At 63.9% G+C, this 56,432-nt stretch carries 58 protein-coding genes, 1 pseudogene and 1 riboswitch (1 of these 60 running past the window's edge); of the genes and pseudogenes, 19 read left to right on the forward strand and 40 right to left on the reverse strand.

All coding sequences use genetic code 11. The features are described from left to right. The 7 genes from ribH to RV045_RS02215 all read left to right on the forward strand — a co-directional run. A partial coding sequence (gene ribH, locus RV045_RS02185; protein WP_423234125.1) for a 6,7-dimethyl-8-ribityllumazine synthase occupies positions 1-390 on the forward strand: 390 nt, incomplete at its 5' end. Between the two features lie 85 nt (positions 391-475). Continuing rightward, positions 476-985 (forward strand): transcription antitermination factor NusB, encoded by a 510-nt coding sequence (nusB, locus tag RV045_RS02190; protein ID WP_423234126.1) that lies wholly within the window; start codon positions 476-478, stop codon positions 983-985. Between the two features lie 91 nt (positions 986-1,076). Continuing rightward, positions 1,077-1,406, forward strand: a complete 330-nt coding sequence (locus RV045_RS02195) for an ArsR/SmtB family transcription factor (protein ID WP_423234127.1) — start codon at positions 1,077-1,079, stop codon at positions 1,404-1,406. After that, positions 1,403-1,831, forward strand: coding sequence for a YeeE/YedE family protein (locus tag RV045_RS02200; protein ID WP_423234128.1), 429 nt, complete (start codon positions 1,403-1,405; stop codon positions 1,829-1,831). Before RV045_RS02195 ends, RV045_RS02200 begins: the two co-directional genes overlap by 4 nt. A 2-nt stretch (positions 1,832-1,833) precedes the next feature. Next, a complete protein-coding gene (locus tag RV045_RS02205) occupies positions 1,834-2,301 on the forward strand; it encodes a DUF6691 family protein (RefSeq protein WP_423234129.1) in 468 nt (155 codons plus the stop codon). Then, on the forward strand, positions 2,285-2,650 hold the full coding sequence (locus tag RV045_RS02210; RefSeq protein WP_423234130.1) for a YidH family protein: 366 nt from the start codon (positions 2,285-2,287) through the stop codon (positions 2,648-2,650). The genes RV045_RS02205 and RV045_RS02210 overlap by 17 nt, the downstream gene beginning before the upstream one ends. Positions 2,651-2,687: 37 nt before the next feature. After that, complete coding sequence (locus RV045_RS02215) at positions 2,688-3,068, forward strand: rhodanese-like domain-containing protein (RefSeq protein ID WP_423234131.1); 381 nt, start codon at positions 2,688-2,690, stop codon at positions 3,066-3,068. A gap of 7 nt (positions 3,069-3,075) precedes the next feature. Here the strand turns inward: RV045_RS02215 and hemL are convergent, their stop codons facing one another. Next, positions 3,076-4,407, reverse strand: a complete 1,332-nt coding sequence (gene hemL / locus RV045_RS02220) for a glutamate-1-semialdehyde 2,1-aminomutase (RefSeq protein WP_423234132.1) — start codon at positions 4,405-4,407, stop codon at positions 3,076-3,078. Between the two features lie 27 nt (positions 4,408-4,434). Continuing rightward, on the reverse strand, positions 4,435-5,469 hold the full coding sequence (gene thiD, locus RV045_RS02225; protein WP_423234133.1) for a bifunctional hydroxymethylpyrimidine kinase/phosphomethylpyrimidine kinase: 1,035 nt from the start codon (positions 5,467-5,469) through the stop codon (positions 4,435-4,437). A 128-nt stretch (positions 5,470-5,597) separates the two neighbouring features. On the opposite strand from thiD, the gene RV045_RS02230 reads away from it, so the two are divergent. From RV045_RS02230 to RV045_RS02255, 6 genes are all read left to right on the forward strand, one after another. Next, positions 5,598-5,750, forward strand: coding sequence for a rubredoxin (locus tag RV045_RS02230; protein WP_423234322.1), 153 nt, complete (start codon positions 5,598-5,600; stop codon positions 5,748-5,750). Positions 5,751-5,785: 35 nt separating this feature from the next. Continuing rightward, positions 5,786-6,919, forward strand: coding sequence for a GGDEF domain-containing protein (locus tag RV045_RS02235; protein WP_423234134.1), 1,134 nt, complete (start codon positions 5,786-5,788; stop codon positions 6,917-6,919). Positions 6,920-6,936: 17 nt separating this feature from the next. Further along, positions 6,937-7,206: riboswitch (cobalamin riboswitch) on the forward strand. A 70-nt stretch (positions 7,207-7,276) separates the two neighbouring features. After that, positions 7,277-9,148 carry a TonB-dependent receptor domain-containing protein gene (locus RV045_RS02240; protein ID WP_423234135.1) on the forward strand — a complete coding sequence of 624 codons (1,872 nt, stop codon included), beginning with the start codon at positions 7,277-7,279 and terminating at the stop codon, positions 9,146-9,148. Further along, on the forward strand, positions 9,145-10,029 hold the full coding sequence (locus RV045_RS02245; protein WP_423234136.1) for an ABC transporter substrate-binding protein: 885 nt from the start codon (positions 9,145-9,147) through the stop codon (positions 10,027-10,029). Before RV045_RS02240 ends, RV045_RS02245 begins: the two co-directional genes overlap by 4 nt. A 53-nt stretch (positions 10,030-10,082) precedes the next feature. Then, on the forward strand, positions 10,083-11,069 hold the full coding sequence (locus tag RV045_RS02250) for a FecCD family ABC transporter permease (protein WP_423234137.1): 987 nt from the start codon (positions 10,083-10,085) through the stop codon (positions 11,067-11,069). A 4-nt stretch (positions 11,070-11,073) separates the two neighbouring features. After that, a complete protein-coding gene (locus tag RV045_RS02255; RefSeq protein WP_423234138.1) occupies positions 11,074-11,886 on the forward strand; it encodes an ABC transporter ATP-binding protein in 813 nt (270 codons plus the stop codon). Positions 11,887-11,898: 12 nt separating this feature from the next. Here RV045_RS02255 and RV045_RS02260 read toward each other — a convergent pair whose 3' ends face one another. From RV045_RS02260 to RV045_RS02285, 6 genes are read right to left on the reverse strand one after another with little or no spacing between them, the layout of a single operon-like run. Further along, positions 11,899-12,333: a VOC family protein gene (locus RV045_RS02260; RefSeq protein WP_423234139.1), complete on the reverse strand. Its 435-nt coding sequence runs from the start codon at positions 12,331-12,333 to the stop codon at positions 11,899-11,901. A 48-nt stretch (positions 12,334-12,381) separates the two neighbouring features. Then, positions 12,382-13,155 (reverse strand): 3-deoxy-manno-octulosonate cytidylyltransferase, encoded by a 774-nt coding sequence (kdsB, locus tag RV045_RS02265; protein ID WP_423234140.1) that lies wholly within the window; start codon positions 13,153-13,155, stop codon positions 12,382-12,384. 1 nt (position 13,156) lies between these two features. Then, positions 13,157-13,384: a Trm112 family protein gene (locus tag RV045_RS02270; protein ID WP_423234141.1), complete on the reverse strand. Its 228-nt coding sequence runs from the start codon at positions 13,382-13,384 to the stop codon at positions 13,157-13,159. A gap of 46 nt (positions 13,385-13,430) precedes the next feature. Next, entirely contained in the window at positions 13,431-14,573 is a 1,143-nt protein-coding gene (gene lpxK / locus RV045_RS02275; RefSeq protein WP_423234142.1) for a tetraacyldisaccharide 4'-kinase, read from the reverse strand. A gap of 5 nt (positions 14,574-14,578) precedes the next feature. After that, the gene (locus tag RV045_RS02280) at positions 14,579-14,998 is read right to left on the reverse strand and encodes an ExbD/TolR family protein (protein WP_423234143.1); all 420 of its coding nucleotides are present in this window, start codon (positions 14,996-14,998) and stop codon (positions 14,579-14,581) included. A 20-nt stretch (positions 14,999-15,018) separates the two neighbouring features. Continuing rightward, on the reverse strand, positions 15,019-15,684 hold the full coding sequence (locus RV045_RS02285; RefSeq protein ID WP_423234144.1) for a MotA/TolQ/ExbB proton channel family protein: 666 nt from the start codon (positions 15,682-15,684) through the stop codon (positions 15,019-15,021). Positions 15,685-15,846: 162 nt separating this feature from the next. Here RV045_RS02285 and RV045_RS02290 point away from each other — a divergent pair, with 162 nt between their 5' ends. The 4 genes and pseudogenes from RV045_RS02290 (at position 15,847) to RV045_RS02305 (ending at position 21,028) form a co-directional block, all read left to right on the forward strand. After that, positions 15,847-19,755 (forward strand): DUF3683 domain-containing protein, encoded by a 3,909-nt coding sequence (locus RV045_RS02290; RefSeq protein ID WP_423234145.1) that lies wholly within the window; start codon positions 15,847-15,849, stop codon positions 19,753-19,755. After that, positions 19,752-20,246: an HIT family protein gene (locus tag RV045_RS02295; protein WP_423234146.1), complete on the forward strand. Its 495-nt coding sequence runs from the start codon at positions 19,752-19,754 to the stop codon at positions 20,244-20,246. Before RV045_RS02290 ends, RV045_RS02295 begins: the two co-directional genes overlap by 4 nt. A gap of 56 nt (positions 20,247-20,302) precedes the next feature. Continuing rightward, a pseudogene (locus tag RV045_RS02300) lies at positions 20,303-20,662 on the forward strand (FKBP-type peptidyl-prolyl cis-trans isomerase); the annotation flags it as partial. A gap of 15 nt (positions 20,663-20,677) precedes the next feature. Continuing rightward, complete coding sequence (locus tag RV045_RS02305) at positions 20,678-21,028, forward strand: FKBP-type peptidyl-prolyl cis-trans isomerase (RefSeq protein WP_423234323.1); 351 nt, start codon at positions 20,678-20,680, stop codon at positions 21,026-21,028. 31 nt (positions 21,029-21,059) lie between these two features. Here the strand turns inward: RV045_RS02305 and RV045_RS02310 are convergent, their stop codons facing one another. After that, positions 21,060-21,428 carry a DUF423 domain-containing protein gene (locus RV045_RS02310; RefSeq protein ID WP_423234147.1) on the reverse strand — a complete coding sequence of 123 codons (369 nt, stop codon included), beginning with the start codon at positions 21,426-21,428 and terminating at the stop codon, positions 21,060-21,062. A 142-nt stretch (positions 21,429-21,570) separates the two neighbouring features. Here RV045_RS02310 and glnS point away from each other — a divergent pair, with 142 nt between their 5' ends. Continuing rightward, a complete protein-coding gene (glnS, locus tag RV045_RS02315) occupies positions 21,571-23,448 on the forward strand; it encodes a glutamine--tRNA ligase (protein ID WP_423234148.1) in 1,878 nt (625 codons plus the stop codon). A 21-nt stretch (positions 23,449-23,469) separates the two neighbouring features. After that, positions 23,470-24,408 (forward strand): NAD-dependent epimerase/dehydratase family protein, encoded by a 939-nt coding sequence (locus tag RV045_RS02320; protein ID WP_423234149.1) that lies wholly within the window; start codon positions 23,470-23,472, stop codon positions 24,406-24,408. A 55-nt stretch (positions 24,409-24,463) separates the two neighbouring features. Here RV045_RS02320 and RV045_RS02325 read toward each other — a convergent pair whose 3' ends face one another. From RV045_RS02325 to RV045_RS02475, 31 genes are all read right to left on the reverse strand, one after another. Further along, positions 24,464-26,437, reverse strand: a complete 1,974-nt coding sequence (locus RV045_RS02325; RefSeq protein ID WP_423234150.1) for a polysaccharide biosynthesis protein — start codon at positions 26,435-26,437, stop codon at positions 24,464-24,466. Beyond that, the gene (locus tag RV045_RS02330; protein WP_423234151.1) at positions 26,434-27,633 is read right to left on the reverse strand and encodes a DegT/DnrJ/EryC1/StrS family aminotransferase; all 1,200 of its coding nucleotides are present in this window, start codon (positions 27,631-27,633) and stop codon (positions 26,434-26,436) included. The genes RV045_RS02325 and RV045_RS02330 overlap by 4 nt, the downstream gene beginning before the upstream one ends. A gap of 22 nt (positions 27,634-27,655) precedes the next feature. Next, positions 27,656-29,110: an RNA-binding domain-containing protein gene (locus tag RV045_RS02335; RefSeq protein ID WP_423234152.1), complete on the reverse strand. Its 1,455-nt coding sequence runs from the start codon at positions 29,108-29,110 to the stop codon at positions 27,656-27,658. 16 nt (positions 29,111-29,126) lie between these two features. Continuing rightward, positions 29,127-29,774 carry an acetyltransferase gene (locus RV045_RS02340; RefSeq protein ID WP_423234153.1) on the reverse strand — a complete coding sequence of 216 codons (648 nt, stop codon included), beginning with the start codon at positions 29,772-29,774 and terminating at the stop codon, positions 29,127-29,129. After that, positions 29,771-30,379, reverse strand: coding sequence for a sugar transferase (locus tag RV045_RS02345; protein ID WP_423234154.1), 609 nt, complete (start codon positions 30,377-30,379; stop codon positions 29,771-29,773). Before RV045_RS02345 ends, RV045_RS02340 begins: the two co-directional genes overlap by 4 nt. Before the next feature lie 179 nt (positions 30,380-30,558). Next, the gene (locus RV045_RS02350; RefSeq protein ID WP_423234155.1) at positions 30,559-31,578 is read right to left on the reverse strand and encodes an NAD-dependent epimerase; all 1,020 of its coding nucleotides are present in this window, start codon (positions 31,576-31,578) and stop codon (positions 30,559-30,561) included. A 43-nt stretch (positions 31,579-31,621) separates the two neighbouring features. Beyond that, on the reverse strand, positions 31,622-32,746 hold the full coding sequence (locus tag RV045_RS02355) for a glycosyltransferase family 4 protein (protein ID WP_423234156.1): 1,125 nt from the start codon (positions 32,744-32,746) through the stop codon (positions 31,622-31,624). Positions 32,747-32,760: 14 nt separating this feature from the next. Beyond that, positions 32,761-34,050 carry a glycosyltransferase gene (locus RV045_RS02360; RefSeq protein WP_423234157.1) on the reverse strand — a complete coding sequence of 430 codons (1,290 nt, stop codon included), beginning with the start codon at positions 34,048-34,050 and terminating at the stop codon, positions 32,761-32,763. A gap of 9 nt (positions 34,051-34,059) precedes the next feature. Beyond that, positions 34,060-34,980: a glycosyltransferase gene (locus RV045_RS02365; protein WP_423234158.1), complete on the reverse strand. Its 921-nt coding sequence runs from the start codon at positions 34,978-34,980 to the stop codon at positions 34,060-34,062. Continuing rightward, entirely contained in the window at positions 34,977-36,314 is a 1,338-nt protein-coding gene (locus RV045_RS02370) for a type 2 periplasmic-binding domain-containing protein (RefSeq protein WP_423234159.1), read from the reverse strand. Before RV045_RS02370 ends, RV045_RS02365 begins: the two co-directional genes overlap by 4 nt. Positions 36,315-36,333: 19 nt before the next feature. Continuing rightward, positions 36,334-37,569: an oligosaccharide flippase family protein gene (locus tag RV045_RS02375; protein WP_423234160.1), complete on the reverse strand. Its 1,236-nt coding sequence runs from the start codon at positions 37,567-37,569 to the stop codon at positions 36,334-36,336. A 103-nt stretch (positions 37,570-37,672) separates the two neighbouring features. Beyond that, positions 37,673-38,800 (reverse strand): non-hydrolyzing UDP-N-acetylglucosamine 2-epimerase, encoded by a 1,128-nt coding sequence (wecB, locus tag RV045_RS02380; RefSeq protein ID WP_423234161.1) that lies wholly within the window; start codon positions 38,798-38,800, stop codon positions 37,673-37,675. A gap of 3 nt (positions 38,801-38,803) precedes the next feature. After that, entirely contained in the window at positions 38,804-39,985 is a 1,182-nt protein-coding gene (locus tag RV045_RS02385) for a nucleotide sugar dehydrogenase (protein ID WP_423234162.1), read from the reverse strand. 63 nt (positions 39,986-40,048) lie between these two features. Continuing rightward, positions 40,049-40,483 (reverse strand): type II toxin-antitoxin system VapC family toxin, encoded by a 435-nt coding sequence (locus RV045_RS02390; RefSeq protein ID WP_423234163.1) that lies wholly within the window; start codon positions 40,481-40,483, stop codon positions 40,049-40,051. Further along, the gene (locus RV045_RS02395; protein WP_423234164.1) at positions 40,483-40,731 is read right to left on the reverse strand and encodes a FitA-like ribbon-helix-helix domain-containing protein; all 249 of its coding nucleotides are present in this window, start codon (positions 40,729-40,731) and stop codon (positions 40,483-40,485) included. The genes RV045_RS02390 and RV045_RS02395 overlap by 1 nt, the downstream gene beginning before the upstream one ends. Positions 40,732-40,747: 16 nt before the next feature. Further along, positions 40,748-41,464, reverse strand: a complete 717-nt coding sequence (locus RV045_RS02400; protein ID WP_423234165.1) for a tetratricopeptide repeat protein — start codon at positions 41,462-41,464, stop codon at positions 40,748-40,750. Next, positions 41,461-42,198 carry a tyrosine-protein phosphatase gene (locus tag RV045_RS02405; RefSeq protein WP_423234166.1) on the reverse strand — a complete coding sequence of 246 codons (738 nt, stop codon included), beginning with the start codon at positions 42,196-42,198 and terminating at the stop codon, positions 41,461-41,463. Before RV045_RS02405 ends, RV045_RS02400 begins: the two co-directional genes overlap by 4 nt. 16 nt (positions 42,199-42,214) lie before the next feature. After that, positions 42,215-44,440, reverse strand: coding sequence for a GumC family protein (locus tag RV045_RS02410; protein WP_423234167.1), 2,226 nt, complete (start codon positions 44,438-44,440; stop codon positions 42,215-42,217). Between the two features lie 5 nt (positions 44,441-44,445). Beyond that, positions 44,446-45,186: a polysaccharide biosynthesis/export family protein gene (locus RV045_RS02415; RefSeq protein ID WP_423234168.1), complete on the reverse strand. Its 741-nt coding sequence runs from the start codon at positions 45,184-45,186 to the stop codon at positions 44,446-44,448. A 15-nt stretch (positions 45,187-45,201) separates the two neighbouring features. After that, a complete protein-coding gene (locus RV045_RS02420; protein WP_423234169.1) occupies positions 45,202-46,494 on the reverse strand; it encodes an outer membrane beta-barrel protein in 1,293 nt (430 codons plus the stop codon). A 14-nt stretch (positions 46,495-46,508) separates the two neighbouring features. Further along, on the reverse strand, positions 46,509-48,002 hold the full coding sequence (locus RV045_RS02425) for an O-antigen ligase family protein (protein WP_423234170.1): 1,494 nt from the start codon (positions 48,000-48,002) through the stop codon (positions 46,509-46,511). 70 nt (positions 48,003-48,072) lie between these two features. Further along, positions 48,073-48,642 (reverse strand): hypothetical protein, encoded by a 570-nt coding sequence (locus RV045_RS02430; protein ID WP_423234171.1) that lies wholly within the window; start codon positions 48,640-48,642, stop codon positions 48,073-48,075. Between the two features lie 164 nt (positions 48,643-48,806). Further along, a complete protein-coding gene (trhO, locus tag RV045_RS02435) occupies positions 48,807-49,766 on the reverse strand; it encodes an oxygen-dependent tRNA uridine(34) hydroxylase TrhO (RefSeq protein ID WP_423234172.1) in 960 nt (319 codons plus the stop codon). Positions 49,767-49,780: 14 nt separating this feature from the next. Beyond that, positions 49,781-50,344, reverse strand: a complete 564-nt coding sequence (infC, locus tag RV045_RS02440; RefSeq protein WP_423234324.1) for a translation initiation factor IF-3 — start codon at positions 50,342-50,344, stop codon at positions 49,781-49,783. Between the two features lie 73 nt (positions 50,345-50,417). Beyond that, entirely contained in the window at positions 50,418-52,355 is a 1,938-nt protein-coding gene (thrS, locus tag RV045_RS02445) for a threonine--tRNA ligase (RefSeq protein WP_423234173.1), read from the reverse strand. A 107-nt stretch (positions 52,356-52,462) separates the two neighbouring features. Beyond that, the gene (locus RV045_RS02450; RefSeq protein ID WP_423234174.1) at positions 52,463-52,717 is read right to left on the reverse strand and encodes a hypothetical protein; all 255 of its coding nucleotides are present in this window, start codon (positions 52,715-52,717) and stop codon (positions 52,463-52,465) included. A gap of 196 nt (positions 52,718-52,913) precedes the next feature. Beyond that, positions 52,914-53,741, reverse strand: coding sequence for an SDR family oxidoreductase (locus RV045_RS02455; RefSeq protein WP_423234175.1), 828 nt, complete (start codon positions 53,739-53,741; stop codon positions 52,914-52,916). Then, the gene (gene lptC / locus RV045_RS02460; RefSeq protein WP_423234176.1) at positions 53,738-54,373 is read right to left on the reverse strand and encodes an LPS export ABC transporter periplasmic protein LptC; all 636 of its coding nucleotides are present in this window, start codon (positions 54,371-54,373) and stop codon (positions 53,738-53,740) included. The genes RV045_RS02455 and lptC overlap by 4 nt, the downstream gene beginning before the upstream one ends. Beyond that, the gene (locus RV045_RS02465; protein ID WP_423234177.1) at positions 54,370-54,996 is read right to left on the reverse strand and encodes a KdsC family phosphatase; all 627 of its coding nucleotides are present in this window, start codon (positions 54,994-54,996) and stop codon (positions 54,370-54,372) included. Before RV045_RS02465 ends, lptC begins: the two co-directional genes overlap by 4 nt. Continuing rightward, entirely contained in the window at positions 54,997-55,998 is a 1,002-nt protein-coding gene (locus tag RV045_RS02470) for a KpsF/GutQ family sugar-phosphate isomerase (RefSeq protein WP_423234178.1), read from the reverse strand. It abuts the gene before it with no gap. A 55-nt stretch (positions 55,999-56,053) separates the two neighbouring features. Continuing rightward, positions 56,054-56,432 carry the 3' portion of an SRPBCC family protein gene (locus tag RV045_RS02475; RefSeq protein ID WP_423234179.1) on the reverse strand. Its footprint extends 80 nt past the window's final position, so the window shows 379 of its 459 coding nt (coding positions 81-459); its start codon lies beyond the right edge, outside the window; its stop codon occupies positions 56,054-56,056.

Consider the following 56,432-nt stretch of genomic DNA (forward strand, 5'->3'; position numbering starts at 1 on the left):
TTCAACGACGACATCACCCAGGGCATGGAAGACGCCTGCCGCGAAGAGCTGCTGGCGCTGGGCCTGCTGGAGATCAACATCGAAACGCACAGCGTGCCCGGCGCGCTGGAGATTCCCGTCACGCTGCAGGCCATGGCGATGACCGAAGAGTTCGATGCTTTGATCGCCATCGGCTGCGTCATCCGCGGCGAGACCTACCACTTCGAGCTGGTCTGCAACGAAAGCGCCAGCGGCGTCACCCGCGTGGCGCTGGACCGCGACATCCCCATCGCCAACGCCATTCTCACCGTCGAAAACGAGGCCCAGGCCTGGGACCGCGTCGAAGCCAAGGCGCGCGACGCTGCCCGTGTCGCGGTCGAGATGATCCACCTGCTCAACCGCCTGGCCTGACCGGGCTGGACGGGCGCTTTTGCCGCTCTTTGCCTGCTTTTTTTCTGCTCTTTCTTCTGCTCTTTGATTTTGGACCTGCCTCCCGATGACCGCTGAATCCGCTGCCCCCACCCCCTCCGCCCCAACGCGACGCCCGCAGCGCATCAACCGCCGCAGCGCCCGCGAGCTGGCGGTCCAGGGCCTCTACGAATGGCTGCTGACCGGCCAGAGCGCCGCCGCCATCCAGCAGCACGTCATGGGCTGGACCGAGGAGGCGCCCGCCGCCAAGGTCGATACCGTGCACCTGGACGCCCTGATCTCGGGCTGCATCGCCGAAGCGGCGGTGCTGGACGAGCACATCGCGCGCCACATCGACCGCGGCGTGAAAGAGCTCTCGCCCGTCGAGCACGCCATCCTGCTGATCGGCGCTTACGAGATGGCGCACTGCATCGACATTCCCGTCAAAGTCGTCATCAACGAAGCGGTTGAACTCGCCAAGGCCTTTGGCGGCACCGACGGCCACAAATACGTCAACGGCGTACTCGACAAGATCGCTGGCACACTGCGCGCCGTCGAAGTGGCGCACCTGCGCGGCGCCCGTCCTGCCCGCGACTGACGGCGGTTCAGAAACAGTTCGTCACAAAACAATCTATTGACTGATAGATTGTTTTATCCTAAATTGACGGCTCCACACCCCGGAGCCTGTCATGGACACCGCCCTCGCCCCCCCCAGCCTTGAGCAGATGCGCCAGTCGGCCGACCGCGCCTGCCGGCTCATGAAAGCCCTCTCCAACCCCGACCGGCTGCTGCTGCTGTGCCAGCTGGCCCAGGGCGAAGCCTGCGTCAGCGATCTGGAGCAGCGCGTCGGCGTCAGCCAGCCCACGCTGTCTCAGCAGCTCGCCGTGCTGCGCGAAGAAGGCCTGGTCAGCACCCGGCGCGAGGGCAAAAACATCCACTACAGCCTGAGCAGCGCCGCCGTGCAGGACGTGATGGCGGTGCTCTACGCGCACTTCTGCAGTGGCGGGGCCGCATCATGACGCTGGACGGCGCGCACTTCACCCCGCTGGCCGCGCTGGCCGGGGGCGCCCTGCTGGGGCTGGCCGCCGTGATCCTGCTGCTGGGCCTGGGGCGCATCATGGGCATCAGCGGCATCGCGGGAGCTCTGCTGCGACGCGGCCAGCGCGAGCCCTGGCGCATCGCCTTTGTGCTGGGCCTGGTGGCCGCCCCTGCCGTGGCTGCGCTGACGGGCCTGGAGCTGACAGCGCGCATCGACGCGGGCTGGAGCGCGGTGGTCCTGGCCGGTCTGCTGGTCGGCGTGGGCACGCGCTACGGTTCGGGCTGCACCAGCGGGCACGGGGTCTGCGGCCTGTCGCGCCAGTCGCCGCGCTCCATCGCCGCGACAGCCGCTTTCATGGCGGCGGGCTTTGTCACCGTTTATCTGCTGCGCCACGCGGGAGTCTGATCATGTCTGACACGGCCGTCGCCCGACGCGCGGGCATCGAGGTCGCCGCACCCGCCGCACTGGCTTTCGCCGTCGGCCTGCTGGCCGGTCTGGGCCTGATCCTGTCGGGCATGACAGATCCTGGCAAAGTGATCGGGTTTCTGGATCTGGCCGGTCTGTGGGATCCTTCGCTGGCGCTGGTCATGGGCGGCGCCATCGCCGTCGCACTGCCGGGCTTTGCCTGGGCCCGCCGCCGGGGCCGCACCTGGCTGGGTCAGCCTTTGACACTGCCTGCGGCCGGGCGCATCGACCGGCGCCTGGTGCTGGGCAGCCTGACATTTGGTGCGGGCTGGGGCCTGGCCGGGTTCTGCCCGGGGCCGGCGCTGGTTTCGGTGGCCGCCGGGCAGCCCAAGGCCGCCGTCTTTGTTCTGGCCATGCTGGCGGGCATGGCGGTGTACGAGTGTCTGGAGTCGCATGTCTTTTCTCGATGATCCCCGCGTTCTCTTTGCCGCCGAGCGCACGCTGATGGCCTGGAACCGCACGGCGCTGGCGCTGATCGGTTTTGGCTTCGGCATCGAGCGCTTCGGCCTTTTTCTGGGCATGCTGGGTGCGCACGGCTCGGCCAGCGCGCAGCAGGGCGTGTCGCTGTGGATGGGCGTGGCCTTTGTGCTGCTGGGCATCGTGGCGCTGATGGTCGCGGCGCGCCAGTACCTGTGCGCGCTGCGCACGCTGGGCGATAAGGAAATCCCGCCCGGTTACTGGCCGCGCTCGGCGCTGCTGCTCAACGGCGCCGTCGCGCTGATGGGCCTGGCGTTGCTGGTCTTCATGCTGCGGCTGTGAGCCGCCGCACCCCGCTTTTCAACCCGAAGGACACGCCATGAAAACCGCCCTTGATCTGGTCGCCCAGGCCAAAACCCGCATCCGCGAGATCAGCGTCAGCGAGGCGCCAGACGCGCTGCGCGCCGCCGACGTGATCCTGGATGTCCGCGAAGCCGACGAATACGCCGCAGGTCACCTGCCCGGCGCGATCCTCGTGCCGCGCGGCGTGCTGGAGTTCCGCCTGAGCGCCACGCCCGAACTGTCGCGCCGCGATCTGGCCATCATGCTGTACTGCAAGACCAGCGGCCGTGCTGCGCTGGCCGCCTGCGCCCTGCAGGACATGGGCTACCTGAACGTCAGCTCCATCGCGGGCGGTTTTGACGCCTGGGCGGCTGCGGGGCAGGATGTGGTGAAGCCGCAGTGCGCAGGTTTGGGGTGATGCGGGCTCAGCCCCCCAGCACCTCAGCCACCGCCGCCACGGTGGCGTCGATGTCGGCGTCGCTGTGCGCGGCGCTGACAAAACCGGCTTCGTAGAAGGCGGGCGCAAAGTAAACGCCGCGATCCAGCGCGCCGTGGAAGAGGCGGTTGAAGGCCTGGGTGTCGGTGCGCATGACGCTGGCGTAGTCCTGGGGCAGTTGGTCCAGCAGGAAGAAGCCAAACATGCCGCCTTCGCTGTCGGCGCTGAAAGGCACTCCGGCCGCCTGGGCCACGCCGCGCAGGCCATCGACCAGACGCTGTGTGCGGGCCGACAGGGCCTCGTAAAAGCCCGGCGCGCTGATCTGTGCCAGCGTGGCCAGCCCGCAGGCCGTAGCCACCGGGTTGCCGGACAGCGTCCCGGCCTGGTAGACCGGACCCAGCGGCGCCAGGTGGCGCATGATCTCGCGCGGCGCGGCCAGCGCGGCCAGCGGCATGCCGCCGCCGATGACCTTGCCCAGCACGGTGATGTCGGCGGCGAAGCCGGGGATGTCGCGGGCGTAGAGGCTTTGCGCGCCGCCCAGGGCAACGCGGAAACCCGTCATCACTTCGTCGATCACCAGCAGCGCGCCATGCTGCGTGCTCAGGGCGCGCGCCTGCGCCATGAACTCGCGGCTGGCGCGCACGAAGTTCATGTTGCCCGCGATGGGCTCCATCATGACCGCTGCGATGGCGTCGCCGTGGCGGGCGAACACGTCGGCCAGCGCCTGGCAGTCGTTGTAGGGCAGCACCAGCGTGTGCTGCACCACCTCGGGCGGCACCCCGGCGCTGGTGGGCGCGGGGGCGCTGGCGCCCTGCCCGCTGGCCAGCGCCCCGGCGACCAGGCCCGATCCGGCCTTGACCAGCAGCGCGTCGGCGTGGCCGTGGTAGCAGCCCTCGAACTTGACGATGTAAGAGCGCCCCGTCGCGCCGCGCGCCAGGCGGATCGCCGTCATGGCCGCTTCGGTGCCCGAGTTCACCAGGCGCACCTGCTCCATGCCGGGCAGCAGCGCGACCAGCGCTTCGGCCAGTTCGACCTCGCGCTCGGTCGGGGCGCCGAAGGACAGCGCCTCGCGCGCCGCCGATTCAACGGCCGCCAGCACCGCCGGGTGGCCGTGGCCCAGGATCATCGGGCCCCAGGAGCCGATGTAGTCGATGTAGCACTGGCCATCGGCGTCCCACAGGTAAGCGCCTTGTGCGCGGGCCATGAAGCGCGGCGTGCCGCCCACGGCGCGGAAGGCGCGCACGGGCGAATTCACGCCGCCGGGGATCACGGCCTGGGCGCGTTCAAAAAGGGCACGGCTGCGCGGGGATGAATCGTTCATGTCAGTCATTCGGCAAAGGAAATGGGATCAGTGCAGCCGCTTGGCTTTCTGGCGGCGCAGGGCCAGGTCGGCGTCGCTGACGTCGCCCTCGCTGGGCTCGCCCTCGGCTTCCAGCGGCATTTCGCCGGGCTCGCCCTCGTCGTCGGGCGGAACGGCCCAGAAAAAGCGGTCGGGAATCGCTGAGCCCATGCCCAGGCGGTAGCCGGTTTCCAGGCTCTGGTCGAGGAACTGCAGGGATTCGCTGACCGCTTCGTTGGGGTCGGTGCCCGACGCCAGCAGCGTGGCCACGGCCGCACCCAGCGTGTCGCCGGTGCCGATGAAATTCATGTCGATGCGCTCGAACTGCTCGCGCACGCCGTGCTCGACCTGCCCGTCCGCATTGACCGACAGCAGCACGTTGTCGATGAAGCTGCCGCCCCCGGCCGCGTGCGCACCCGACGCCAGGCCCGTCACCAGCAGGCGGCTGGCGCCCATGCGGTGCGCCTGCAGCGCCAGTTCGGACGGCGTGGGCAGCTGGCCACTGGCGGGCGCGGCCTGGCCGGGTTCGGCCAGAAACTGCGTCAGCACCTCGTGCGAGCCCGACAGCAGCGCGGCGCGCGGGATCAGGTGCTCGCGCACGGCGCTGATGTAGCCGTTGGTGGTGTCTTCTTCCCAGCCCAGCACTTCGGGCAGGTAGACGACCAGCGGGATGTCGGGGTATTCGGCGATCAGCTCGGAGACGCCGCGTACGACCTCGGGCGAGCCCAGGAAACCGGCCTTGAAGCCGCTGATGTCCATGTCGCGCAGCAGCATGCGCGCCTGCGCCACGACCATCTCCGGGTCCAGCACCAGGTGGCCCAGCACCTCGGTGGTGTCACGCACCCAGATGCAGCTGACCACCGGGCAGGCATGGCCGCCCATGGCGCTGATGGTGGCCACATCGGCCGCCAGGCCGCCTGCGCCGCTGGGGTCCTGGCCGTTGAAGGTGATGACGCACACCGGCGCCGGCAGTCCGGATTCGCCCTCGTCGCCTTCGGCGTCGGTTTCGGGGGGAAGGCCCAGGGGGTCATTGCTTGGCGTCATATGCTTTCCTGAGGCCGGATCAGTGCAAAGACCCGGCGAGCTACAATTCACGATTCCGCCATTGTAGTGAACTCGCCGGACCCGTCCGGCCCAAGAAGGAAGACGAGATGCCTCAAGCCCAAACCTGGATGTGCCTGATCTGCGGCTGGATTTATGACGAAGCCACCGGCGATCCGGAACACGGCATAGCCCCGGGCACCGCCTGGGCCGACGTGGACGCCAACTGGACCTGCCCGGAATGCGCCGCCCGCAAGGACGATTTCGAAATGGTTCCGCTTTGAGCGGAGCCTGACGGACCGCGCACCGGGCGCCGAGCGTGACCGCGCCTCCCCGCCGACTGAGCGAACAGCTCGCTGACCTGGCTGCCCTGCGCGATTTCGACGCGCTGGATCTGGGGCTGGTGGGCATTGTCCAGCGGCAGTGGCCGGTGCAGCGCCTGGCCCTGATCGAGCGCTCGGGCCAGCGCTGGCTGCTGCGCTTTCTGCTCGATGAAGGCAGTGTCGAGGCCGGCCCGGAACCGCTCTGGGTCGATCACGACCGCCTGCCCCCGCTGGCCGCCCTGCCCCTGCACGAGCAGGCGCTGAGCGACGGCCTGCGCATCACACGCGCCTGGGCTCTGCCCGAGGACCGGGAAGGCCCGGAAAGCCCCAGCGGCCAGTTCATCCTGCTGCCGCTGTCCAATGCCGGGCGCGATGGCGCGGTGCTGGAGGTGATCACCCACCAGCCCCTGGACGAGGCCCAGCTGGCCACGCTGCACGATGTGTTCCGTCTGGGCAACCACCTGCGCAGCCTGCTGGTCTGGGGCCAGCAGGACACGCTGACCGGGCTGCTGATCCGCAAAAGCTTCGACGAATCCTTCTACAAGGTCGCCGTGGCGCCGCGGCCGCAGGGCCGCTGTGCGCTGGGCTACATCGCCCGTCTGCCGGTGCCCAGCCAGACCAGCGCCTGCGAGCTCTTCACCCACCAGTACGCCGACCTGCGCCGCCAGGAGGCCCAGACGCTGGACGAGGCCTGGGGCTACTGGCTGGCGGTGGTGGACATCGACCACTTCAAGCGCGTCAACGACACCTGGGGCCACGTCATCGGCGACGAGGTGCTGCTGCACATGGCGCGGCTGATGCGCCAGTCGCTGCGCCACATGGATCTGCTCTACCGCTTCGGCGGCGAGGAGTTCGTCCTGCTGCTGCGCTGCGCCGACGAGGCGGGCGCCACGCAGGCGCTGGAGCGGCTGCGCGAGCAGGTCGGCCAGTTCGCTTTTCCGCGTGCAGGCCACATCACCGTCAGCATCGGTTACACGCGCATCCGCACCAGCGATTCGCCCACCAGCGCCTTCGAGCGCGCCGACCAGGCCGTCTACACCGCCAAGCACGAGGGACGCAACCGCATCTGCGCCGCCGACACGCACAGCCGCCAGGACGATGCAGTCAGTGGCGGCGTCGATCTGTTCTGACGCGACGGGGGCTTTCCCTATAATGCGCCCGTTGGTGCCGTCCTGGCTTTACGGTCAGGACAGTTCAACGGGAATCAGGAGGATGCGCGCGGGGGTCACTCGACCCCGCCCGCACTGACCTGAGCTGCCCCCGCAACGGTAAGCAGACGGCCCGCCACCCCCGGCAGGCCAGTGCGTGACACGCAGCCACTGGACGACACGGCCCCGGTTTTCAGGGGCTGCACGGTCTGGGAAGGCGTCGCGCACCGTGCTGTCAGCCCGGATACCGGCCAACAGGGTGGCCTGGCGCTTCGTGCCGGGCTGTAAGGCGCCCGGCTGCGGGGAACCGGCCGGGCGCGCTGCTTGACTGTCCATTCCATGACCCTACGCTCTCCCCTGCGCGCCCGCCGTCTGCTGGCCGCGCTGGCGCCCCTGGCGTCCGTTTCACCCCTGCTCATCCCTCTGGCTGCCCACGCGCAGACCGCCCCGCAACCCGCGCTGGATGCGGTGGTCGTCACGGCCAGCCGCACGCCTCAGGCCGTCTCATCGGTCCTGGCCGACCTGTCTGTCGTGGACCGTGACGAGATCGTGCGCAGCGGGGCCACCAATGTCGCCGATGTGCTGGCGCGGCTGCCCGGCTTCGAGGCCTCGCGCAACGGCGGGCCCGGATCCACCACCAGCGTCTTCCTGCGCGGCGGCGAAACGCGCCACACCGCCGTTTACATCGACGGCGTGCGCGTGGATTCGCAGTCAACGGGCGGCGCCACCTGGGAGCAGATTCCCGTGGACCAGATCGAGCGCATCGAGGTGGTGCGCGGCCCGGTTGCAGCGGTTTACGGCTCGGACGCCGTCGCGGGCGTGGTGCAGCTCTTCACCCGGCGCGGACGCGGCCCTGCACAGCCCAGCGCCAGCGTGACGCTGGGCGCTTACGGCACCGCACAGGTGCAGGCGGGCGTGAGCGGCTCCAGCGGTGCGCTGGATTATTCCCTCTCGGCCAGCCACGGCCGCAGCGACGGCTTTGATGCCAAAACAGCCGACGCCACCGGCCACAACCCCGACCGCGATGGCTGGACGCGCAGCAGCCTCCAGGGCCGTCTGGGCTATCAGATCAACGATCAGCACCGCGTGGACGCCACACTGCTGGCCAGCCGCCTGGTGTCGGGCTACGACAGCGGCACCTCCAGCGCCGACGACGAAAACCGCCACAGCCTGATCAGCGGCAGCCTGGCCTGGCAGGGCCGCTGGAACGCCGATGCCACCACCCGCCTGCGTCTGGGTGAAACGCGCAGCCGCTACGAGACTCGGCCGGACTTCTATGGCACGCGCACTACGCTGCGCAACATCACCCTGCAGCACGAGCAGCGTCTGGGCGACCAGCGCGTGAACCTGATCCTGGAGCGGCGCGAAGACCGCCTTGACAACCCGGCGACCGACTACGCCGCTGCGCTGCGCGGCCATCGCCACCAGGACGGCATCGCGCTGGGCTGGCGCGGCGATTTCGGCGCGCACGCCCTGCAGGCGCAGCTGCGTCACGATCAGGACAGCGAGTTCGGCGGACAGAACACCGGCAGCCTGGCCTGGGGCTGGGCTTTCCAGCCAAACTGGCGGGTGACGGCATCGGCGGCGACATCCTTCCGGGCACCCACGCTTTACCAGCGCTTCAGCCAGTACGGCAACGCGGCGCTGGTGCCCGAAACCGGCCGCAATCTGGAGGCCGGACTGCGCTGGAGCGACGCGGGCTCCGGGGCCAGCCTGACCGCCTGGCGCAACGCGGTCTCCAACCTGATCAGCTTTGGCGACCCGGGCCCCTGCGCAGACGACTATGGCTGCTATGTCAACGCCGGCCGTGCCGTGCTGCGCGGTGTGAACCTGGCCGGAAACACCCGGATCGGCCCGGTGGCCCTGCGGGGCTCGATCGACTGGCACGACCCGCGCAACACCGTCACGGACACCGTCCTGCCACGCCGGGCGCGCAGGCTGGCCACCCTGGGCGCTGACACCCAGCTCGCGGGCTGGCAGCTGGGCGCCGAGGTCCAGGCCGCCGGCCTGCGCTACGACGACGCAGCCAACACACGGCGCCTGGGTGGCTATGCGCTGGTCAACCTCACGGCGCGCCGGGCGCTGACGCCGCAGCTGGAACTGCTGCTGCGTGTGGACAACCTGGCGGACAAAAACTACGCTGTGGCCCGCACCTACGCGACTGCCAGGCGCAGCGTCCAGGCCAGCCTGCGCTGGGCCCCCAAAACATGAGCCTGCGCCTGACCCGCCGCTGTCTGGCCGCTTGTCTGCTGGGCCTGACCGCGCTCGCCGCCGCCGCCCAGCCCGTCAGCGTGCGCGACGACCGGGGCACGGAGCACACCCTGGCCGCGCCGCCGCAGCGCATCGTGACGATGCTGCCCTCGCTGACCGAAAGCGCCTGGGCGCTGGGCGTGGGCCAGCGCCTGGTGGGTGTGGACCGCTACTCCAGCTGGCCCGAAGACATCGCCCGCCTGCCCCATCTGGGTGGGCTGGACGACGCGCAGATCGAGGCCATCGCCGCGCTGCGCCCCGACGTGATCCTGGCCTCGACCGCCTCGCGGGCCATGGAGCGTCTGGAGGCGCTGGGCTTCACCGTGGTCTATCTCAAGGCCGAAACCCACGCCGACGTGCGCCGCACGCTGGAGGTGATCGCCCGCCTGCTGGGCACGCCGCAGGCGGCGGGGCGCGTCTGGGCCGATATTTCGCGCCAGATCGACGCCGCTGCCGCCCGCGTGCCCGCCCGAATGCGCGGCCAGACGGTCTATTTCGAGGTGGGCGGCGGGCCGTACGCGGCAGGCACCTCGTCTTTCATCGGCGAAACGCTGGCCCGGCTGGGGCTGGTCAACATCATCCCGGCGACGCTTGGGCCTTTTCCCAAGCTCAACCCCGAGTTCGTGGTGCGCGCCCACCCCGACCTGATCATGGGCGTGCGCAGCGAACAGGCCGCGCTGCTTCAGCGCCCGGGCTGGAGCGCCCTCGCCGCCGTGCGCCACCAGCGTCTGTGCGGCTTTGACGCGGCGCAGTACGACACGCTGGTGCGGCCCGGCCCGCGCATGGGCACGGCCGCCTCTTGGGTCGCCGACTGCCTGGTTCGCCTGTCCGCCACGCCATGAAGCCAGCGCCTGTCGCCTCACGCCTCGACCCGGCCGCCAGGCCACGGCGGCGCATGGCGCTGCTGATTACGCTGGCGCTGCTGCTGGCACTGGGCGCGGGCCTGGCCACAGGCCCGGCGGGCCTGTCGCCCGGCCGGTTGTGGGCCGATCTGACCGGGCCGGACGCCGCGCTGCTGCTGGGCCAGATTCGTGCGCCGCGCACCCTGGGGGCGGGGCTGGTGGGCGCGCTGCTGGGGCTGTCGGGCGCGCTGGCGCAGGGGCTGTTCCGCAACCCGCTGGCCGACCCGTATCTGCTGGGCAGCGCGTCGGGCGCGGGCCTGGGCGTGGTGCTGGTGATGGCGGCCAGCACGCTGGGCGGCGTCAGCATCAGCCTGGCGACCGCCGCCTGGATCGAGCGCGTGGGCCTGGTCGCCGCCGCCTTTGCCGGAGCGCTGTCGGGCGTGCTGCTGACCCTGAGCCTGGCGCGCGGCGCGGCGCACACGCTGCGCCTGCTGCTGGCGGGCGTGGTGGTGGGCGTGCTGCTGGGCGCCGTCAGCGATCTGATCACCGTGGTGTCGCCCGACGCGCTGCGGGGCAAGCAGGCCTTCATGCTGGGCAGCACCAGCTTTCTGGGCTGGCCTGCGCTCGCGCTGCTGGCGGCGGGGTTGGTGGTGCTCGCCGCTGTGGCCACGCGCTATGCGCGCGCGCTGGATGCGCTGACCCTGGGCGAAGACAGCGCACAGAGTCTGGGACTGGATCTGGCCCGCGTGCGCCTGGGGCTGGTGATGCTGCTGAGCCTGGGCACCGCGCTGGCGGTGTCGCAGGCGGGGCTGGTCGCCTTTGTCGGCCTGGTCGCGCCCCACCTCGTGCGGCGCAATGCGCCCGGGCCCCACGCCTGGCTGCTGCTGGCCAGCGCCGGGGTGGGCGCGACGCTGCTGATGGGCGCGGATGTGATCTCCCGCGCGCTGATCGCCCCGCAGGAACTGCCCGTCGGCGTGGTCACCGCCGTGCTGGGCGGGGCTTATCTGGTCTGGCTGCTGCGCCAGCGTGCGGCGGGGTAATGCTGTGACAGGCCGGCTCAACCCCCACCTCTTCGCCCGCGATCTGCGCGTGCGTCTTGGAGGGCCCAAAGCGGGGCGTGATGTGCTGCACGGCATCACCCTGGACACCAGCCCGGGCTGGACGGCGCTGGTCGGGCCCAACGGCGCGGGCAAATCCACCCTGCTGCGCGCGCTGGCCGGGCTGCAGCCGCTCTCAGACGGCCGGGTGCGGCTGCAGCCGCACGGGCTGGATGTGCACAGCGCCCCGCCCGCCGTTCGGGCCCGCCATCTGGCCTGGCTGGCGCAGCAGGGTGACATCAGCGGCGAACTGACGGCGCAGGAGACCGTGGCGCTGGGCCGCATCGCACGTCTGGGCCTGCTGGCCACGCCGTGCGCCCGGGATCTGGCGGTCACCGAAAACGCCATGCGGCTGACAGGCTGCATCGCCTGGCGCCACCGCCGTCTGCACGAGCTGTCGGGCGGCGAGCGCCAGCGCGTGCTGCTGGCCCGCGTGCTGGCCACGCAGGCGCCGCTGCTGCTGCTGGACGAGCCCACCACCCACCTGGACGCGCCGCACCAGGTCGCGCTGGCCCGGCTGTTCCGCCTGCTGGCACACGACAGCGATACGCCCTGCGCGATACTGACCGTGCTGCACGATCTGCCCATTGCGCTGCAGGCCGACCGCCTGCTGGTCATGGAGGGGGGCCGACTGCGCGCCGATGGCCCGCCCGGTGACGCGGCCGTGCAGCAGGCGCTGGTCGAAGTCTTTCAGGGCGCGATCCGCCTGGAGCGTGGCCCGGACGGCCGCCCGCGCGTCACGCTGGCGCTGGATGGCTGAGCCGCTTCAGGCTCAGGCAGGCTGGGCGCAGTTGACCATCCAGTGCATGCCAAAGCGGTCGGTCAGGCTGCCGTAGTAGGCGCCCCAGAACATGTCCTGCAGCGGCATCTGCACGCTGCCGCCGTCCGAGAGTGCGGCAAACAGGCGCTCGGCCTCGGCGCGCGTGTCGGGCTCGAGGTTGAGGTGGACGTTGTTGCCCGGCGTCACGGCAAAGCCCATGCTTTCGGGCGCGTCGGTGCCCATCAGCACGTGGCCGCCGGTGATGGCCAGCTCGATGTGCAGGACCAGATCGCGGTCGGCGTCGGCGATGGGGTGATCCGGCGACGGCGGCATGTCGCCAAAGCGCGCGACGGGCCCGATGAAATCGCCGCCGAAAACGCTGCGGTAGAACTCGAACGCCGACTGCGTCTGGCGCACGAAATTGAGGTAGGTGCTGGTGCGGGCCATGGGGCCTCCGGGGTGAAAATCAGTGGGGATTCTGGCGACTCAGACGCTTCAGCGGGAAGCCAGCCAGGCGCGCACGCGGGCCAGATCCTCGGGCGTATCGACACCGCCGGGCGGCGCGCTGTCCGTGACGTGGACGCTGATGCGGTGGCCGTGCCACAGCACGCGCAGCTGCTCCAGCGATTCGATCTGCTCGAGGGGCGACGGCGCCAAGCGCGTCATCGCCTGCAAAAACCCGGCGCGGTAGGCGTAGAGCCCGACGTGGCGCAGCACCGCCTGCGGTTCGCCCTGCCCCGGATCGTCGCGCCACCATGGAATCGCCGCCCGCGAAAAATACAGCGCCCGCCCCCGCGCATCCAGCACCACCTTGACGATGTTGGGGTTGTGCAGACCGGCGCGCTCGTGCAGCGGGTGCGCGACGGTGCTCATGCCGCAGTCGGCGTCGTCCAGCAACTGCTGCGCACAGGCCTGCGCCAGCGCGGGCGGCAGCAGGGGCTCGTCGCCCTGGACGTTGATGACGATGTCGTCATCCGCCAGCCCCAGCAGCTGCGCGGCCTGCGCCAGGCGCTCGCTGCCGTTGTTGTGCTGCGCGTCGGTCATCACAGCGGCAACGCCGTGGGCCTGGCAGGCCGCCAGAATATCGGCGTGGTCGGTGGCCACGGTGACCGAGGCCCAGGGCGAGGCGGCGCCGTCACCGGGCACTGCGGCCTGCATCATGCTGCGCGCCACGCGCACCACCATGGGCCATCCGGCCAGATCAAGCAGCGGTTTGCCGGGCAGGCGGCTGGACGCCATCCGCGCCGGGATGATGACGTGGGTGGCCATGTCAGCCCGCAGCGGGGATGGGCTCGCCCTGCTCGTCCAGCGCCAGCGCGTCGGATTCCAGCATGTGCGGAATGCCGTCGATGACGGGGAAAGCCAGATGGTCCGCGCGGCAGACCAGCGCGTCCAGCATCGGGTGCCCTGACGCGGGCGCCGGGCCGTGGTGCGCGCTCAGCGGCCCCTTGCACAGCGGACAGACCAGCAGGGTCAGCAGTTTGGGGTCGAGGCTCATGGGGGTTCCTTGGATCAGACCTTGGGGAAAATAATTCTGAATGATTTTAGACCAGCGCCCAGGCCAGCACCTCGCGCGCCAGCGCGGGCGGCAGCGCCAGCTCCAGCGGCCAGACCCAGGTGGGCGGCAGCTCGCCGCGCGCATGCCCGGGGCGCAGCTTGACAGCGTCTTTTTCGGTGACCCACAGCGGCGTGCCGGGCTGCCAGGCGGGGTGCTGACGCCAGGGCGCATCGTCCCATGCGGCGTGATCGGGCAGCGGCGCCGGGGTGAAGGCGTGGCCCTGTTCGCGCAGCAGGGCGAAAAACTTGTCTGGGTGCGCCAGCCCGGCCAAGGCCAGGGGAAGGACTCCAGGTGGCGCACTAGCGGCAGCGGCAGCCGCAGCCGCCGCGTCATCCCCCAGCGGTTTTGCGGCCAGCCAGTCGGCGAGCGGCACAGGCCGACCCAGCGCGCGCGTGGCCAGAAAACCCGGCTCGGACGTTGACGGCTGCGGCGCGTTGTACAGCAGCCAATGGGGTGCGGGCGCGCCGCTGGCGGCCGCCTGGTCGCGGCGCGCATCGCCCGCCAGCGCCAGCGGCCAGGGCTCGCGCAGCGGGCCGGCGGGCAGCAGGCGGGCGTTGCCCACGCCGCGCTCGTCCAGCACCCACAGCACGGCGCTGCGGCGCAGCGGCAGGTGCTGGGCGCCGTCGTCGCTGACGACGATCTGTGTGCCGGGCTGCGCGGCCAGCAGCGCGGCCAGCACGGCCGGGCGATCTCGCCCGACCCAGACGGGCGCGCCGGTGCGACGGGCGATCAGCACCGGCTCGTCGCCGCAGGTGGCGGGGTCGCTGTCCGGGGTGACGGGCTGGGGGAGCGCGGAGCGGCTACCTCCGTACCCGCGCGAGATCACTCCCACGCGCAGCCCGCTGCCCTGCAGCAGCGCCACCACCGCGATCACCGCCGGGGTCTTGCCCGCGCCGCCGACAATCGGGTTGCCCACCACCAGCACGGGCACAGACCCAGCCACAGGCGCAGACGTTTGGGCGGGGCGGTGTCCGGGGCGATCCAGCCGCGCCAGACGCCAGCGCCAGATCAGGCCGTAGAGTGCCGCCACGGCGCGCAGCAGCCCGGTGGCGAGCGGCCCCAGCGGCCGGTGCTGCGCCAGCGTGGGCCACCAGGCCGACCAGAGGCGCTCGCGCCAGCGCTGCAGCACGGCGCTCAGAGCCCGGCGGGCTTCTGCGCGGCGAAGGTCAGCCGGGGCAGACCGGCCTGGCGCGCGGCCTCCAGCGCGTTCATCACGAGCTGGTGTGGCACGCTGGCGTCGGCAGCCAGAACCACCAGCGCCTGGTTTTTGCCCTGGGCGGCCGCAGCCAGCGCCTGCGCCAGCAGATCGGGGTTGCGGCCATCGACGGCCTGACCGGCGACACGGAACTGGCCGTCGGCCGAGATCATCACCGTGATTTCCTGCGGCTTGTTCTCCAGCTGCTCGGTGTTGGCCGTGGGCAGGCTGACCTGCATCTGGGTGAACTTGCTGTAGGACGTGGTCGTCGCCAGGAAAATCAGGATGACCAGCAGAACGTCAATGAAAGGGATGAGGTTGATTTCGGGCTCATCAGGCGGGCGGCGGCGGAACTGCATGGGGCTCTCCTGGCTGGGACTCAGGCGGCCGGGGCGGCCGGGCGCACGCTCACGGCGGGCTCGGGGCTGTGCAGCATCAACTGCTGGTAAAGGCGCTCGCTGGCGTTTTCCAGCTCGGCGATGAAGCCATTGACGCGGGCGCGGAAGTAGCGGTGCGCGACCAGCGCCGGAATGGCGACCAGCAGGCCCAGCGCCGTGTTGTACAGCGCCACGGCGATGCCGCTGGCCAGTTGCGCCGGGCTGCTGCCCATGGCGCCCTGCGCGGTGAAAATCTCGATCATGCCGATCACCGTGCCCAGCAGGCCCAGCAGCGGCGCGGCCGAGGCCAGCGTACCCAGCGCGCCCAGGTAGCGCTCCATGGCGGCGATGGCGTCGCGGCCCGCGCGCTCGAAGCCCTGGCGCACGCCCTGCTGGCGCGCTTCGTCGTTGATCCAGCTCTGGGCGTGGGCCTGCAGGCCGCCCGCCAGCACCTGGCCCAGCAGCGAGTTGTGGCTCAGCGCCTGCACGGCCGACGGCGCCATGGTCTGGCGGCGGGTGTAGCCCAGCACGTCGTCCAGCAGTTTGGGCGGCGCGATGCGTGGGCGGCGCAGGAAAATCGCGCGCTCGATGACAAAGGCCAGCGTCAGCACCGAGGCCAGTAAAAGCGGCCAGATCGGCCAGCCCGCAGCTTGAATAATGGCAAACACAGTGGGGTTTCCTAGAGTTCAGGCGAAGGGCGATTATCCCGCATCGCCAGACGGCCCCGCCACACGCGCCCTGACGCGCCAGGCCCCGGGATGCCCTGCGCAGGGCAGGACGTGCGATTGTCGGGGACAATAGCGGATTGTCCGCGACAGACTGCCCAGCCCATGAACTCACCGCTGATCCTGCCCGAAAGCACCCTGTCCGATGACCGCGCGAGCGAAACGCCCCGCCTGCGCGAGATTCCTTACAACTACACCTCGCTGTCCGACCGCGAGATCGTCCAGCGCCTGCTGGGCGACAGCGCCTGGGACACGCTGGAGCAGCTGCGCAGCGAGCGCCGCACCGGCCGCAGCGCCCGGATGCTCTACGAGGTCCTGGGCGACATCTGGGTGGTGCAGCGCAACCCCTATCTGGAAGACGATCTGCTGCGCAACGCCAAACGCCGCCAACAGCTCATCGACGCCCTGCACCACCGCCTGGGCGAGATCGAAAAACGCCGCCAGCCCGATCAGGATCCGGAGCGCGACGCTCTGGTCGGCCAGCTTTTGCAGCGCGCCCGCGAAGCCGTGGCCCAGTTCGACCAGCGCTTTGGCCTGGTCGCCGGTCTGCGTCAGCGCGCCCGCCGCCTGCTGGGGCGGCACACGGCCAGGGACAACATCAAGTTTGATGGCCTGTCGCGCGTCAGCCATGTCACCGACGCCACCGACTGGCGCATCGAATACCCCTTTGTCGTGCTCACGCCCGATTCCGAGGCCGAAATGGCCGCGCTGGTGCAGGACTGCATCACGCTGGGCCTGACCATCGTGCCGCGCGGCGGCGGCACCGGCTACACCGGCGGCGCCGTGCCGCTGACCTGGAAAAGCGCCGTCATCAACACCGAGAAGCTCGAAGCCCTGTCCGGCGTCGAGATGGTCACCCTGCCCGGCCACAGCCAGCCCGTCGCCACCGTGCGCGCCGAAGCCGGTGTGGTCACCCAGCGCGTGGCCGACGTGGCCGATGGCGCGGGCCTGGTGTTTGCGGTCGATCCGACCAGCGCCGAAGCGTCCTGCGTGGGCGGCAACATCGCCATGAACGCGGGCGGCAAGAAGGCCGTGCTGTGGGGCACGGCACTGGACAATCTGGCCTCCTGGAAAATGGTCACGCCCGACGCGCAGTGGCTGGAAGTGGTCCGCATGGATCACAACATGGGCAAGATCCACGATGCCGAGCAGGCCACTTTCGAGCTGCGCTACTTCGACGCCAGCGGCCAGCATCTGCAGCGCACCGAAACCCTGGTCATCCCCGGGCGCACGTTCCGCAAGGAAGGCCTGGGCAAAGACGTCACCGACAAATTCCTGGCCGGTCTGCCCGGCGTTCAGAAAGAAGGCTGTGACGGCCTGATCACCAGCTGCCGCTGGGTGCTGCACCGCATGCCCGCGCACACGCGCACCGTCTGCCTGGAGTTCTTTGGCAACGCGCACGACGCCGTGCCCAGCATCGTGGACATCAAGGATTTCATGTTCGCCGAGCAGAAACGCTCGGGCGTGCTGCTGGCCGGGCTGGAGCACCTGGACGACCGCTACCTGCGCGCCGTGGGCTACGCCACCAAGAGCCAGCGCGGCGCCGCCAGCAGCGGCAGCGGTCTGCCCAAAATGGTGTTGATCGGCGACATCGTCGGCGATGACGCCGATGCTGTGGCCCGCGTCACCAGCGAGGTCATCCGCCTGGCCAACGGCCGCGCGGGCGAAGGCTTTGTCGCCGTCAGCCCCGAAGCACGCAAGAAGTTCTGGGCCGACCGCAAGCGCACCGCCGCCATCAGCCGCCACACCAACGCCTTCAAGATCAACGAAGACGTGGTGATTCCGCTGCCGCGCATGGGCGAGTACACCAACGGCATCGAGCGCCTGAACATCGAACTCAGCCTGCGCAACAAGCTGGACCTTGTCGCCGCGCTGCGCGGCTTTTTCGCCAGCAGCCCGCTGCCACTGGGCCGCAGCGAAGACGGCAGCGCCGCCACGCAGGATCTTCTGGGCGACCGTGTGGCGCAGGCGCGCGCGCTGCTGGACGAGGTCGGCGGCCTGTGGACGCACTGGCTGGATCACCTGGACACGCCCGACGCCGAAGGCCGCGCTTACTTCGAACCCCTGCAGTCGCACGCGATGCGCGCGTCCTGGAAGACCCAGCTGCGCGAGCCGCTGCAGCGCATTTTCAGCGGCGTGGCCTTCGCGCCCATCCTGGCGCAGTGCAGCGAGCTGCACCAGAAGGTGCTCAAGGGCCGCGTCTGGATCGCGCTGCACATGCACGCGGGCGACGGCAATGTGCACACCAACATCCCCGTCAACTCCGACGATTACGCCATGATGCAGACCGCCCACGAAGCGGTGCGCCGCATCATGGCGCTGGCCCGCCGCCTGGACGGCGTGATTTCGGGCGAACACGGCATCGGCATCACCAAGCTGGAGTTCCTGTCCGACGCCGAGCTGGCGCCCTTCGCCGACTACAAGGCGCGCATCGATCCCAACGGCCACTTCAACCGCGGCAAGCTGCTGCGCCAGACGGTCAGCGGCCAGCGCGCCAGCGACCTGACGCACGCCTACACGCCCAGCTTCGGGCTGATGGGGCACGAATCGCTGATCATGCAGCGCTCGGAGATCGGCGAGATCAGCGCCTCGGTCAAGGACTGCCTGCGCTGCGGCAAGTGCAAGCCCGTGTGCGCCACGCACGTGCCGCGCGCCAACCTGCTCTACAGCCCGCGCAACAAAATCCTGGCCACCAGCCTGCTGATCGAGGCCTTCCTGTACGAGGAACAGACGCGGCGCGGCGTGTCCATCGCGCACTGGTCCGAGTTTGAGGACGTGGCCGACCACTGCACGGTCTGCCACAAGTGCTACACGCCCTGCCCGGTCGATATCGATTTCGGCGACGTGTCCATGAACATGCGCAACCTGCTGCGCAAAATGGGCCGCAAAAGCCTGCGCCCCGCTGCGGCGGTGACCATGGCCATGCTCAACACCCAGAACGCTGCCGTCATCAACGTGATGCGCAAGGGCGTGATCGACTGGGGCGGCCGCGCCATCAACGCCGCCAACCAGCTGCTGAAGGCGCCGGTGCGCCAGCAGCTCGCGCGCCCGCCCGCCACGGTGGGCACGGCGCCACTGCGCGAGCAGGTCATCCACTTCATCAACCGCAAGATGCCTGGCGGCCTGCCCAAGAAAACCGCCCGCGCGCTGCTGGACATCGAAGACCGCGCCTACGTGCCCATCCTGCGCAACCCGGCCACGACCACGTCCGAATCCGAGGCGGTGTTCTATTTCCCCGGCTGCGGCAGCGAGCGCCTGTTCAGCCAGGTCGCGCTGGCCACGCAGGCCATGCTGTGGCAGGCCAATGTGCAGACGGTGCTGCCGCCCGGCCAGCTGTGCTGCGGCTACCCGCAGCGCGGCAGCGGCGATTTTGACAAGGCCGACGCCATGATCACCGACAACCGGGTGCTCTTCCACCGCGTCGCCAACACGCTGAACTACCTCGATATCAAGACCGTGGTGGTCAGCTGTGGCACCTGCTACGATCAGCTCCAGGGCTACCAGTTCGAGCAGATTTTCCCCGGCTGCCGCATCATCGACATCCACGAATTCCTGCTTGAAAAGGGCATCACCCTGCCCGCCGACAACACCGGCAGCTACCTGTTTCACGACCCCTGCCACAGCCCGATGAAGCTGCAGGCGCCCATGACCACCGTCAAAGGCCTGGTCGGCGACGCTGTGCTGGCCAGCGACCGCTGCTGTGGCACGTCAGGTACACTGGCCGTCGCCCGCCCGGACATTGCCACGCAGGTGCGCTTTCGCAAAGCGGAAGAGCTGCAGCGCAACGAAACCCTGCTTCGCGAACAGCACGGCGCCACGGGCGACATCAAGATCCTCACCAGCTGCCCGGCCTGCCTGACCGGCCTGAGCCGCTTCGGCAGTGATCTGCAGGGCGGCCTGCTGGAGGCGGATTACATCGTCGTGGAAATGGCCAAGCGCCTGCTGGGAGACAACTGGATGCCCGATTACGTCGAACGCGCCAACCGCGGTGGCATCGAACGGGTGCTGCTGTGACCGCCGTACCGGGCCTTCCGGCGCACATGGCCTGTCCGCTGTGCGACGTCACGCCGGTGACCAGCCAGTGGCTGCGCATCTGGTCGCACGACACGCTGCACGTGGTGCGCGTGCTGGACATGCCGCTCTTCCCGGCCTACTACCGCGTGATCTGGCGCGAACACGCCACCGAATGGTCCGAACTGGGCCCCAGCGACCGCCAGCGCTGCATGGAAGTCGTCACCGTGATCGAGCAGCTGCTGCGCGAGCAGCTCTCGCCCGACAAGATCAACCTGGCGAGCCTGGGCAACGTCGTGCCCCACCTGCACTGGCACGTGGTGGCGCGCTTTGGCTGGGACACGCATTTCCCGCAGTCGATCTGGAGCGCGCCCGTGCGCGACATCGACGCCGACGGCAGCACGCACCTGAGCCACATCCAGGACCTGCTGCCGCGCCTGGACCACAGCCTGGTCAAACGCCTCAACCAGTGGAACCTGGAGCAGATCCAGTAACACGCCGCCCGTATCATTCCCACCGATTTTCCCCCAGCCTTTCAAGGACCCCTGTGATGACGACTCCCGACGCTGCTTCTTCAGACTGGACCGAACTGCCTGGCGGGCTGAAGTTCCGCGACACCGAACCCGGCACGGGCGAACCGGCCGTTTCGGGCGACACCCTGACGGTGCACTACAGTGGCTGGCTGCACGACCCGGCCCGCGAGGGCGGACGCGGACGCGCCTTCGACAGCAGCCGCGATCACGGCGAACCGTTTGATCTGCACCTGGGCGCGGGCATGGTCATCCCCGGCTGGGACCAGGGGCTGGTCGGCCTGCGCACGGGCGGCCGCCGCGAACTGCTGATTCCCCCCGAGCTGGCCTACGGACGCGAGGGCGCCGGGTCAGACATTCCGCCCAACGCCACGCTGGTTTTTGAGGTCGAACGCCTGGCGCCCCCACCCGGCATCGAAATCACCGAACTGAAAGCGGGCAATGGCGACGCCGCCCGCCCGGGGCGCCGCGTGCGCGTGCACTACACCGGCTGGCTGTACGACGCCGATGCGCCCGAGGGCAAGGGCGCCAAGTTCGATTCCAGCCGCGACCGGGGCCAAGCCTTCAGCTTCGCGCTGGGCCTGGGTCAGGTCATCCGGGGCTGGGACGAGGGCGTGGCGGGCATGCAGCCCGGCGGCCAGCGCCGCCTGCTGATCCCGCCGCATCTGGGCTATGGCGCCCGCGGTGCGGGCGGCGTGATTCCGCCCAACGCCACGCTGGTTTTTGACGTGGAACTGCTGGATTAAATGCCAGGGGCTGCCGCGCAGCCGGAGCGGCTCAGCTGCTCCAGGCCGCGCGCAGCAGGCACAGCCAGCCCGCGATCAGGCAGACGCCGCCCAGCGGCGTGACGGGCCCCAGCCACGTGGCGCCCGTGAGGGTGATGGCATAGAGCGATCCGGAGAACAGCACCGTGCCCGCCAGCAGCAGCGCGGCGCTGCGCACCAGCCAGGGGCCGCTGGCGTGGCTCATGCCCTGGGCGACCAGGATCAGGCCCAGGCCGTGGATCAGGTGATACAGCACCGCCGTCTGCCAGACGGCCAGCTGGTCCACCGTCAGGATGCGTTTGAGCCCATGCGCGCCAAACGCCCCCGCAGCCACCGCCAGCGCCATCAGCAGCGCACCCGCCCTCATCCAGACCGTATCCATTGTTCCAACCACTTCCGCATCACTGTAAAAGATTGATTTTACAGGATGATCCCCCCCATTTCCGGCCTTGGCCCACCCCGCAGCCAGGGCATGACCGCCGACTACAATAAGCGGCCTGACAGCCGACCCTTCCGGTAACGCCATGAACACGCCCAACGCAGCTCCTCCCGCCCCCGAAACCGCGACCCCGACCACGACAGAAAGTCCGGCGCGGCCCAGCAACTTCCTGCGCCAGGCCATCGAGCGCGATCTGGCCGCAGGCACTTACGCCCAGCGGCGCTGGGGCGGTGGCGCGGGCGACGCGGCTTTCCATGCCCAGGGCGAGCTTGATCCGGCCGCCGTGCGCCTGCGCTTTCCGCCCGAGCCCAACGGCTATCTGCACATCGGCCACGCCAAAAGCATCTGCCTGAACTTCGGGCTGGCGCGCGATTACGGCGGCCTGTGCCACATGCGCTTTGACGACACCAACCCCGAAAAAGAGGACGACGAATACGTCCGAGCCATTCTGCGCGACGTGCGCTGGCTGGGCTTTGACTGGGCCAGCAGCGCCTCGCGGGGCGGCGAAAACCTCTACTTCGCCAGCGATTACTTCGATCTGATGCACCGCGCCGCCGTCCACCTGATCCGCCTGGGGCTGGCCTACGTGGACGAGCAGAGCGCCGACGACATGCGCCGCCAGCGCGGTGATTTCGCCACGCCCGGCACCGACAGCCCTTTCCGGGGCCGCAGCGTGGACGAGAACCTGGCGCGCTTCGCCGCCATGAAGGCCGGCGGGCTGCCCGACGGCGCCGCCGTGCTGCGCGCGAAAATCGACATGGCCAGCCCGAACATGAACCTGCGCGATCCGGCCATCTACCGCATCCGCCACACCGCGCACCACCGCACGGGCGACGCCTGGTGCATCTACCCGATGTACACCTTCGCGCACCCCATCGAGGACGCGCTGGAGCGCATCAGCCACAGCATCTGCACGCTGGAGTTCGAAGACCAGCGCCCCTTTTACGACTGGCTGCTGGAGCAGCTCTCGCGCCCGGTCGAGGGCCAGGCGCTGCTGGCCGCGCCGCTGCCGCGCCAGTACGAGTTCGCCCGCCTGAACCTGACGCACGTCGTCACCAGCAAGCGCAAGCTGCTGCAGATGGTGCAGCAGGGCGTGGTCAGCGGCTGGGACGACCCGCGCCTGCCGACCATCGCCGGGCTGCGCCGCCGGGGCTACACCGCCGCCAGCCTGCAGCTGATGGCCGAGCGCACCGGCGCCAGCAAAGCCAATGCCTGGAACGATTACAGCGTGCTGGACATCGCCCTGCGCGACGATCTGGACGCCAAGGCCGACCGCGCCGTCGCCATCCTCCAGCCGCTGGAACTGGTCCTGGACAACTGGGCCGACGTCTTTGGCAGCGACAGCCACCGCGAACCCTGCGCCGCGCCGCTGCACCCGCACCACCCCGAACGCGGTCAGCGCCCCTTCACGCTGGGGCCGCGCGTCTGGATCGAGCTGGATGATTTTGCTGCCGTGCCGTCCAAGGGCTTCTTCCGGCTCTTCCCGCCGCACACCGACGCGGCCGGTCAGGCCAAACCGGGCAGCAAGGTGCGACTGAAGTACGGTTACGTCATCGAATGCACCGGCTTTGAGGCGGGCGCCGACGGCCAGCCCGTGCGCGTCCACGCCCACGTCGTGCCCGACACCAAAAGCGGCACGCCCGGCGCGGACAGCGTCAAAGTCAAAGGCGTGGTGACCTGGCTGGGCCAGCACGAGGCCGTGGCCGCCGAGGTGCGCCTCTTTGATCACCTCTTCCTGGAAGAACAGCCCAGCCTGGACGGCGACGACTGGATGCAGCACGTCAACCCGCAGTCGCTGCAGCGCGTGCAGGCTTTTGTCAGCCCCGACCTGGTCGCCGCGCCACCGCTGGCGCACTGGCAGTTCGAGCGCCACGGCTACTTCGTCAGCGACGAGCGCGACCACAGCGCAGCCACGCCGGTGTTCAACCGCGTGACGGCGCTGAAGGAGGCGAAGGGCAAATGAAGGCATGAGGAAGACCCGCGCATGACCCTCCCCCGCCGCTTCCGCCGCCGCCGCGTGCTGATCGTGGGCTGCGGCGATGTCGGCCAGCGGCTGCTGCGCCAGATCGGGCGCAAAGCCCAGGTGCTGGCGCTGGTCCGCAGCCCGGCCAAGGCGCAGCCGCTGCGCAATCTGGGCGCCCAGGTGCTGGCGGGCGATCTGGACAGTGCAGCCAGCCTGCGCCGCCTGGGGCCGTGGCTGGCCCACGTCATTCATCTGGCCCCGCCGCCCGCGCAAGGCGAAGGCGATCCGCGCAGCCAGGCGCTGCTGCGGGCGCTGCGCCATCCCGGCTGGCGGCGAAAACCTGGCCAGGCGCCCCGGCTGTCCCGCCTGGTTTACGCCAGCACCACCGGCGTTTACGGTGACTGCGGCGGTGCATTGGTGCGCGAAACCCGCCCGCTGTCGCCCCGCACCCCGCGCGCCCGGCGCCGTGTCGCCGCCGAGGCGCTGTGGCGTGGCTGGGGCCAAAGCGTGCGAACCCGGTATTCGCGCCCCGCGCCGCGCATCAGCGTGCTGCGCGTGCCGGGCATTTACGCCTTCGACCGCGCCAGCAACCCGCTGGACCGCCTGGACGACCCGACCCCGCTGCTGACGCCGCAGGACGATGTCTGGGTCAACCGCATCCACGCCGACGACTTGGCCCGCGCCCTGTGGCTGGCCCATTGGCGCGCGCCGGCGGGCCGCGTCTACCACCTGCGCGATCAGGCCTGCACCCGCCAGGGCGATGATCTGGACGCCTTGGCCGACGCCACAGGCCGCCCCCGCCTGCCCCGCGTGCCACTGGCCGAGCTGCGCGGCCTGACCACGCCGATGCGCCTGAGCTTTCTGGAAGAATCCCGCCGCATCGACCCCGCCCGCATCCGCGCCGAGCTGCGCTGGCGGCCGCAGTGGCCCGATCTGCTGACGGCGTGGGCGGGGCGCTGAGCCGGCCTGCAACGAACCTGGCTGCGCCACCCCTGCGAGGGAGGGGAATGTGGGCTTAGCTGACGGGGACGTGCTCCTGCACGAAGAGCGAATCAACCACCTCGCCGTGCTCGGCAAAGCCGCTGACCAGTTGGGCCAGAATGCGGCGTACGGCAGGAACGTCGTTGTATTCGAAGGCCAGATCCAGCTGCTGAAGGTATTTTTGCAGCTCGCTCCAGGACAGGTGCACCTCGACCGCCTTCATGATGCGCGGGTGGCTGGTGGGCCTGGGGTTGTCGCCGATCAGCAGCTCTTCATACAGCTTTTCGCCGGGGCGCAAGCCCGTTACCGCAATGGCGATATCGCCCGATGGGTTGGCCGTATCCCGCACGGTCAGGCCGGACAGCTCGATCATGCGCCGGGCCAGCTGGCTGATTTTTACAGGCTCGCCCATGTCCAGGACAAAAACATCCCCGCCGTGGGCCATAGCACCGGCCTGGATCACCAGCTGCGCCGCCTCGGGGATGGTCATGAAATAGCGCGTGACATCAGCATGGGTCACCGTGATGGGGCCCCCTGCCTTGATCTGCTCGCGAAACAAAGGCACCACCGAGCCCGACGAGCCCAGCACATTGCCAAAGCGCACCATGCTGAAGCAGGTTGTAACCCCGTCCTGCGCGGCCAGCGCCTGCAGCACCAGCTCGGCCAGACGCTTGCTGGCCCCCATGATGTTGGTGGGACGCACGGCCTTGTCGGTGCTGATGAGCACAAAGGCCTCGACCCCGGCATCGCGCGCAGCCAGCGCCGCGTGCAGCGTGCCCAGAACATTGTTGCGCACGCCTTCGGACACGTTGCCCTCCACCATGGGCACGTGCTTGTAGGCTGCAGCGTGGTAAACCGTGGCAGGCCGCCATGTCTGCATGATGCGGCGCATGTGAGGCAGATCGCGTACCGAGGCCAGCAGCGGCACGATCTGGCACGGCGTCTGTGCAGCCAGATAAGCCTCGCCGCTTTCATCCACCCGTAGCTGGCGCTGCCAGCCTTCCAGCTCACGGTGAATGGCATAGAGCGCGTATTCGCTGACATCGACCAGGATCAGGCACACAGGCTGACCCTGCACGATCTGGCGGCACAGTTCGCTGCCGATCGAGCCCCCGGCCCCCGTCACCAGCACGGTCTTGCCCCGGATGTGACGGTGGAGCAGCGCCTCGTCGGGTGCCACAGGATCACGGCCCAGCAGGTCTTCAATATCCAGCTCGCGCAGATCGCTGATGCGCACCTTGCCCAGCGCCAGATCGCTCATGCCAGGAAGCGTGCGCACGTGGATGGGGAAGGCTCGCAGCCGATCCACGATGGTGCTGCGCCGGGTGCGGGGCGCAGACGGCATGGCCAGAACGACGTCTGTGGCGCCGGTCTGCTCGATCACGCCGTCCAGGTCAGCCGGGTCGTAGACCGGCGTGCGGTCTATGGTGCGGCCCTGCAGCGCCGGGTCGTCGTCCAGAAAACCGACCACATAAAACTCGGGCGCCGAGCGCATGGCGCGCATGGTCTGGATGCCGGCCGAACCCGCCCCATAAATCAGCACCTGCAACTTGGTGAAGGCCACCTTGCGAAACATTTTTTTGCTGTTGAGCCAGTAATTGGCGGCCACACGCAGCACGCTGAGCAGCAGTGCCAGCAGCAGCGGCATGATGATCAGCACCGAGCGCGACAGCAGGGCATCCAGACCCAGCCCCCAGACCAGGCTCGCCGCCAGCACTGCGTACACCCAGGCAAAATGCATGATGGCGCGCAGCAGCGAATGAAACGCCTTCAGCCCCGCATGGCGGTACACCGCCCGATAAACCCCAAAGCTGAAGAGCATGGGCAGCGCCACGGCGGGCACCAGTGCAAACAGCACCCAGTCGTCCGGCTTGGGCACATAAACCCGGTCCAGGCGCAGCAAAAAAGCCAGCCACAACGCCAGCAGACTCAGCGCCACATCGCTGACCGCCACCAGCAACTGCTTGGCGCGGCGCGGACGGCTGATCAGCCAGGTCTTGACCGTCATCCCTGCACCCCGGCCTGGCCCAGCACCTGCACCAGAGCCTTTGCGGCACGGGCCATTTCATCCGCCGTCAATGTGGGATGAACAAGCAGCATCAGCGACGTTTCACCCAACTGGCGGGCCACCGGCAGCGGCTGCTTGGGCCGCCAGCCCGTTCCGTCAAATGCCTTTTCCAGATAGACCTCGGAGCACGAGCCCTGGTAGCACGGCACACCCAACGCATTCACTTCGGCGACGATGCGATCGCGCGTCCAGCCCGGCCGCAGATTGTCGGGGCGCACATAGGCGTAGAACTTGTACATGGCGTGCACGGACCCACCCGATTCATCCAGAACCGGCAGCCGCACCGGCCCGCCATCACCCGTGAAGGGCGCCAGCGCCTGCGCAAGCAGTGCCGCGTTGGCGCGGCGCGCAGCCGTCCAGTCGGCCATGCGGCGCAACTGGATGCGGCCGATGGCGCCCTGCACTTCCAGCATGCGCCAGTTGGTGCCAAAGCTTTCGTGCAGCCAGCGAAAACCCGGAGGATGCTGGCGCTCGTACACCGCCTGGTAGCTCTTGCCGTGATCCTTGTACGACCACATGGACCGCCACAGCGCCTCGTCCTGCGTGGTGACCATGCCGCCCTCGCCGCCCGTGGACATGATCTTGTCCTGACAGAAGGACCACGCACCCACATGGCCGACACTGCCGACGCTGCGCCCTTTGTAGCGCGCCCCATGCGCCTGCGCACAGTCCTCGATGATTTTCAGGCCGTGCTGCGCCGCCAGCGCCATCATGCCGTCCATGTCACAAGGCCAACCGGCCAGGTGCACACAGATCACCGCCCGCGTGCGCGGCGTCAGCACCGCCGCCACCGTCTGGGGCGTGATGTTGGCGCTGTCGGCATCCACATCGGCAAACACCGGCACCGCCCCGGCGTTGACCACGCACGAAATCGACGCAATAAAGGTGCGCGGCGTCACCACCACCTCATCCCCCGGGCAGATACCCAGTGCATTCAGCGCCACATCCAGCGCCAGCGTGCCGTTGGACAGGGCCACCGCATGGCGGCTGTCGGCCCAAGGGGCGAATTCCTTTTCAAACTCGCGGCACTCGGTGCCCGTCCAGTAGTTGACCTTGTTGGACAGGATCACATCGCGGGCAGCATCGGCTTCTTCGGGGGTGAAGGAAGGCCAGGGGGAAAATGGGGTATTGAGCATAAATTCTGTACTGGTATCCGTGTCATTCAACAGACACGTTTGAAGACTCTGACGGTGTATCACCCACCAGCCAGCGTCCCCCTTTGTCGGCACCGATGCGTCGCAATTGTCCCGCTTCACGCAGCTTTCGCACCACACGCTCGACAGCGCTGATGGATCGCCCCAGGGCGAGAGCAACTTCCGCAACAGTGGCCTGCGGATCAGCCCTCAGCATGGCAAGGACACGGTCAGGCGTTTTCACCGGCGTTTTCACCGGCGTTTTCACCGGCGTTTTCACCGGCATACGGGGAAAAGCAAACGTCAGGATGAGCGAGTCTGTCTGCTCGCGCAAGGCAGCGGCAGGCAAACCAGCCTGCTGGAGAACCTGGGCCATTTTCAATGTCCCCCGGCCCCAGGACTCGATCAAGCCACGGCGGTAAAAAGCATGAGCGATCAGGGGATTCCAAGGCCGGGACTCGTGCGGCTCAAAAAGCTGCGCGGGTGTAAGCCCAAAATGAAGCAGTCCAGTTGAAATCACTTCCAGCCTGTCATCAAAAAGTGCCAAGGCCACAGCGCCTGAACCGCTGCTGTAATCCCTGTGCACAAATGCATTGGCCAGCGCTTCACGGACCGCCTCCAGCGGCAATGCCGGGCTGTCAGTTCGCACCATCTGGTCAGGTAAGACCTGGCTGGCCACCGGCAACCAATCGAGCAGGAAGCGCTCGGCTTGGCGCATCAAAGCAAACGCATTGCCCCAAAACTGCCGATTATCCAAAAATTCGGTGCGATCCAACCCACGGAAACGGGCCACTTTGAGCTGCAGCTGCGGGAAATCCGGGGCAGGATGTCTATTCTGACAAAACAGTGCCACAGCCGCACGGGACACCTGCCCATCGCGGCACATCAAACCCAGCCCCTGCAGCATCCGGGCCACGTCTCGTGTTCCGGGCTCTTCAATCCGCCCTCTGCGTATCGCCTCTTCAACTGTCGTGAGAATTTCGTCATGATCCAGCTGAGACAGACTCCAGCCGGAAGCAGCTTCGGTCTCCCAGCGCGATATCGCGTGCAGTGAGTCGATCAACGAGCGCTGATACACGGCCCGATCCATCACCCGCGTGGTGTTCAGAACACGCTCGTAAGGGACTCCCCGGAAGGTCACGGGAGCGTGCAGGGCTTTGTTCACCCGGACACAGATCAACTCCAGGGCAGTGCCGGAAGCCCCGGCCACACAATGACGCTCCAGTTCAGGAAATACAGGAGGCTCAAACCCCTGAAACTCGTGCGCTAACCCTTCCAGCGTTTGGTCTGTTACATGCTGCCCAACCACCTTCCCCGCTGGCGTCACGCCGAAAATGACCAGCCCGCCCGCCCCATTGGCCATCGCACACAGAGTGCGACAGGCACGGTCTTTTTCAGCCGTTGACTTTTTCAGCTCCAGCGTCTGCGACTCACCTTGAGCGATGAGCGCTGCTAGATGCATCATTGAGGAAGGTGCCACAGCCAAAACCTTCAGACTATCGCGTCAATGGCCGGGCCGGGTTGCCCACCAAAGTGGCACCCGCTGGCACGCTTTTGGTCACCACTGCACCCATGCCGACAACAGCACCACGGCCAATGACCAGTGGCTCGCCGGGTTTGCCCTGCTTGATGATGGCGCCAGTACCAATATAGGCATGATCTTCAATATGAATATTGCCGTTGCATTTCACACCGGGCGCAAAGGTAACGTAATCACCGATCACACAGTCATGCTCAACGTAGCTGTACAGATTGGCATGAAACTGTCGGCCTATACGGATATTGCTGGTCAGGGTCACAAAGGGGCAGAGTATGGCACCTTCGCCAACGTAGACTTCATCCATCTGGACCACATTGGAGGCGCGGACTTCAAAAAACTGCACACCAGCAGCCGCACAGCGTTGCACCAGCGCCTCACGAACTCGGCTGTTGGCGATGGCCAGGCACATGTGTCGGCTGCTGGCCGGGCGCTGCAGCCACGCCGCATAGGTCAGAACGGCATGGCCGTTCAACCGGCTGGCGGGTGGATGATCATCCACAAACACAAGCTCATACGGATCGAGCACTTTCGACCACTGTGCACGAACCAAAGGCATGACGCCTCGACCGCAGCCACTGGCGCCGAAAACAGCAATCTGTTTCATGAGTTCCGCTTCTTCGATTCCGCTCCTGTGAACTGTGACATCGTCGCCTCGCCCGCAGCACTGATGCCATCGCGAACCAGCACCTTTTTCACCGTCAGCCAAAGGATGCGAATATCCAGCACCAGGCTCTGGTTGTCCACGTACCAGACGTCCAGCCGGAACTTGTCTTCCCAGCTGATCGCATTGCGCCCGTTGACCTGCGCCCAACCGGTAATGCCCGGTCGAACCTCGTGGCGACGGGCTTGGTCCTCGCTATACAGCGGCAGGTAAGACATCAGCAGCGGGCGCGGCCCCACCAAGCTCATTTCACCCTTGAGCACATTCCAAAGCTCGGGCAATTCGTCCAGACTGGTAGAGCGCAGAAAGCGGCCAAAAGGCGGAAGGCGCTGTGCATCGGGCAAAAGCACACCGTTTGAATCCCGCTCGTCGGTCATGCTGCGGAACTTCACCATGCGGAAGGGTTTACCATTCAGACCGGGGCGAACCTGAATGAAGAAAATGGGACTGCCGAGATTGCGGCAGATCATAACAACCAGAACCAGCAGCGGGAATACAAGAAGCAGCAGGCCTAAAGCAGAAAAAAATAGATCAAATATGCGCTTCATATAGCAAAGAGGCTACCCAAAATAGCGTAAAAGCAAAAAATAGAAAATTAATACAAGAAAACAGTTAAGGAACCGCGTCAAAGTCAAAAATTTTCCAGCAACAGCAACGCAAAATCCTGATTTATTGGGTGAAACTTACAGGCCGGGGGGAGAGGGGGGGGGGGGATTGGGGTGTTTCCTTAATGAGTAAATTTTGATGATTTGTACTCGGAAAACCACTGCGCCCACCGAGGCAATCCATCAGAAATATTAACTTGAGGGGAAAACCCAACTGCACGAACAAAAGCATCCGTATCAGCAGAGGTAGAAACAACATCTCCGGGCTGCATGGGCTTAAACTCCTTGATAGCAGTTCTTCCAAGCGCAATCTCTAACGAAGAGATGAAATCCAGCAAACGAACCGGCGTGCTGTTGCCAATATTATAAACAGAATATGGAGCATCACTTTCACCAGCGCGCAAATTCAAATCGTCTATCCGCCCAGTACGTCGAGGTATCCGATTCAAAGCAAGAACAGTACCTTGCGCTATATCGTCAATATATGTGAAATCACGCCACATTTCACCATTATTAAATACAGTAATAGGGCGCCCATCTAAGATGGCATCACTAAAAAGCCATGGCGCCATATCAGGACGCCCCCAAGGGCCATAAACAGTAAAATATCGAAGGCCTGTAGTTGGCAGATCGAATAAGTGACTGTACGAATGCGCCATTAATTCGTTAGATTTTTTAGTGGCAGCATACAAGCTGATTGGATGATCAACATTATCAGACACGGAAAAAGGCATCTCACGATTGGCACCATACACACTACTGGAACTAGCATAAACAAGATGACTCACATTGGCCTGTCGACAGACTTCAAGAATGTTAGCAAAACCCACCAAATTACTCGTAACATAGGCACTAGGATTTGAAATTGAATAACGAACACCTGCCTGGGCCGCCAAATGAATGACATAAGTAAACCGCTCAGTCATAAAAAGCGAAGCAAGCAAATCATAATCAGATACATCACCCCTCAAAAAACGAAAATTTGACTGCGGAAGTAGCTGCGCAAGACGCAACCGCTTTAACGCCGGATCATAATAGTCATTTAAATTATCAAAACCAAAAACCTCATCGCCACGCGACAAGAGGATTTGGGCAACATGCATACCAATAAACCCAGCAACACCGCTTATGAAAATCTTCATACCAAATACCCGCAAAACTAAAGAAATAAAGACAAAGCAGCAGTCAACTGATAGCAGTTATTGCCGAAAGCATTGCCGCATTTACCTTCTTAACATCATACTTATTTTCAGCTAGACTTCGTGAAATACGGCCCATTGGCTCAATAATCTCTGGAGATACAATAAATTTAAGCATTGCCTCAACCAGTGAAGTAGTAGACTGAGGAGCAACAAGAAACCCATTTTGACCAGAAAGAACTGTTTCCCGGCAGCCTGGCGTGTTGGTTGTGATAATTGGACGCCCCATAGCCAAAGCCTCAAGAATTGTCCTTGGAGTACCTTCACGATAAAAGGACGGCAGAACGAAAACACTGCTCATGGCGATAGCTGGACGCACGTCAGATAATTTCCCCAGAAACTGAATATATCCTGCAGAAATCCAGCTATCAAGCTCAGGTTGTGAAATGGCATCGGAACCATCATCAATCCACCCAACAAGAAGAAATTTAACTGCAGGATGACTGGCGCGCACTATACGTGCAGCTTCAGCAAAAAATCGAACCCCTTTACCATCAATGAGTCTTGCAATAAGAAGAAAGGTTGTTTCTTTGGGCATTGGCGAAACATGAAATCGATCAATTTCAACACCCGAACCATTGACAACTTGAGAAGCCGAATAATCACTCAGAATTTTCCGTTGACGAAACAACTGTTCGTCATCAGGGTTCTGAAAAAAAGTTAATGAGACTTTTGCCAATGCAAAGGTGTACAGTCCTTGGACGAGACGCTCTAAAGCACCGGGATTTTGGCTTAAAGAAAATGCTTTACCCAGCCCAGTGATTAAAGCAATGCGGCAAGGTACATTTAGCAGCCAAGCGGCTATGGACCCATAGATGACTGGCTTAATTGTGTAGCCAAGAAAAAAATCGGGCCGAACATTTTTTAGTAGAAAAAAAATCGACACGAGTGTTTTTACATCAAGCAAAGGATTTTTCGATCGACGACCCATGGACACGTCATGCACAGTCAGGCCTAGATGCTCAAGCCTCCTTCGAATATCACTATTCAACTGCAAGCCAGGTGCTGCAACATGCACATCAAAACCTTGATTTTGTAATTCAGAAATCAGTGGCAAACGAAAACCGACTAATGATTCAGCAAAACCAGCCAAAATAAAGAATTTTCGCATTTCAGAAGTCTCAATTAAGATCGGATCAGCTCAATGCGTTGCGATAAACGATGCATCAATACAGGCCACGAAAACCTGCTCCGATCAGACACTGGATGCGTCGAGTTATTCGATCCCTCTCCACCCAGAACACTTTTCAAAGCTTCAAGAATAAATTCCGCCTCATTCGGCACAACAACAGCATTTTCGGTCGAATTAACCACATCGACGCTCGGGTCAGCCAAATTAATTTGAGTCATGAAAATTGGGCGATTCGCCCCAATATATTGATAAATTTTCCCAGGAATTTGAATTCCACCCTTATTCCCAAAAAGCAGTAGCCAATCAGCACGACGCATCCAAGCAATACTATCGGCCACCGGAACCCATTCAAGAATATGAAAAAAAGACTCGCATTGGTTGGATTTAATTAGCCGCAAAACCTCTTGATCGGTTTCACCAACTAAAACGATTGCCAGCTTAGATGCCAAAGCAGGGCACTGGCTAGCAAGTTGGCCAACCGCCTCAATAAGTGGTGACGGATCACGCGCCTGAGGGTAAATCCTACCCGCATGAACGAATAAAATTTTTCCGGCAAGGTGACCAGGCCGTCCCCTTAACGGCATTGACTCAAAATCATCCGGATCAAACCCCATGGGAATAATCTCAATACGCTCTTGCAAAAAAGAGTAATGCTGTTCGTAAAGTTCTTTTGTGGGCTCAGTAGTCACAGTCAACAGGTCTGCTGACGAAATCCAGCGCTTTTCTAGCCATTTATCCAAGCGCTTTCTCCATTGAGGGCGCGGCAATTCAACAACGGGATCACCAACCCATGGATCACCATAATCAGCAACCCAAAAAAGAGTTGGAAATCGCTTTTTTATGCGAGCACCTACCCAGTGCATAGAAAAAGGGTATCCATGCGTAATCACAACATCGGGCTTCCATTCAGCAATTATGCTACAGCCAGTCTTAATGAAGGTCGGCACCGAATCAACATGCGGGTCAGGCACAAGAAGACTGATTAGAGGGTTGCTGGATAAGGATTTCTTTGCCAATTGCGCATTCTTGCGATCACCACCGCTGCGGCGGCTTAATGCTCGTCTCAGAATTCCTGCAGGTACTCGCGATATCTGCACCGAACTAGGTACCTTTTTACTCAACTCATCATCAGCGTCAGAAAAGATTGTCAAGAACTCATCGGTATACGTGACAACATGAATTTCGTGACCAAGCCGAGCAAGATATTTGACATAGTTGACAGTTCTGACCGCAGGAGATGCACTCCGCGGAGCAAAATTAGCCGTGATAAGCAATATTTTCATTGTATAACATTAATATTTAATCGAGTCAAACAGACCACGAATGTAACCTCGCGATCGAGAAAACTGGATCAAAGCTGCCAACCCAAGCGCGAAGATAAAATTTTGCAATGTAAATGCGCCTCGCCTAAGTGGCCAACTAACCGCATACAGCGGAATAATCAACAACCATAGTGGCGAAAAAAAGATTGCCGACAAAATACTAGAAAAATAAATAAGTGGAGATGACAGCAAGGACCAAGTTACCCGCCGCGCAAGCCCATCGCCATATGCATATCGATAGAATTGTTTGGCAATGGCTTGCCAGCTACGGCGAACCTCCCAGTGCACAATCGCGTCTGCAGCTATCTCATACCTTGCTCCCGAAGTCAGACACAATTTATTGAAAAGCGTATCCTCACCCCACTGAAGCCATTCGGGATATTTTCCTGCTTTCAACCAAACTGATTTGCGAAACGCAACAGACCGGCTTGAAGGCATAAAATTTCGACCTGGCCTTCTTGCCGTAGTTAAGAGTGCGAGGGCCCTTTGCAAGGGTGAATAAGCTACCGGCAAAAAAAACCCACCAACAAAATCAGCTTTATTTTCTAAAAGTGGCTTTGTAATATTTTTCAACCAAGCCGAATCAATTCGGCAGCCGGCGTCTGTGACAGCAATCAGATCCGAGCATGAATAACCAATCGCCAAATTCCGCCCTTCGGCAATTCCAACTTTCGGATGAATATGAATGTGAAGGTCAATTTGCTGAGCTGCGAATTTACTTTTATACGAAGCCAGCTGAGCCAGCGTACCATCAGTTGAACCAGCATCGACAACTATCATCTCATACGGTTTATATTCGAGATTTATAACATCATCAAGTAGTTGCTGAATATTTTCCTGCTCATTAAAACAGGTCAGTATTAAGGTGATTTTTTTCAAGTCTGAAATCATATGACATTTTTTTGTTGTCGATTTGCAACAACCCAAATACCCCAAATCACCAAAAGCTGCAACTGAAATGCAACAAGCGGAGCTGCAATATTTTGCTCAAGCCCAAGAAGTAAACGAACATAAACCAGCGAAAGAACCAGCAAACCCCAGCCTCCCTTTTTTTGCAATTTCTCATACAAATAATATGTGATTACAACCCAAATCATTGAAAAAACAGCAACACCCACAAGACCAAAATTGAGATATCCATCACCCCAAATTGTTATCGCCCCTTCGGAACGTGTTTGGTAGGTCCAGCCCAAAACATTCTCACCATACCAAGCACCTATTGACACAGTTGGCTTATTTTCCCAAAGAAATCGTGGAATCCACCAGGCAAAGATGGGAATTAAAGTCGAACCCATCCAAAGTTTTTTTGTCAAATCGGGTCTTTCGAGAAGACTACCAAAGTACATAGCCCAGTTCAATCGTCCGCTCACGCCAGGATTAACTGACTCATCGCTCTCACGAGTCGTCGTGTCATGGATAAGCTCAAATGCTTGTGTTGCACCATCAGCAATGGCAGCAACACTCAAATCACTGCCGCGAGCAATGGCAACCTGTACACCAATACGGTAGGAAGTTACTAAGGCAAAACTTACCTGAAGCACAATAACACCAATTATCGCGCCAACTACAAAACCCTTAAGATTTGGCCTAAACCATCCGCGCTGAAAAAATATAATTGCGGCAGGAAACATAACATAAAAAATCGCGATTTTTGACCCGGAAATGAATGCCCAAACTATCTCCAGCAAAAACATTAAATAAATCCACTTCTGGACAGAATGTGCGCGATGGAAAATCAGCCAGCCAAAAAACCCAATCAGACTTAAATTATTAAGCTGCCCTACGAAATTTCCATAGTCCGTAGTTTCAAGCTGAGTAGCCAAAAAAGTGCCCTGCAGCAATCCCACCTGTAATGCAAACACCCGCCAAATCCAGCCTCCAATAAATACAAATAAAAATAAATTTGCTACTGCTGGATCCTGTTGGCTGTCATTGTAAAGAGTACGAAAATCGATTGCAGGCCGTTTAAGCGCGTCAGCTATATCAATTATTAATAAAAAAAAGAAGGCGGCGATCAAAATAATCCATTTTGTTTTTTCATCAAAGCCATCCACCAACGACGAACTTATCAGCGGATAAAAAAGAGTAAAACAAATCAGGATTCTATATGCCAATCTTGGATGAAAAGGATCAATGACAATTCGATTCCATTGCGCACGACAGGCCAAGGCCGCATACACAATACCCACAACCGCAAGTGGCTTTAAAAAAATTGAAGTATCCATTCCCACTCACATTGAAAATTTAAATCGGAATCACATTTTTTTTTCGAAGAAAAAAAAGTATTAACGCAATAACAAGAAACTCAGAAATTATATTTACAACGGCCACACCATGTGCCCCCCAACTTTTCGCAGCAAAGAAAACCGCGAAAAAGTTAAACACCCCGACAAAAATGACTACAGAATTGAACTCTTTGTCCAGCTTCAGAGGCAACATCCACTGGATCCCCAAAACATTTCCAGCCGCAATCAGCGGAAGAATCCAAACCAAAATTGCAAGCACCGAAGAAACCTGCTCATACCCTGCACCAAGAAATAGAAACGTGATTTCTTTTGCAAAAAAACATATAACGACAGAAGACAAAAAGCTCGTTACCAGCAAAACAAAAAGTGTTCGATGCAAAAGCCGAATAGCGCCTCGCATGTCTGACTTAACAAGAAAAGACATTTTTGGATAAATTGCTTGCGATATTGGTGCAATCAAGCTTGAAGCTCCGCGCACCAATTTTTCACTTGCCGCATAAAACCCAGTTATCGCTGGCATAGCAAATAAGCCGAGCAAAAATACATTTGCTACTGTATAAAGACTGATTGCCGCCCGAAATACAAACATTGAAAATCCCTCGACAAGCCCATTCACTCCCGCCACAAAGCTGAAGGGCTTGCGAGTAATACTTTTCCCAGCGATTTTATATGAAATGAGTGAGGCAATAAGTGGACCAGTTGCAAGCAGATACATCACCAAGTCGCCATCATTTGGTGTCGATATGATAAACAACACCATTAACAGCGAGATAGCTTTTCCCAAAATATCAATAATCGTATAGCTTTTTAAGTTTTCAATCCCTTGAAAATACCATGCTGGCGCAACTCCAATTGCAAATGCATAAACAAGCGCGCCTGTGATGGCTTTAAAATTCTCACCCGACATGATAAAGCAGTAAACCAATCCAACACTCGCAAATAAAACCCCCGACAAGATTATTTTTGCGCTATTCACCTGCTGAAAAATATTTGCCATCTCATTCGCATCAGATCGATGGGCTGAAACAGATCTAGTCGCTGACAACGAAAATCCATACTCAATAAATATTGAAGCCAGTAGTGCAAATGACTGATAGATTGCGAAATTACCAAACTCCGCCGTCCCCAGTACTCGAGCCAGATAGGGTATCGCTAACAGAGGGAGAAGATATCCAGAGAGTTTAGTCAAGAACAGAAGAAAAATATTTTTCAGTAAAACACTTTTTATATTCATTTCTTATATGCACCTACCATTTATTTATTTTCGTGATGCGCATAGTGTACAGCAGCTCCTACGGGATATATTTAGCAGCAAGGGATTTTTTAAATCACTAATATCAGACAGCATTGATGTCACTGAGAATCAGTGCGATTCGCCTACATGCAGTACCGTCACCATAGGGATTATGCGCGTGCGCCATGGAGTCGTAAGCCGCTTGATCAGACAACAGCTTTTTTGTTTGCGCTGTGATCTGATGGTTATCTGTACCTACCAAACAAACTGTACCAGCTTCGACGGCCTCAGGCCGTTCTGTCGTATCACGCATGACAAGCACGGGCTTGCCAAAAAAAGGGGCCTCCTCCTGAATCCCACCTGAATCAGTTAGAATAATGTAACAGCGTTTCATTAGGTAAACAAAAGGCAAATAATCGAGCGGCGCAATTAAATGCACGTTGCTGATACCAGATAATATTCGCTGAACAGGTTCTTGAACATTTGGATTCAAATGCACTGGGTAAACAACTTGCACACCAGATTCACTAGCAATATCGCGCAGGGCGTGGCAAATGCTCTCAAATCCAGCCCCAAAATTTTCCCTTCGGTGCCCAGTCACCAGCACAAGCCGCTTTGCAGAATTCAAAAAATCAAACTGAGCGGCTAGAGCCTGCGAAAGGACTGCATCTTCATCCAGCTTTTGGCTGACACCATGCAAAGCATCAATAACCGTGTTACCAGTGATGTGTATCAGCTCGGATGCAATTCCTTCCCGCACCAAGCTATCGCGCGCCTGCACTGTGGGCGCAAAGTGGAGCTGGGCCAGTCGACCGGTAATCTGCCGGTTACCCTCTTCGGGCCATGGGGAGTACAGATTGTGCGTTCGCAGGCCAGCCTCAACATGTGCAATACGTATCTTCTGGTAATACGCGGCTAGGCTGCATCCCAGCGTGGTTGTCGTATCACCGTGGACTAGAACCCAATCAGGCTTGTACTGGGCAAAAACACTTTCCATGCCTTGTAGAATGTTACAGGTGAGCTGTGTTAGCGTCTGCCCCGGTCGCATCAGGTCCAAATCATAATTTGGGGCGATGCCAAACAGCTGAAGCACCTGATCGAGCATCTCGCGGTGTTGCGCTGTTACACAGACCTTCACCTCAAGCTGGTCTGACTTTTGCAGCTCGCGAACCAAGGGTGCCATTTTTATGGCTTCCGGTCGTGTGCCAAAAACGACAAGAATCTTCGTCATTTCCTAGTCTCCACCAAAAAGATCGCGAGTATAGACTTTGCCCGATACATCGGACAGTTCGTCGGTGCGGCGGTTGGCCAGAATAATCTCGGCCTGCTGCTTGAACGCGGCGAGATCGTTGACCACGCGGGATCGGAAAAACTCGGGCTCATCCAGATTGGGCTCGTAAATGATGACTTCGATGCCTTTGCCCTTCAGCCGCTTCATGATGCCCTGGATGCTGGAGGCGCGGAAGTTGTCCGATCCGGCTTTCATCACCAGCCGGTACACGCCCACCACTTTCGGATTCTTTTTGATGATGTCAAAGGCAATAAAGTCTTTGCGCGTGGCATTGGCTTCCACAATGGCGTGAATGAGGTTTTGTGGCACCTCGCGGTAATTGGCCAGCAGCTGTTTGGTGTCCTTGGGCAGGCAATAGCCGCCATAACCAAAGCTGGGGTTGTTGTAATGGCTGCCAATGCGCGGGTCCAGCCCCACACCGTCGATGATCTGGCGCGGGTCCAGCCCGTGCGTGGCAGCGTAGGTGTCCAGTTCGTTGAAAAAGGCCACGCGCATGGCCAGATAGGTGTTGGAAAAGAGCTTGACCGCCTCGGCCTCGGTGCTGCCGGTATACAGCACGTGAATATCGGGCTTGATGGCGCCCTGCTGCAGCAGCGCGGCAAAGCGGCGCGCGCGCCCGCTGTCTTCGCCCACAATGATGCGGGACGGGTACAGGTTGTCGTACAGCGCCCTGCCCTCGCGCAGAAACTCGGGCGAGAAAATAATGTTCACCGCCCGGCCCGTGGCCAGGGTGAAAGCGTCGCGCACTTTTTCGGTATAGCCCACGGGCACGGTCGATTTGATGACCATGACCGCATCGGGCGCTATCGCCAGCACCTGCCGGATGACGGCTTCCACCGATGCGGTATTGAAGTAGTTGGTTTCCGGGTCGTAATCGGTCGGCGTGGCGATGATGACGAAATCGGCGCCTTCAAACGCCTCACGCGCATCCAGCGTGGCTTTCAGATTCAGCGGCTTTTCGGACAGATACGATTCGATCTCGGTGTCTTCAATCGGCGACCGGCGGCGGTTGAGCATGTCCACCTTTTCCGCCACGATATCCAGCGCTACTACCTCGTTGTGCTGGGCCAGAAGAATGGCGTTGGATAGCCCGACATAGCCGGTGCCTGCAATGGCGATTTTCATGGGATCAGAATCAGGGGGTCAGGGTGGAGAGAAGGTGCCGGGTGGCTGGCGTGGGCGACAAACTCATTGCAATTGCCAGGGGTTTATGACCGATAGCCCATCGATGCCCTCAAAATCTTTACTGTTGCGTGTCACCACAGGCATATCGGCGGCGATGGCTGTAGCGGCAATCTGAGCGTCTTCGGTGCTGATCGGTCGTCCGGCCTGCTGGCGGTGCGCCACCAGCAGGGCGTAATGAACGGCAGCACGCGCATCAAAAGTGAGGCAGCGGCCCGCAAAATCAGCCTTGAACATCGCTTCGGCCTGACCCGCCAGACCGCTGCGCCGTTTGCCGAGCGGCATCAGCGCAATCCCCAGAAGGATTTCGCCCTGTGTAATGCTGCTGCAGTACAGGGTCGCGCCCGGCCGAGCTGTCAGCCAGCCCAGCAAAGCCTGCGCGGGCTCGCGGCGCATCAGCTCGGAGAGCACATTGGTGTCCAGCAGGTAAGCAGCCGACATTACGGCTCCAGCTCAGGTGCGGGCCGCGCCGGGCGACGTGGCGGAATGGGCAGATCATCTGCGTCCAGATCGCGGAATCGGCGGTTGATGCGTTCGGCAAAGCTGACTTCGGGCTCGGCGGAGGCGGACAGGGCCTGCTGAAGGATGGAGCGGACCTCCTGCTCCATCGACCAGCCGTTCTGGGCGGCACGCAGGCGCAGACCGGTCTTGATGCTTTCGTCGAGATTGCGGACGGTGATGCTGGGCATGATGGGCTCCCCGGGGCTATTGCGATGATTGCATTGTAATCATCGCAATCGCCTCCGGCGCCAGATCGTACTCCTGGGCGAACTGCTGCAGGCGTTTGAATTCGGCGGCAGGCGCCATGCTGCGGTAAGTTTTGAACCACTCCAGCGCTTCGGGGGGCGCGTTCTCGAAACTGAGCAGCAGCACCTGCGCCATCAGCGCGCGCGAGGCGGGCTCCCAGGGGGCGAAGCGCAGCGCCTGGTGCCAGGCGTGCCACTGCTGGGCGGAGCCCGGGTCCAGCTCGTAAGCCACCAGGGCGAGGTTGGCCCAGGTGACGCCGTGCTGCGGGCGCAGCTGCAGGCTGCGCAGCAGCGTGGTCAGGGCGCTCTGGTAGAGGCTGCGGCGGGCTTCGGTATCGCCCTCGTCGTCGCTGTCCGGGTCGTACTGGCTGCCCTGCAGCATGTACAGGCTGGCCAGGTCGTCATACAGGCTGGCGTCGTCAGGGGTGATGGCCTGTGCCTGCTGCAGCAGCTTTTCGGCGGCCAGGAACTGGTCGGCCGTCCAGGGCCTGCCCTGGCTCCACGACACGATGGCGGCACGGGCCGGACGGGCGCGGGTGTCGGCCTGCCACAGCGCCCAGGCCAGTTGCAGCGCCCAGGCGGACACCAGCACCACAGCGGCCACACCCGCCCAGTAAACGCCCTGCTGCCACAGGGGCAAAGCGGGATCGGGCTGTCGGCGGCTGCGGCGGCTCATGCCACCGGCTGGAGCAGCGCCAGCCCCATGTAGCGTGCCGGGTTGGATTCGGTCAGCAGCGTGGCGTAATCGTCATCGACCAGAAGGCTGAGCAGCTCACGCGCCGCCGTCATGCGTGGCGGGCGGCCGCGCAGGTTGTGCGCATCGCTGGCCACGGCGTCCACCCAGTTGTGGTCCAGCAGTGCCCGGCTGCAGGCCAGTGCAGCGCTGCCAAATTCGCCGATCACTGAAGCGGCGGTGATCTGGACCAGACACCCGGCCTCGACAAAGGGGCGCAGGCGCTCGGGGTCGGCCATGATGCCTTTGTTGCGCTCCGGGTGGACGATGATGGGGCGCCAGCCCTGCTGCAGCAGCGCGTTCACCGCCGTCAGCGCACCGGGCGGGACGCCCGCGTCGGGCAGCTCCAGCAGCAGGTGCTTCCAGCCTTTGTGCGTGCCCAAAGCGACGATCTCGCCGCGCGCGACCAGTTCCAGCGCCTCGGGGTGCAGGCGGGTTTCGGTGACAGGCTGCAGCGTCAGGGGGATGTTTTCAAAGGCCAGCGTGGCCGCGAAGGCCGTGCACGCCTGGCGGATGGCCGCAGCGCGGTTGTCAAATACGCCCGGCGTCCAGTGGACGGTGGCGGCCACATGGCGCACGCCGTCGTCCACCAGCGAACGCGCCAGGTCCAGCGCCTCGGTGGCGGTGCGCGGACCGTCGTCCAGACCAGGCAGCAGATGGCAGTGGATGTCGTTCACGCGCCCTCCCCGGTCCTCAGGCCTTGCCAGCGGTGTAGTAGCCGGTGTCCTTGCTGCCGTAATGGCCGTAGCCGGAATACTCGCCGTAGTACTTGTGCGCACCCTTGAAATCCACGCCCGTCAGCACGGTGCCCAGGATGCGGCCCCCGGCGCGCTGGATCTTGGTGATGCCCCGGCGGGCGATCTGGTAAGGCGTGCTTTGCGCGCGCACCACGAACAGCGTGTTGGTGACCAGCGCCGACAGCACCATGGAATCGCTGACCAGCTCGACGGGCGGCGAATCGATGATGATAACGCCGTACTTTTCAGACAGCTTCTGCAGCGTGTCAGAGAAGCGCTGCGACAGCAGCAGCTCGGTCGGGTTCGGCGGAATCACGCCGCAGGGCAGCACGTCCAGCTGCGTGTCATCGACGCGGTGGATGGCCTGCGACATGTCACAGCTGCCCGCCACCAGTTGCGACAGGCCCTGCGCGCCCGGCGCAAGGCCGAAACTGCGCGCCACCTGAGGGCGACGCATGTCGGCATCAACCAGCAGCGTGGGCTGGGTCTGGGCGTGAGCCAGCGCCAGGTTGGCGGCCATGGAGCTCTTGCCCTCGCCCGCGATCGCGGAAGTCACCAGGAAAATCTTGCGCGGCAGATCGACGTTGCTCAGCATCAGGCTGGCGCGCGCCGTGCGCACCGCTTCGGCATAGAGCGAATCCGACTTGGTCGTGACCATGTTCATGATGCTCTTGCGATCGGCGTTGCCCAGCAGCGGCAGCGCCGTCAGCGCCGGCAGACCCAGGCGGCTTTCGGCATCGTTCGTTCCTTTGAGGGTGTTGTCCAGCTTGTCGAGCAGCAGCGCGATCAGCGCGCCCAGGAAAAGGCCCAGCACCAGGGTGATGGCCACGATCTGCGCTTTTTTCGGCTTGAAAGGCGTGATCGGCGCCACGGCCACGTCGATGACGCGGGCGATGGTCTGCTGCATGTTCTCGGACAGGTTGGTCTCGCGGGCGCGCTGCAGGAAAGTGTCGTAGAGCTGGCGTGTGCTCTGCACATTGCGCTCCAGCGTGTCCATCTGCGGCGCGGCGCGGTTCACGGCGGCGACGGTGGCACGCTCGGCGGCCAGGCGGCTTTCCAGGGCGCGCACGGTGGCCGCAGCGCTCTCGTAATCGCGCTCCAGGCTGGACGCCACGGACGCCATCTGGCGCTGGGTGTTGGCCTTGGCCACTTCCAGCTCGGCATTGGCGGCGACCATCAGCGGGTGCTCGTAACCGTAGCGCTGCGACAGCTGGCTCACCTTGAGCTCAACCTGCGACTGGCGGTTCAGCGCCTCCAGCACCTGCGGGTGACGGGCCACGGCCGGGATGCTGCTGTAATTGCCCTTGGCCGCCTTGATCTGCTGGTAGGCGGTTTCGGTCTCGGAGCGGCGCACCTGCGCGGCGGTCAGCTGCTGGCTCAGGTTGTTGATGCCCTGCTGCGCGATGGCGTCGGACGCACCGCCCACCTTGACGATGTTGTTGCGTTCGCGGTACTGCTGCAGCGCGGCTTCGGCGGCCGACACGTTGCGTCGCAGTCCTTCCAGCTTGTCCTGCAGGTAGTCGGTGGCTTCCTGGGTGATCTTGAAGCGCGCATCTCGGTTGCTGGCGATGTAGGCCGCCGCGACCGCATTGGCCACCTCGGCCGACAGCTCGGCGCTCTCGGAGGTGTAGCTGATGCGGATGATCTGGCTGAGGCGCACGGGCTCGACGTCCAGATTTTCCGTCAGGACTTTGGCAGCAGCTTCTTCCAGCAGAGGCTCGGTCCAGGTGACGGCGGGCGGACGCAGGCCCACCCAGCCCTGCAATGTAGCCAGCGTGCCCTCGGGCGCCTGGCGCGGATCGAATTCGGCGTTGTCGTAGAGCTTGAGCTGGCGCACCACGCGCAGCGCCACGTCGCGCGATTTGAGGATCTCGGCCTGCGTCTGGAAGTACTCGCGCGATTGCGACACCCCGGAGTAGACCTCCTCCACCGACAGCACCTTGGCCGTGCTGCTTTCGATCAGCAGGGACGCGGTGGCGCGGTACAGCGGCGTCATCGCCAGGGTGATGGCGCCCGCGACCACCGCCAACGTCAGCGCCAGCGCCAGGATGGCCCATTTGCGCCGGGAGACAATCTTCCACAGGTCCAGCAGGCCCGCGGCCAGCGGGTCGGACTGCAGCAGACGGGGAGCGCCGGAGTTGGCCGGTGCAGCGAGAGGGGTCTGGGGGTTTACAGCGTGCATGAAATTCAGAAAAAGCTTTCTTCAACCGTGATGATGTCGCCCGGGTAGATCGGGGCGTCCAGACCGACCTTGACCTGCTGGTGCTGCGTGTCGGACGCGCGCTGGATGAACAGCTTGCTCATCGAGGCCCGGTCCTTGAAACCCCCGGCCAGCGACGCGGCCGAACGCAGGGTCAGGCCCGGCTGGAAGGGGTAACCGCCCGGCTTTTCAACCATGCCGTTGATGAAAAACGGCCGGTATTCGTCCACAAAAACCGACACGCGCGGGTTGACCAGGATGCGGCCCTTGAGCGCCTTGGTGACCATGCGCTCCACATCGCCCAGTGTCTGGCCGCGCACGTCCAGCTCGCCCACAGCGGGCACCGAGATGGTGCCGCCGTCGGTCAGGCGGATTTTTTCGCGCGACAGGTCATCCTCGCCAAAAACGCGGATGGTGATGACGTCGCCCGGGCCCAGGCGGTAGTCCGACAGGTTGATGGGGGCCACAGCGCCCGGCGCGACCGGCATGGGCAGGGGTAAGGGGGCCACTGCTGTGCTGGAGGACGCGCCCGACGACGTGACAGGGGCCGCGATGGCCGCGCTCATGCTGGCATTGGCCGCAGCCGCTTCGCTGCGCACCGGGGGAGAGCCCAGCTTCGGGTTGAAGACGCCTTGGGCCGAGGCCACCCCGATTCCCAGCAGCAGCCCGGCGGCCATCACGGCCCCCTGGCGCACCCAGGTTTTCACTCTCTGTCGACTGCTCATCATCACGTGTTTCTCTCCTTACAGGCCCATGCTGGCGGTGAAGTACAGCAGGTTACGCGAGTAGTTGGCCGCGCGCACAGTGGGGACAGCCGTCGCATTGCTGGTGCTGCTGGTCAGGTGCTCGAAGTTGGCGCCCAGACGCAGCCAGCGGCGGAAGTCGTAGCTCACGCCCAGACGCACGGTCTTGCTGTCGTCGGTGCGGCTGGTGCCTTCGTAATCGCTGCGGCCATAGCCGACCGAAGCGATGCTGCTGATCCAGGGACGCCACTGGTGCGTCCACGCCAGGCCCAGGCCCGTGCCGTTGGTGCCCGTGTTCACACCGGCGCCCGCGTCGGTGCCCGAGCGCGAAGCCGTCAGGTCAAACTGCGTGCGCTCGATGGGCTTCCAGGTCAGCCCGCCTTCGTAGGTCAGACCCTTGTAGCGCGAACGGGCGCTGTCTTTGTAGTTCTTGATCTCGTAACCGGCCAGAATGCGGCCCGACAGCGCGTCGGAGGCGTCCCAGTCGACACCGGCCAGCAGCTTGTGGTCGGTGTTGTCCAGGCTGGGCGTCAGATCGTTGATGTAGTTGGTGCCCGTGACGCGGTACTCGCCCACCAGGCGGGTTTTGGGGCCCACGCGATAGAACACGCGGCCGGCGGCTTTCAGCGCGTTGAAATCGGCGGTGCGCGTGTCAGCGCGGTTGTTGCTGTAGCGGCGGCCCTGATAGCCCAGTTCGCCTTCCAGGTTGATCAGCGCATCCTGCGCGCCATAGCGGTACACGCCACCCAGCACGGCCTGGTTCCACAGATCGGTGGTCGAGCCGGTGGCGGTCGGGCGGGCCGCATCCGCACCGCGCTGCAGGCCCGCGCGCCAGGTCAGGCCGTTGCGGGCATCCAGCGGGTGCGTACCAGTCGCAGCCAGTTCAGCCGTGGTGGTGTTCTGCGTGCCCGAGGCGCCATACAGGTTGGTTGTGGCGCGCAGGCCGATGTCCACACGCTGGTCGCGGTAAGGAATCGACACGGTCACTTCCGGCGAAATCGTCAGGAAGTTGCTCGAGCGCTTGCCGTTCTCCACCAGATCGACGTTGTCGTTCACACCGGCGCCCAGGGTGATGCTGGGGGTGATGAAAAAGCCGTTGTAATTGATGGCGCGCGGGGCGTACACCTGGCCGACCGGAACACCGCTGGCGCCCTGGATCTGCGCCTGGCTGGCGGCACCCACCGACAGGGTTTCCGCCGACTGGGCCAGCACTGTGGCGCTGGAGAACAGCAGCATGCCGGCACTCACCCCCTGAAGGGCAACGAAGGGTATCGAGCGTGAAGTCTTTTTCATGGCCTTGGGTCCTGTTATGACGTTGTTGTATCGAGGTGTTTTACGGAAACGGAAGCGGAACTGGATGCAGGAATGAGACGGCAGGCCCACAGCGTGGCCAACAGGGCCAGCAGCATCAGCACGTTGGCGGGGATATAGAGGTTGAAATCGACCGTGCTGTGGACCACCACCGCGACGATGGCCATCAGTGCGCCCACGGACATCGCCTGACCGAAACGCGAACGGCCCCACACAAGCAGCCGGAAGGCCTGGATTGTGCTGCCCAGCACAATCACCCCGATCAGGCCCAGGCCAACGACGCCCATGTCGGCGGCAATTTCTGCGTAATCGTTGTGCGCGTGGTCAAAATAAGAGACAACTGTGGTCGGTTTCCAGGGCGGGAAAGCGGTGTAGTAGGTGCCTGCTCCCGTGCCGAACCAGGGGCGAACCCGGATCATGTCCACCGTGTAGCGGCCTGGCTCGGTGCGATCCTCCAGCGTGTTGCCTGAAGTCACGACAGCGCCTGCCATTCCAGACTCGCCTGCAGCAACCTCACGGCTGATGGTCGTTGCTTCGATCCGGTCAATCAGCTGTTCCACCCCCACCCACTGCCCGATCACGACCACATCCACCAGCACCAGGCTGGCTGTGAGGATCAGCGCCGAGCGCCGCCAGGCCGCAAAACGCCAGGCGCACAGCACACCGGCCACACCCAGGGCCACCATGAAGGCGGTGTTGCCCATGCGACTGCGCGTCATCACCAGCGCAATCACCATCAGCAGCAGCAGCAGACGGATGATCATGCGCGGCGAGAGCAGAAACTTCAGCGCAGCAGCCAGCACATCCTGCCAGCGGCGCAGCGGTGCGCCGGGCGGCTGGCGCAGCAGCGCGTCCAGCATCAGCGCCATGCCCACAGCCAGCGCCAGGTAGAGATAACCCGCCAGATTGTTGGGGCTGACGTAAGTGCCTATGGCCCGCACCCCGTGGTGGATGGACATGTCCATAAAGGTGTACTGCGCCCGCAACGACCACAGCACAATCGCCAGCAGAGCCTGCAGCACCCCGGCCGCCAGCCAGATGCGCAGGGCGTTGCGCAGTCGGTCACTGGCCTGCCCCAGCACCACCAGGCACACAAACACGGCCAGATAAACGATGGAACACAGCAGCATCAGCAGCGACTGGTGAGCGTCCAGCGAGCCCAGCGGCAGACCGCTCTCACCCAGCAGCCCAGCCGGGCCGCGCAACACCTGTCCGGCCTGCAATGCCAGCAGCGCAGTCCAGGCCAGCAGGATCCAGCGTGCAGGCCCCAGACGCTGGCGCAGCGTGGACAGGGCCCGGGCAGGCCCCCCCAGCGACACCAGGCCCAGAAGCAGCAGAGGCAGCTGCAGCGCCAGCAGTAAAGCGATGGCCGAGGTGCGATTGCTGCCCAGCGGAATGGGCGACCAGGCCACGACCAGTGCTGTGCCATAAAAGGCAATAGCGCTGATGCGGTTCAGGCGATGCTCTTGGGGTTCAGAAACAGATTGCACAGGCGCACCCGACCGTCACCTCTGCAAGGCAGAGGTGACAGAGTGGATCAGCAACGATCAGTGGGGACGATCAGTTGGGCGAAGCGACACCCACACCACCGCCACCGCCGCCAAAGGACGGGGCCGACGTGAAGGTGGCCGGAGCAAAGGACGGTGCCGCGAAGGCGGGAGCACCGCCCGCAGCCGGACCGGCTGCCGTGGGTTCCAGCACTTTGGTCAGATCGCCTTCGGGGAGCTTCTCGGTGGAAGCCACAGGAGGCAGTGCCGTACCGCCAGCAGGCGCTGCGGCCCCCGTGCCGCCCGTGCCATTGCCCGCACCAGTACCGCCACCTTGCGCAACGGGCTTGGAAGCCGGCTCGTTATCCGGCATATCACAGACATCCATCTGCGGTTTGCGGCTGATGCGCTTCAGGCCTTTGGCGTACTTGCCAGGACGCTTGGCCTTGGCACGCTTGAGCTTGGCCCCCGGCTTGGCCTTCATCTTGGCCGTGCTGGTCAGGTTGATCCTGCAGAAATCACTGGTGCCCTGGGCAGCAGCGGTCTGGCCCGCCGCGGGTTTGACAGCGGGAGTCGTCTGCGCTGTCACGGTCATGGCGCTCAGCGCCAGCATCAATCCCAGGGCAACTGCGGTCTTTTTCATGGTCCACCTGTTTTAAAAATAACTCAAACACAATTCAAAGTTATCAGGAAATCAGCCTGCATATTGATTTCTTTCACCTGCGCATTGTAACGACATGAGTTCCACGAAGAAAGCCGCCTTTTCCCTGGCTTTTCGTGTTTTCTCGCAGAAACAACAGGCGTGGGTCAGACCTCACGCAACAGGCCAGGAGCACCCACATGGCGCTGACCACGCTGGCGGGCCAGTTCGACCTGGCGCTGGCGCTGGGCCAGGCGCTCGAGCTGCTGCGGGCTGTGGCTGCCGTGGCAGTGCGGGCAGCTCAGGCCCTCGGTGTAGAGCGGCGAGCGCAGGTCGGCTTCGCCCAGCGGCCAGCGGCAGGCGCGGCACAGCTGGTGGCCATCGGGCTTCAGACCGTGGCCCACACTCACACGCTCGTCAAAGACAAAACAGCCGCCCTGCCACAGGCTGCCTGTTTCCGGCTGCTCTTCGAGATACTTCAAAATGCCACCTTCCAGGTGATACACCCGGGTATACCCCCGCTGGCGCATCAGGGCGGTGGATTTCTCGCAGCGGATACCGCCGGTGCAGAACATGGCAATCGGGCGCTGGCGCGCGGATTCGCCCTGCAGTTCGGGCTGGGCGTCCAGCCAGGCGGGCAGATCGGTGAAAGTGCGAATGCCGGGGTTGATGGCGTCCTTGAAGGTGCCGATTTTCACCTCGTAATCGTTGCGGGTGTCGATCAGCAGCACATCCGGATCGGCCAGCAGCGCGTTCCAGTCCTGTGGGCGCACGTATTCGCCCACATGACGCGCCGGATCCAATCCGGGCACGCGCAGGGTCACGATTTCGGCCTTGAGCTTGATTTTCAGCCGGTAAAACGGCGGCGTCTCGGCCCACGCTTCCTTGTGGGTCAGCGCAGACAGCGCCGGATGCTGGCGGATGCGCGCCAGCACCGCGCGCACGCCCGCTTCGGGCCCGGCGATGGTGCCGTTGATGCCCTCGGGCGCCAGCAGCAAGGTGCCGCGCACACCACCTGCCATCGCCACGTCCAGCAGAGGCTGGCGCAGCGCGGCAAAGTCGGGCAGATCAGCGAAACGGTAAAGCGCGGCTGTCAGCCAGCGCGGAGGTGACTGCAGCGGCGCCATCGGGTTCAGCGGCTTCAGCGTCGCTTGGGCGCCAGAATCATGATCATCTGGCGGCCTTCCAGCTTGGGCATGTGCTCGACCACGGCCACATCGGCCAGTTCGTCGCGGATGCGCTCCAGCAGGCTCAGGCCGATGGACTGGTGGGCAATTTCGCGGCCGCGAAACCGCAGCGTGACCTTGCCCTTGTCGCCATCCTCGCCGATGAAGCGGCGCAGGTTGCGCATCTTGATCTGGTAGTCGCCCTCGTCCGTGCCCGGACGGAACTTGACTTCCTTGACCTCGATGATTTTCTGCTTGGCCTTGGCCTCGGCGGCTTTTTTCTGCTCCTGGTACTTGAACTTGCCGTAGTCCATCAGGCGGCAGACCGGGGGCGTGGCCGTGGCGGCGATCTCGACCAGATCGACGTCAGAGTCGCCCGCCAGACGCAGGGCTTCGGTGATCGAGACGATGCCCAGAGGCTCGTTCTCCACGCCGTTCAGGCGGACTTCGGGGGCCGTGATTTCCCGGTTGAGACGGTGTTTGCGCTCCACATTGGGAATGCGGCGATCAACAAAAGTAGCGATGGTGGTGTCCTTTATATCCACAAAATATGGCCGGGATCAACCCGGCCGCGATTCAGCCCGTCAGACTGCCACGGGGCGGCCGCCAGCGTCAAGCGTCGGCCGGAGCGGACGGCAGTGCCGTGGCTTTTTCCGCGATGGCGCGTTGCACCAGCGCCACAAAATCGTTCACCGGCATCACGCCAAGATCGACATTGCCGCGCGCGCGCACCGAGACCGCGTCAGCGGCTTTTTCCTTGTCGCCGACCACGAGAATAAAGGGCGGCTTGTGCGTGGCGTGCTCGCGGATCTTGTAGGTGATTTTTTCGTTGCGCACGTCGGCGCGGGCGCGCAGGCCGGCCTGTCGCAGGCGCAGCGCCAGGCCTTGGGCGTAATCGGCCTGGGCGTCGGTGATCGGGCAGACGATGACCTGCTCGGGCGACAGCCAGACCGGCAAGGCGCCCGCAAACTGCTCGATCAGGATGCCGATGAAGCGCTCCAGGCTGCCGACGATGGCGCGGTGCAACATCAGCGGGATTTTTCGGCTGCCGTCTTCGGCGACGTATTCGGCGCCCAGGCGCTCGGGCAGATTGGGGTCGATCTGGATGGTGCCGCACTGCCACTGCCGGCCCAGCGCATCTTTCAGCGTGTACTCGATCTTGGGGCCGTAAAACGCGCCTTCACCCGGCAGGTAATCGAACTCGCAGCCCGAGGCCTTTAAGCCTTCGGCCAGGGCGGCTTCGGCCTGGTCCCAGCTCTCGTCACTGCCGATGCGCGCCTCGGGGCGCGTGGACAGCTTGTAGATGATGTCGGTGAAACCGAAATCGGCGTACACCTTGCGCAGCAGCGTCGTGAAGGCCGTGACTTCGGCCTGCACCTGCTCGGGTGTGCAGAAAATATGGCCGTCGTCCTGCGTGAAGCCGCGCACGCGCATGATGCCGTGCAGGCCGCCCGAAGGCTCGTTGCGGTGGCACTGGCCGAATTCGCCAAAGCGCAGCGGCAGATCGCGGTAGCTTTTGAGGCCCTGCTTGAAAATCAGGATGTGGCCGGGGCAGTTCATCGGCTTGAGCGCGTAGTCGCGCTTTTCCGATTCGGTCACGAACATGTTCTCGCGGTACTTCTGCCAGTGGCCGGTTTTCTCCCACAGGCCCTGATCCAGAATCTGCGGGCCTTTGACCTCCTGGTAGCCGTTGTCGCGGTAAACACGGCGCATGTACTGCTCGACCTCCTGCCACACCGTCCAGCCTTTGGGGTGCCAGAAGACGGTGCCGGGCGAATGTTCGTCGATGTGGAAGAGATCCAGCTCGCGGCCCAGGCGACGATGGTCGCGCTTTTCGGCCTCTTCGATGCGCTGGATGTAGGCGTCAAGGTCTTTCTTATCGGCCCAGGCCGTGCCGTAAACACGCTGCAGCTGTTCGTTTCTGGCATCACCGCGCCAGTAAGCGCCCGCCAGCTTGGTCAGGCGAAAGACCTTCAGGAATCGCGTGTTGGGCACGTGGGGGCCGCGGCACATGTCCACGTACTCTTCGTGGTGATACAGGCCCATGGCGGTTTCGTCCGGCATGTCCTCGATCAGGCGCAGCTTGTAGTCTTCGCCCCGGCTTTTGAAAACCTCGATCACCTGGTCGCGCGGCGTCATGGTCTTGACCACGTCGTAGTCTTTGGCGATGAGCTGCTTCATGCGCGCCTCGATGGCGGCCATGTCCTCGGGGGTGAAGGGGCGCTCGTAGGCGATGTCGTAATAAAAGCCGTCGTCGATCACCGGGCCAATGACCATTTTCGCGGTCGGATACAGCTGCTTGACAGCGTGCCCGACCAGGTGGGCGCACGAGTGGCGGATGATGTCCACGCCCTCGGCGTCGCGCGGGGTGATGATCTGCAGCCGGGCGTTCTGGCTGATCAGGTCGCAGGCGTCGACCAGACGGCCATCGACCTTGCCTGCCACGGTGTTCTTCGCCAGACCTGGGCCGATGGCCTGGGCCACTTCCATCACGGTGACCGGGTGGTCAAAAGCGCGCTGCGAACCGTCGGGCAAGGTGATCTGGATCATGGGATATGGGGCAATCGACAAAAAACAGCAGCGCGGAACCGGCCGCGCTGCTGGACTGGAGTCGGGATTTTACATGCGCCACCCCGGCAGGCGGCGCAGCCACGCCTTCAGCGGGCGAAGGGGTGGACCGGATCGATGTCCATGGCGCCGCGCTGGCCGCCCTGCTGCACGGCCGGCGCCGCCATGGCCGCGCTCGACGGCACGGACTGCATGGCCGGCTGCGAAGCGGTCTGTGCGCTGGACGAGCCGCCAAACAGTCCCATAACCTTGTCGGTCATCGACGAGGTGACGCTGGAGATCGTCGAGCAGGCCGACAGAGCCAGGGTGGCCGAGAGGATGAGACCGGTGGTCAATGCGCGCATGGTGATTCCTTGTGTGAAACGGGACAATCGAAAAAGAAGTGAAGCGATGATAGGGGCTGATCCTTCGCTGGCGCGCCAGTTCCAGCCGCGGGCAACGCTCAGGCGGCCAACGGGGCAGGCACGACGTGGATTCCTGCGGCGATTGTGTCGCAGCCGCGCCGCAGCACGGGCAGAAATTACCGGGGCTTTGCCGGGTTTATCCCCCGCTGGCGGTCCCGCTGGTGTCATTGGCGCGGTGTTTGCGCTCGCGGCCCTGCAGAAGGCGATCCAGCAGCACGGGCGGCAGCCAGCGCAGCACGCGCGCCACAATAGCCATGGGCCAGGGGATGACGCAGTAGCGCCGCCCGGCCCGGATGGCGTCTACGGCGCGCGCGGCGAAATCATCCGCCGTCATCAAAAAAGGCATGCTGTAACGGTTGCTGGCGGTGAGCGGCGTGGCCACATAGCCGGGCAGCAGCGTGCTGACGCGCACGCCGTGTGGGCGGCATTCGCCGCGCAGGCTCTCGCAGTAAGCCACCACGGCGGCTTTGCTGGCGCAGTAGGCGCCGTGTCCGGGCAGGCCGCGCACGGCGGCCACGCTGGCGATGCCCACGAGCTGACCGCTGCCGCGCTGGCACATGGCCGCAATGAAGGGGTGGAAGGTGGCGACCGTGCCATGCATATTGGTGCGCATGACGCGGTCAAACACGTCGACATCCTCGCGGTGCGCGGTGTCCACGCCAAGGCTGATGCCCGCGTTGGCGATGACGATGTCGGGCAGGCCCTGTTCGGCCTCGCAGCGGCGGGCGGCGTCCAGCATGGCGTCGGTGTCGGTGACGTCGGCGCCGTAGCAGCGCGCGATCTGTTCCGACCAGCCCTGGTGGGCCGCCCAGGCCTGCATCTCGTCCAGACGACGGGCGACCAGCGCCACGCGGTGGCCGGTGGCGACAAAGCGCCGCGCCAGCGCCTGGCCGATGCCGCTGCTGGCGCCGGTGATGAAGACCAGCGGGCCGGTGCCCGTGCGGCTGGATGCGGAAGGATTCATGGGGTGATTACGGCGCGAACCGCTCCTGTCAGGCGCAGCTGGCGCTGGCGGATGTCGTACACAAAACCGCCCGCCGTCCAGGTCTGGCCCTGGGCTTTCACCTGAACCGGCGCACGGCTGCTGACCTGCTGGCTGGCTTCGTCCCAGCGCATGGCGCCGGTGTTGACTTGCAGGCGGGCCTGGCCCGCACTGTCCTGCCAGAGCATCTGGGCGCCCTCGTCGAGATCGATCTGGCGCGGCGACGTGCCGCTGGCCCGCGCCTGACCGGCGGTGACGGTGAGCAGGCCTTCGCTGGAGGCCGCAGAAGCGCCCGCCCCCGTTTTTTGCAGACCCGTCTGCTGGGTCAGACGCGCCTGCTGCACCTGGCTGCGGCCGTCGGGAAAATGCTCCAGGCTCGCGCCCGCCAGCCGCCACTGCGCCTGGCCGTCGGGGCTGCAATGGTCCCAGGCGAAGCGCTCCAGGCGGTAATCGGGGCGCTGCGGGTCGAGGGCGACGGCAGCGCCATCCGACGTGCGCACGCCATCCAGCAGCCAGAGAACGGCACCCAGCACCAGCAGCAGCACGCCACCCCACAGCAGCCGGCCGGACAGATCCGGCCAGCGCCAGCCGGGGGGCGGACGCAGGGTGTTCACCGCGCGTCCAGCGTGGGCTGGCAGTCGGCGTGGCGCTGCGTGTTGTAGGCGCCGCGCGCCCACAGCAGCGCGTCGCACAGCTCGCGCACGCCGCCCTCGCCACCCGCCCGGCGCGTCACCCAGTGGACGGCGCCCAGAATGTCCTCGTGCGCATTGGCGGGAGCGCAGGCGATGGCGGCGCGCTGGATCAGGGGCAAATCGGGCCAGTCGTCGCCGATCACGGCCAGGGTGTCGGCACCGCGTCCGCGGGCTTCAAGCCAGGTGCGGGCGCAGGCCCATTTGTCGCTGACGCCGTAAAAAGCGTGCGCCAGGCCCAGATCCTGCACGCGGCGGCGCACGGCGGCGCTGTCGCGGCCGGTGATGACGACCACATCCACCCCCGCCTGCTGCAGCAGCTTGAGCCCCTGCCCGTCCAGCACGCTGAAGGATTTCAGCGATTCGCCTTCGGCGCTGATCCAGATGCGGCCGTCGGTCAGCACGCCATCGACATCGACGATCAGCGTCTGCACCGGATGCGCCTGCAGGTGCTCGCGCCACAGACGCGGCCAGCGGACAGACACGGCATCGGTCGGACCGGTGGACGACGTGCGCGGGGCCGCCGCGTTTTGGGGAGTCAGAGTCATTCAGATCACCTTGGCCTGCATCAGATCGTGGTGGCCCAGCACGCCCTGCAGGCGGCCGTCGTTGTCCAGCACCAGCAGCGCGCTGATGCTGTGGCGCTCCATCAGCGCGGCGGCGTCGGCGGCCAGCGCCTGCGCGGACACGCTGCGCGGGCCGGGCCGCATGACCTCGCCCGCGCGCAGGCTGGACCAGCCCGCGCCATCGCCGCGCTCCAGCAGGCGGCGCAGGTCGCCGTCGGTGAACACGCCCTGCACGCGGCCCGAAGCATCGACCACGGCGCTCAGGCCCAGGCGCTTGGCGCTCATTTCGCGCAGCACCTCGACCAGCGGGGCGTCCAGGCCCACCTGCGGCAGATCATCCCCCGTGCGCATCACGTCGCGCACCAGCACCAGCAGCCGCCGCCCCAGCGATCCGGCCGGGTGCGATCTGGCGAAATCGTCGGCCGCAAATCCGCGCGCGTCCAGCAGCGCCACCGCCAGGGCGTCGCCCACCGCCATCTGCACCGTGGTGCTGGCCGTGGGCGCCAGGCCCAGCGGGCAGGCTTCCTGCGCCACGCCGGTGTCCAGCACCACCGCCGCGTGTCGCGCCAGGCTGGAGTTCCCTCCCCCCGTCAGCGCCACCACGGGCACTTCCAGGCGGTGCAGCGCGGGCAGCAGCAGGCTGATTTCGTTGGATTCGCCGCTGTTGGACAGCACCAGCGCCACGTCCTGCGCGGTGATCATGCCCAGATCGCCGTGGGCGGCTTCGGCCGGATGGACGAAGAAAGCGGGCGTGCCGGTCGAGGCCAGCGTCGCCGCCACCTTCTTGCCGACGTGGCCGCTTTTGCCCATGCCGATGACGACGATGCGGCCGGTGCAGGCCAGCATCAGTGCGACGGCGCGGGCGTAGGGCTCGCCAACGCGGTCGCGCACGGCCTGCAGGGCCTGGGTTTCGATGTCCAGGGTGCGGCGCACCCAGTCCAGCGCGGACGCGGTGGCAGAAGAGGCAGTCAGTTCAGCGGGCATGGCGGCATTTTAGGGGCAAGCCCGCTGCCGCAACTTCAGCAGCGACTTCGGCGCGTCAGCCCGGGATCTCGGGCTCAACCAGGCGCGCCAGCTGGGCCAGCGACTCCTGCCAGCCCAGGAGGCACATCTCCAGCGGAATCCCGGCCGGGATGCCAGACTGCGAGGCGCGCAGCTCGGTGCCGCAGACCACTTCCTGCAGGTCGATGGTGACTTCCAGCAGGCCGGACGGGCCGGGCGGATCAAAGCGGTCTGTGTAGCGCAGACGGCGGCCGGGCTCAAGTTCCAGGAACTCGCCGCCAAAGCCGTGTCGGCTGCCGGTGCCAAAGTTGCGGAAAGCCATGTGGAAGCGGCCGCCCACGACTGGATCAAACTGGTCGATTTCGGCCAGAAAGCCGTAAGGCGGCAGCCAGCGTGCCAGGGCGTGCGCGTCCACG

It is taken from the genome of Amphibiibacter pelophylacis, assembly GCF_037688875.1.
Classification (GTDB): domain Bacteria; phylum Pseudomonadota; class Gammaproteobacteria; order Burkholderiales; family Burkholderiaceae_C; genus Amphibiibacter; species Amphibiibacter pelophylacis.

Coding starts and splice junctions, on each gene's coding strand:
- nusB (WP_423234126.1), top strand. CDS start 476: ATGACCGCTGAATCCGCTGCCCCCACCCCCTCCGCCCCAACGCGACGC.
- RV045_RS02195 (WP_423234127.1), top strand. CDS start 1,077: ATGGACACCGCCCTCGCCCCCCCCAGCCTTGAGCAGATGCGCCAGTCG.
- RV045_RS02200 (WP_423234128.1), top strand. CDS start 1,403: ATGACGCTGGACGGCGCGCACTTCACCCCGCTGGCCGCGCTGGCCGGG.
- RV045_RS02205 (WP_423234129.1), top strand. CDS start 1,834: ATGTCTGACACGGCCGTCGCCCGACGCGCGGGCATCGAGGTCGCCGCA.
- RV045_RS02210 (WP_423234130.1), top strand. CDS start 2,285: ATGTCTTTTCTCGATGATCCCCGCGTTCTCTTTGCCGCCGAGCGCACG.
- RV045_RS02215 (WP_423234131.1), top strand. CDS start 2,688: ATGAAAACCGCCCTTGATCTGGTCGCCCAGGCCAAAACCCGCATCCGC.
- hemL (WP_423234132.1), bottom strand. CDS start 4,407: ATGAACGATTCATCCCCGCGCAGCCGTGCCCTTTTTGAACGCGCCCAG.
- thiD (WP_423234133.1), bottom strand. CDS start 5,469: ATGACGCCAAGCAATGACCCCCTGGGCCTTCCCCCCGAAACCGACGCC.
- RV045_RS02230 (WP_423234322.1), top strand. CDS start 5,598: ATGTGCCTGATCTGCGGCTGGATTTATGACGAAGCCACCGGCGATCCG.
- RV045_RS02240 (WP_423234135.1), top strand. CDS start 7,277: ATGACCCTACGCTCTCCCCTGCGCGCCCGCCGTCTGCTGGCCGCGCTG.
- RV045_RS02245 (WP_423234136.1), top strand. CDS start 9,145: ATGAGCCTGCGCCTGACCCGCCGCTGTCTGGCCGCTTGTCTGCTGGGC.
- RV045_RS02250 (WP_423234137.1), top strand. CDS start 10,083: ATGGCGCTGCTGATTACGCTGGCGCTGCTGCTGGCACTGGGCGCGGGC.
- RV045_RS02260 (WP_423234139.1), bottom strand. CDS start 12,333: ATGGCCCGCACCAGCACCTACCTCAATTTCGTGCGCCAGACGCAGTCG.
- kdsB (WP_423234140.1), bottom strand. CDS start 13,155: ATGGCCACCCACGTCATCATCCCGGCGCGGATGGCGTCCAGCCGCCTG.
- RV045_RS02270 (WP_423234141.1), bottom strand. CDS start 13,384: ATGAGCCTCGACCCCAAACTGCTGACCCTGCTGGTCTGTCCGCTGTGC.
- RV045_RS02280 (WP_423234143.1), bottom strand. CDS start 14,998: ATGCAGTTCCGCCGCCGCCCGCCTGATGAGCCCGAAATCAACCTCATC.
- RV045_RS02290 (WP_423234145.1), top strand. CDS start 15,847: ATGAACTCACCGCTGATCCTGCCCGAAAGCACCCTGTCCGATGACCGC.
- RV045_RS02310 (WP_423234147.1), bottom strand. CDS start 21,428: ATGGATACGGTCTGGATGAGGGCGGGTGCGCTGCTGATGGCGCTGGCG.
- glnS (WP_423234148.1), top strand. CDS start 21,571: ATGAACACGCCCAACGCAGCTCCTCCCGCCCCCGAAACCGCGACCCCG.
- RV045_RS02320 (WP_423234149.1), top strand. CDS start 23,470: ATGACCCTCCCCCGCCGCTTCCGCCGCCGCCGCGTGCTGATCGTGGGC.
- RV045_RS02325 (WP_423234150.1), bottom strand. CDS start 26,437: ATGACGGTCAAGACCTGGCTGATCAGCCGTCCGCGCCGCGCCAAGCAG.
- RV045_RS02330 (WP_423234151.1), bottom strand. CDS start 27,633: ATGCTCAATACCCCATTTTCCCCCTGGCCTTCCTTCACCCCCGAAGAA.
- RV045_RS02340 (WP_423234153.1), bottom strand. CDS start 29,774: ATGAAACAGATTGCTGTTTTCGGCGCCAGTGGCTGCGGTCGAGGCGTC.
- RV045_RS02345 (WP_423234154.1), bottom strand. CDS start 30,379: ATGAAGCGCATATTTGATCTATTTTTTTCTGCTTTAGGCCTGCTGCTT.
- RV045_RS02350 (WP_423234155.1), bottom strand. CDS start 31,578: ATGAAGATTTTCATAAGCGGTGTTGCTGGGTTTATTGGTATGCATGTT.
- RV045_RS02355 (WP_423234156.1), bottom strand. CDS start 32,746: ATGCGAAAATTCTTTATTTTGGCTGGTTTTGCTGAATCATTAGTCGGT.
- RV045_RS02360 (WP_423234157.1), bottom strand. CDS start 34,050: ATGAAAATATTGCTTATCACGGCTAATTTTGCTCCGCGGAGTGCATCT.
- RV045_RS02365 (WP_423234158.1), bottom strand. CDS start 34,980: ATGATTTCAGACTTGAAAAAAATCACCTTAATACTGACCTGTTTTAAT.
- RV045_RS02370 (WP_423234159.1), bottom strand. CDS start 36,314: ATGGATACTTCAATTTTTTTAAAGCCACTTGCGGTTGTGGGTATTGTG.
- RV045_RS02375 (WP_423234160.1), bottom strand. CDS start 37,569: ATGAATATAAAAAGTGTTTTACTGAAAAATATTTTTCTTCTGTTCTTG.
- wecB (WP_423234161.1), bottom strand. CDS start 38,800: ATGACGAAGATTCTTGTCGTTTTTGGCACACGACCGGAAGCCATAAAA.
- RV045_RS02385 (WP_423234162.1), bottom strand. CDS start 39,985: ATGAAAATCGCCATTGCAGGCACCGGCTATGTCGGGCTATCCAACGCC.
- RV045_RS02390 (WP_423234163.1), bottom strand. CDS start 40,483: ATGTCGGCTGCTTACCTGCTGGACACCAATGTGCTCTCCGAGCTGATG.
- RV045_RS02395 (WP_423234164.1), bottom strand. CDS start 40,731: ATGCCCAGCATCACCGTCCGCAATCTCGACGAAAGCATCAAGACCGGT.
- RV045_RS02400 (WP_423234165.1), bottom strand. CDS start 41,464: ATGAGCCGCCGCAGCCGCCGACAGCCCGATCCCGCTTTGCCCCTGTGG.
- RV045_RS02410 (WP_423234167.1), bottom strand. CDS start 44,440: ATGCACGCTGTAAACCCCCAGACCCCTCTCGCTGCACCGGCCAACTCC.
- RV045_RS02415 (WP_423234168.1), bottom strand. CDS start 45,186: ATGATGAGCAGTCGACAGAGAGTGAAAACCTGGGTGCGCCAGGGGGCC.
- RV045_RS02420 (WP_423234169.1), bottom strand. CDS start 46,494: ATGAAAAAGACTTCACGCTCGATACCCTTCGTTGCCCTTCAGGGGGTG.
- RV045_RS02430 (WP_423234171.1), bottom strand. CDS start 48,642: ATGAAAAAGACCGCAGTTGCCCTGGGATTGATGCTGGCGCTGAGCGCC.
- trhO (WP_423234172.1), bottom strand. CDS start 49,766: ATGGCGCCGCTGCAGTCACCTCCGCGCTGGCTGACAGCCGCGCTTTAC.
- thrS (WP_423234173.1), bottom strand. CDS start 52,355: ATGATCCAGATCACCTTGCCCGACGGTTCGCAGCGCGCTTTTGACCAC.
- RV045_RS02450 (WP_423234174.1), bottom strand. CDS start 52,717: ATGCGCGCATTGACCACCGGTCTCATCCTCTCGGCCACCCTGGCTCTG.
- RV045_RS02455 (WP_423234175.1), bottom strand. CDS start 53,741: ATGAATCCTTCCGCATCCAGCCGCACGGGCACCGGCCCGCTGGTCTTC.
- RV045_RS02465 (WP_423234177.1), bottom strand. CDS start 54,996: ATGACTCTGACTCCCCAAAACGCGGCGGCCCCGCGCACGTCGTCCACC.
- RV045_RS02470 (WP_423234178.1), bottom strand. CDS start 55,998: ATGCCCGCTGAACTGACTGCCTCTTCTGCCACCGCGTCCGCGCTGGAC.